The 57,671-nt window shown below is 52.6% G+C and carries 48 protein-coding genes and 3 pseudogenes (1 of these 51 running past the window's edge); 24 read left to right on the top strand and 27 right to left on the bottom strand.

The window, feature by feature from the left end:
• Window positions 1-857: pseudogene (locus KP708_RS11905) on the bottom strand (IS5 family transposase); it reaches 221 nt to the left of the window's first position.
• Window positions 858-1,030: 173 nt separating this feature from the next.
• Window positions 1,031-2,230 carry a Fic family protein gene (locus KP708_RS11900; protein ID WP_215757188.1) on the bottom strand — a complete coding sequence of 400 codons (1,200 nt, stop codon included), beginning with the start codon at window positions 2,228-2,230 and terminating at the stop codon, window positions 1,031-1,033.
• Between the two features lie 497 nt (window positions 2,231-2,727).
• On the opposite strand from KP708_RS11900, the gene KP708_RS11895 reads away from it, so the two are divergent.
• Both KP708_RS11895 and KP708_RS11890 read left to right on the top strand, forming a co-directional pair.
• Complete coding sequence (locus tag KP708_RS11895; RefSeq protein WP_010505271.1) at window positions 2,728-3,132, top strand: glyoxalase superfamily protein; 405 nt, start codon at window positions 2,728-2,730, stop codon at window positions 3,130-3,132.
• Window positions 3,133-3,137: 5 nt separating this feature from the next.
• On the top strand, window positions 3,138-4,232 hold the full coding sequence (locus KP708_RS11890; protein WP_010505270.1) for a hypothetical protein: 1,095 nt from the start codon (window positions 3,138-3,140) through the stop codon (window positions 4,230-4,232).
• Window positions 4,233-4,245: 13 nt separating this feature from the next.
• On the opposite strand, the gene KP708_RS11885 is transcribed toward KP708_RS11890, so the two are convergent.
• A complete protein-coding gene (locus KP708_RS11885) occupies window positions 4,246-4,872 on the bottom strand; it encodes an SOS response-associated peptidase (protein WP_010505269.1) in 627 nt (208 codons plus the stop codon).
• Between the two features lie 394 nt (window positions 4,873-5,266).
• On the opposite strand from KP708_RS11885, the gene KP708_RS11880 reads away from it, so the two are divergent.
• From KP708_RS11880 to KP708_RS11870, 3 genes are all read left to right on the top strand, one after another.
• Window positions 5,267-5,539 carry a hypothetical protein gene (locus KP708_RS11880; RefSeq protein ID WP_010505268.1) on the top strand — a complete coding sequence of 91 codons (273 nt, stop codon included), beginning with the start codon at window positions 5,267-5,269 and terminating at the stop codon, window positions 5,537-5,539.
• 125 nt (window positions 5,540-5,664) lie between these two features.
• Window positions 5,665-6,450: an ImuA family protein gene (locus tag KP708_RS11875; protein ID WP_010505267.1), complete on the top strand. Its 786-nt coding sequence runs from the start codon at window positions 5,665-5,667 to the stop codon at window positions 6,448-6,450.
• A complete protein-coding gene (locus KP708_RS11870) occupies window positions 6,341-7,870 on the top strand; it encodes a DNA polymerase Y family protein (RefSeq protein WP_252347576.1) in 1,530 nt (509 codons plus the stop codon). The genes KP708_RS11875 and KP708_RS11870 overlap by 110 nt, the downstream gene beginning before the upstream one ends.
• Here KP708_RS11870 and KP708_RS11865 read toward each other — a convergent pair.
• A complete protein-coding gene (locus tag KP708_RS11865; RefSeq protein ID WP_215751274.1) occupies window positions 7,855-8,082 on the bottom strand; it encodes a hypothetical protein in 228 nt (75 codons plus the stop codon). The genes KP708_RS11870 and KP708_RS11865 overlap by 16 nt on opposite strands.
• 24 nt (window positions 8,083-8,106) lie before the next feature.
• On the opposite strand from KP708_RS11865, the gene KP708_RS11860 reads away from it, so the two are divergent.
• The gene (locus KP708_RS11860) at window positions 8,107-11,247 is read left to right on the top strand and encodes an error-prone DNA polymerase (protein ID WP_215751273.1); all 3,141 of its coding nucleotides are present in this window, start codon (window positions 8,107-8,109) and stop codon (window positions 11,245-11,247) included.
• Between the two features lie 559 nt (window positions 11,248-11,806).
• Here KP708_RS11860 and KP708_RS11855 read toward each other — a convergent pair.
• The 7 genes from KP708_RS11855 to KP708_RS11825 form a co-directional block, all read right to left on the bottom strand.
• The gene (locus KP708_RS11855; protein ID WP_371822791.1) at window positions 11,807-12,373 is read right to left on the bottom strand and encodes a hypothetical protein; all 567 of its coding nucleotides are present in this window, start codon (window positions 12,371-12,373) and stop codon (window positions 11,807-11,809) included.
• 92 nt (window positions 12,374-12,465) lie between these two features.
• Complete coding sequence (locus tag KP708_RS15830; RefSeq protein ID WP_156315479.1) at window positions 12,466-12,876, bottom strand: hypothetical protein; 411 nt, start codon at window positions 12,874-12,876, stop codon at window positions 12,466-12,468.
• Between the two features lie 37 nt (window positions 12,877-12,913).
• Complete coding sequence (locus tag KP708_RS11845; RefSeq protein WP_026017728.1) at window positions 12,914-13,741, bottom strand: sulfotransferase; 828 nt, start codon at window positions 13,739-13,741, stop codon at window positions 12,914-12,916.
• Between the two features lie 459 nt (window positions 13,742-14,200).
• The gene (locus tag KP708_RS11840) at window positions 14,201-15,595 is read right to left on the bottom strand and encodes a TolC family protein (protein WP_226993324.1); all 1,395 of its coding nucleotides are present in this window, start codon (window positions 15,593-15,595) and stop codon (window positions 14,201-14,203) included.
• Entirely contained in the window at window positions 15,592-16,488 is an 897-nt protein-coding gene (locus tag KP708_RS11835) for an HlyD family secretion protein (protein WP_010505256.1), read from the bottom strand. The genes KP708_RS11840 and KP708_RS11835 overlap by 4 nt, the downstream gene beginning before the upstream one ends.
• On the bottom strand, window positions 16,485-16,700 hold the full coding sequence (locus KP708_RS11830; RefSeq protein WP_010505254.1) for a DUF1656 domain-containing protein: 216 nt from the start codon (window positions 16,698-16,700) through the stop codon (window positions 16,485-16,487). Before KP708_RS11830 ends, KP708_RS11835 begins: the two co-directional genes overlap by 4 nt.
• The gene (locus tag KP708_RS11825; protein WP_252347575.1) at window positions 16,697-18,769 is read right to left on the bottom strand and encodes an FUSC family protein; all 2,073 of its coding nucleotides are present in this window, start codon (window positions 18,767-18,769) and stop codon (window positions 16,697-16,699) included. Before KP708_RS11825 ends, KP708_RS11830 begins: the two co-directional genes overlap by 4 nt.
• A 76-nt stretch (window positions 18,770-18,845) precedes the next feature.
• On the opposite strand from KP708_RS11825, the gene KP708_RS11820 reads away from it, so the two are divergent.
• Both KP708_RS11820 and KP708_RS11815 read left to right on the top strand, forming a co-directional pair.
• Window positions 18,846-19,649: a helix-turn-helix domain-containing protein gene (locus tag KP708_RS11820; protein WP_010505251.1), complete on the top strand. Its 804-nt coding sequence runs from the start codon at window positions 18,846-18,848 to the stop codon at window positions 19,647-19,649.
• A gap of 238 nt (window positions 19,650-19,887) precedes the next feature.
• Window positions 19,888-20,262 (top strand): VOC family protein, encoded by a 375-nt coding sequence (locus tag KP708_RS11815; RefSeq protein WP_010505250.1) that lies wholly within the window; start codon window positions 19,888-19,890, stop codon window positions 20,260-20,262.
• A gap of 87 nt (window positions 20,263-20,349) precedes the next feature.
• Here the strand turns inward: KP708_RS11815 and KP708_RS11810 are convergent, their stop codons facing one another.
• Both KP708_RS11810 and KP708_RS11805 read right to left on the bottom strand, forming a co-directional pair.
• Window positions 20,350-20,754: a VOC family protein gene (locus KP708_RS11810; RefSeq protein ID WP_059431511.1), complete on the bottom strand. Its 405-nt coding sequence runs from the start codon at window positions 20,752-20,754 to the stop codon at window positions 20,350-20,352.
• 320 nt (window positions 20,755-21,074) lie between these two features.
• A complete protein-coding gene (locus KP708_RS11805) occupies window positions 21,075-22,187 on the bottom strand; it encodes an S-(hydroxymethyl)glutathione dehydrogenase/class III alcohol dehydrogenase (protein ID WP_010505683.1) in 1,113 nt (370 codons plus the stop codon).
• Window positions 22,188-22,735: 548 nt separating this feature from the next.
• On the opposite strand from KP708_RS11805, the gene KP708_RS11800 reads away from it, so the two are divergent.
• Window positions 22,736-23,665: a LysR family transcriptional regulator gene (locus tag KP708_RS11800; RefSeq protein WP_010505684.1), complete on the top strand. Its 930-nt coding sequence runs from the start codon at window positions 22,736-22,738 to the stop codon at window positions 23,663-23,665.
• Between the two features lie 132 nt (window positions 23,666-23,797).
• On the opposite strand, the gene KP708_RS11795 is transcribed toward KP708_RS11800, so the two are convergent.
• The 7 genes from KP708_RS11795 to KP708_RS11765 form a co-directional block, all read right to left on the bottom strand.
• On the bottom strand, window positions 23,798-24,622 hold the full coding sequence (locus KP708_RS11795; RefSeq protein ID WP_010505685.1) for a hypothetical protein: 825 nt from the start codon (window positions 24,620-24,622) through the stop codon (window positions 23,798-23,800).
• Between the two features lie 12 nt (window positions 24,623-24,634).
• Window positions 24,635-25,960 (bottom strand): lipopolysaccharide biosynthesis protein, encoded by a 1,326-nt coding sequence (locus tag KP708_RS11790; RefSeq protein ID WP_010505686.1) that lies wholly within the window; start codon window positions 25,958-25,960, stop codon window positions 24,635-24,637.
• Window positions 25,957-26,757, bottom strand: coding sequence for a dTMP kinase (locus KP708_RS11785; protein ID WP_010505687.1), 801 nt, complete (start codon window positions 26,755-26,757; stop codon window positions 25,957-25,959). Before KP708_RS11785 ends, KP708_RS11790 begins: the two co-directional genes overlap by 4 nt.
• Complete coding sequence (locus KP708_RS11780; protein ID WP_010505688.1) at window positions 26,754-27,491, bottom strand: hypothetical protein; 738 nt, start codon at window positions 27,489-27,491, stop codon at window positions 26,754-26,756. Before KP708_RS11780 ends, KP708_RS11785 begins: the two co-directional genes overlap by 4 nt.
• A 398-nt stretch (window positions 27,492-27,889) precedes the next feature.
• Window positions 27,890-29,413, bottom strand: a complete 1,524-nt coding sequence (locus tag KP708_RS11775) for an efflux transporter outer membrane subunit (RefSeq protein ID WP_215751272.1) — start codon at window positions 29,411-29,413, stop codon at window positions 27,890-27,892.
• 2 nt (window positions 29,414-29,415) lie between these two features.
• The gene (locus KP708_RS11770) at window positions 29,416-30,327 is read right to left on the bottom strand and encodes an HlyD family secretion protein (protein ID WP_215757187.1); all 912 of its coding nucleotides are present in this window, start codon (window positions 30,325-30,327) and stop codon (window positions 29,416-29,418) included.
• Window positions 30,328-30,339: 12 nt separating this feature from the next.
• Window positions 30,340-30,534, bottom strand: coding sequence for a DUF1656 domain-containing protein (locus KP708_RS11765; protein ID WP_007284708.1), 195 nt, complete (start codon window positions 30,532-30,534; stop codon window positions 30,340-30,342).
• A 173-nt stretch (window positions 30,535-30,707) separates the two neighbouring features.
• Between KP708_RS11765 and KP708_RS11760 the strand changes: the two genes are divergently transcribed.
• From KP708_RS11760 to KP708_RS11750, 3 genes are read left to right on the top strand one after another with little or no spacing between them, the layout of a single operon-like run.
• Window positions 30,708-31,217, top strand: coding sequence for a MarR family winged helix-turn-helix transcriptional regulator (locus tag KP708_RS11760; protein ID WP_010505599.1), 510 nt, complete (start codon window positions 30,708-30,710; stop codon window positions 31,215-31,217).
• The gene (locus tag KP708_RS11755) at window positions 31,214-33,217 is read left to right on the top strand and encodes an FUSC family protein (protein ID WP_026017757.1); all 2,004 of its coding nucleotides are present in this window, start codon (window positions 31,214-31,216) and stop codon (window positions 33,215-33,217) included. Before KP708_RS11760 ends, KP708_RS11755 begins: the two co-directional genes overlap by 4 nt.
• A 1-nt stretch (window position 33,218) precedes the next feature.
• Window positions 33,219-33,518: an EF-hand domain-containing protein gene (locus KP708_RS11750; protein ID WP_010505596.1), complete on the top strand. Its 300-nt coding sequence runs from the start codon at window positions 33,219-33,221 to the stop codon at window positions 33,516-33,518.
• A gap of 145 nt (window positions 33,519-33,663) precedes the next feature.
• Here KP708_RS11750 and KP708_RS11745 read toward each other — a convergent pair whose 3' ends face one another.
• Window positions 33,664-35,286 carry an NAD-dependent malic enzyme gene (locus tag KP708_RS11745; RefSeq protein WP_010505595.1) on the bottom strand — a complete coding sequence of 541 codons (1,623 nt, stop codon included), beginning with the start codon at window positions 35,284-35,286 and terminating at the stop codon, window positions 33,664-33,666.
• Window positions 35,287-35,393: 107 nt separating this feature from the next.
• Here KP708_RS11745 and KP708_RS11740 point away from each other — a divergent pair, with 107 nt between their 5' ends.
• The 4 genes and pseudogenes from KP708_RS11740 to KP708_RS11725 all read left to right on the top strand — a co-directional run bounded on the left by KP708_RS11740 (window position 35,394) and on the right by KP708_RS11725 (window position 39,759).
• Window positions 35,394-36,299: a LysR family transcriptional regulator gene (locus KP708_RS11740; protein ID WP_010505594.1), complete on the top strand. Its 906-nt coding sequence runs from the start codon at window positions 35,394-35,396 to the stop codon at window positions 36,297-36,299.
• A gap of 135 nt (window positions 36,300-36,434) precedes the next feature.
• Window positions 36,435-36,957, top strand: a pseudogene (locus KP708_RS16050) (transposase); the annotation flags it as partial.
• A gap of 262 nt (window positions 36,958-37,219) precedes the next feature.
• On the top strand, window positions 37,220-38,986 hold the full coding sequence (locus KP708_RS15815; protein ID WP_026017755.1) for a Hint domain-containing protein: 1,767 nt from the start codon (window positions 37,220-37,222) through the stop codon (window positions 38,984-38,986).
• A gap of 440 nt (window positions 38,987-39,426) precedes the next feature.
• Window positions 39,427-39,759, top strand: coding sequence for an SMR family transporter (locus KP708_RS11725; RefSeq protein WP_193391487.1), 333 nt, complete (start codon window positions 39,427-39,429; stop codon window positions 39,757-39,759).
• Between the two features lie 1,926 nt (window positions 39,760-41,685).
• On the opposite strand, the gene KP708_RS11720 is transcribed toward KP708_RS11725, so the two are convergent.
• Entirely contained in the window at window positions 41,686-42,597 is a 912-nt protein-coding gene (locus KP708_RS11720) for an AraC family transcriptional regulator (protein WP_010505566.1), read from the bottom strand.
• A 95-nt stretch (window positions 42,598-42,692) separates the two neighbouring features.
• On the opposite strand from KP708_RS11720, the gene KP708_RS11715 reads away from it, so the two are divergent.
• On the top strand, window positions 42,693-43,520 hold the full coding sequence (locus KP708_RS11715; protein ID WP_010505567.1) for an oxidoreductase: 828 nt from the start codon (window positions 42,693-42,695) through the stop codon (window positions 43,518-43,520).
• 502 nt (window positions 43,521-44,022) lie between these two features.
• Here the strand turns inward: KP708_RS11715 and KP708_RS11710 are convergent.
• From KP708_RS11710 to KP708_RS11700, 3 genes and pseudogenes are all read right to left on the bottom strand, one after another.
• A complete protein-coding gene (locus KP708_RS11710) occupies window positions 44,023-46,107 on the bottom strand; it encodes a UvrD-helicase domain-containing protein (protein ID WP_010505568.1) in 2,085 nt (694 codons plus the stop codon).
• Complete coding sequence (locus tag KP708_RS11705; RefSeq protein WP_010505569.1) at window positions 46,089-48,137, bottom strand: ATP-dependent endonuclease; 2,049 nt, start codon at window positions 48,135-48,137, stop codon at window positions 46,089-46,091. Before KP708_RS11705 ends, KP708_RS11710 begins: the two co-directional genes overlap by 19 nt.
• Window positions 48,138-48,250: 113 nt before the next feature.
• A pseudogene (locus tag KP708_RS11700) lies at window positions 48,251-48,362 on the bottom strand (transposase); the annotation flags it as partial.
• Window positions 48,363-48,571: 209 nt separating this feature from the next.
• Between KP708_RS11700 and KP708_RS15810 the strand changes: the two are divergent.
• On the top strand, window positions 48,572-48,811 hold the full coding sequence (locus KP708_RS15810; protein WP_226993320.1) for a hypothetical protein: 240 nt from the start codon (window positions 48,572-48,574) through the stop codon (window positions 48,809-48,811).
• Between the two features lie 247 nt (window positions 48,812-49,058).
• On the opposite strand, the gene KP708_RS11690 is transcribed toward KP708_RS15810, so the two are convergent.
• Window positions 49,059-49,478, bottom strand: coding sequence for an Lrp/AsnC family transcriptional regulator (locus KP708_RS11690; RefSeq protein ID WP_010505571.1), 420 nt, complete (start codon window positions 49,476-49,478; stop codon window positions 49,059-49,061).
• A gap of 125 nt (window positions 49,479-49,603) precedes the next feature.
• Between KP708_RS11690 and KP708_RS11685 the strand changes: the two genes are divergently transcribed.
• The 6 genes from KP708_RS11685 to KP708_RS11660 all read left to right on the top strand — a co-directional run bounded on the left by KP708_RS11685 (window position 49,604) and on the right by KP708_RS11660 (window position 56,500).
• Window positions 49,604-50,620: an ornithine cyclodeaminase gene (locus KP708_RS11685; protein ID WP_010505573.1), complete on the top strand. Its 1,017-nt coding sequence runs from the start codon at window positions 49,604-49,606 to the stop codon at window positions 50,618-50,620.
• A 36-nt stretch (window positions 50,621-50,656) separates the two neighbouring features.
• Window positions 50,657-51,586, top strand: a complete 930-nt coding sequence (gene ctlX, locus KP708_RS11680) for a citrulline utilization hydrolase CtlX (protein WP_010505575.1) — start codon at window positions 50,657-50,659, stop codon at window positions 51,584-51,586.
• Between the two features lie 390 nt (window positions 51,587-51,976).
• On the top strand, window positions 51,977-52,381 hold the full coding sequence (locus KP708_RS11675) for a VOC family protein (protein WP_059431507.1): 405 nt from the start codon (window positions 51,977-51,979) through the stop codon (window positions 52,379-52,381).
• Window positions 52,382-52,640: 259 nt separating this feature from the next.
• Complete coding sequence (locus KP708_RS11670) at window positions 52,641-53,903, top strand: MFS transporter (RefSeq protein ID WP_010505540.1); 1,263 nt, start codon at window positions 52,641-52,643, stop codon at window positions 53,901-53,903.
• A complete protein-coding gene (locus KP708_RS11665) occupies window positions 53,900-55,153 on the top strand; it encodes an arsenic transporter (protein WP_010505541.1) in 1,254 nt (417 codons plus the stop codon). The genes KP708_RS11670 and KP708_RS11665 overlap by 4 nt, the downstream gene beginning before the upstream one ends.
• Before the next feature lie 831 nt (window positions 55,154-55,984).
• Window positions 55,985-56,500: a hypothetical protein gene (locus tag KP708_RS11660; RefSeq protein WP_010505543.1), complete on the top strand. Its 516-nt coding sequence runs from the start codon at window positions 55,985-55,987 to the stop codon at window positions 56,498-56,500.
• Between the two features lie 918 nt (window positions 56,501-57,418).
• Here KP708_RS11660 and KP708_RS11655 read toward each other — a convergent pair.
• Window positions 57,419-57,671 (bottom strand): integrase core domain-containing protein (locus KP708_RS11655; RefSeq protein WP_215757186.1); only part of this gene is annotated, 253 nt, incomplete at its 5' end.

Here is a 57,671-nt window from a genome sequence, read left to right as displayed (position 1 = left end):
CGGTTTTTTTCTGTGACCTTTGAGACAAAACCCTCTTTGCCCATGAAGTCTTCGCTGGCTTTTGAGCGATAGGTCGTGTTGACCCACACCGTTGAGGCCGTATTGGTTTTATCCAGAAGCCCCTCTCTCAATCGTGCGCCATCACTGGCGGCGGCATGCGTCGTCTTCCATTTGCGGATGAACCGAAACTTCCGGTCGATGGAGATATGTGATTTGTAGCCAAAGAACGGGTTGGCGAGATCGCTGGGTGGCATGGTTCCATCGTCCTGCCGCTTCGCCTTCGTGAACTTCAGTGTCCATCGTGCATGACGATCCTTGTGCGACAGCTTTGCGGACTTGTCCTGCCAGTCTTCGAGAATACCTCCTGCTCGCAGATCAGCTTTCTCCGCATTGGTATTGCACTGCTTCGGAGCAGCCACCCGTGTTGCATCCAGGATCTGGCCCGACATCGGCAGATAACCCGCGTTCCGCAGGGTCGCGTCAAATCGGTCAAACAGTCTTTCAATGGTCCCCGCCTGGGTCAGACGCTCGCGGAACAGCCAGAGTGTTTTGGCATCCGGCACACGGTCCGACAGCCCCAGGCCAAGGAAACGCATGAATGACAGGCGGCCGTTGATCAGATACTCTGTCCGCTCATCAGACAAATTGTTCAGCGTCTGGATCACCAGGATTTTGAACATCAGTACCGGATCAAACGGCGGACGGCCGCCCTGATCTGAATAAGCCAGGGCCTTTTCCAGATCAGGGCGGAACACCTCAAAATCCACCGTCCGGGAAAACGCTTCGAGCTGATCGCCAAGTCCGCTCAATCGAGCAAGCCGCTCTTCAACATCAAAGAAACCAAGCTGTTTCATGATCCATGCCCCCAATCAGATCCGGAGGAATGAAATCACAGAAGAACCCTCCAATCGGGATCGAACGAAAAACATTATAGTTGGCATAACAAATATTATGCGACATAGCTTTTAGCGCCCAGAAGTCAAAATACAAGCGTCTCGTTTTCTCGCCGACCACAATCAAAGAAACAGCATTAAAGTTGGGTACCCGTGCCTGGAACGATAGGATCTTCCGCAAAGGGTCGGTTCAGGATGCCAAGCACGTCGTCTGCAACGTAAATCCGATTGCGGGCGTAGCCAGTTCGTTCTCTTAGGATCCCCACCTGGCAAAGCTGGCCAATTGCCGTGTGAGCAGCGGGTGGCGTAATCGACAGCAAAGCTCCCAGCCGTGGCGCCGTTAGAACCGGATAATCCGTAAGGATATCAAGCGCTCGTAGCGCTGCTGATCCCTTTCGAAATGAACGACGGGTCAACCATGCAGCATGCAGGGTTCTGAGCGCTCCACGGGTGATGCGTAACTCCTGAACCGTTTGAACAATGGCATTCGATACAAAGCCGATCAGAGGAAGCCAGTTTAGTTTCTGCTGTGCTTGTTTGAGTGCTGCATAATAAGCCTGTTTGTGGAGCTCTATATACGGTGAAAGATAGAGCGGAACTTGTTTCTCAGCTGCCATCATCAAGGGCAGCAGGAGCCGGCCCACGCGACCATTCCCGTCTCGGAACGGATGARCAGCCTCAAAATGAGCGTGGGCTAACGCCATCCGGGTAATCAAGGATTGGGTCATCATCTGCATCCCATCTTCCCGCATGTAATCCAGGGTATCTTTCAGAAAATGAGGGACTTCAGCCGGCGGTGGAGGATTATAGACGGAATAGGCAATATGCCCATTGCCGCCGATCCATACGACCTCCTGTCGGAAGTCTCCCGGAGTATCCCGGTAGGACGCATCATGGCCGAGTACACTCCGATGCAGGTTCTGGATCAGATCGACCTGAAAGATTTGACGGCCCGCAATAAGAGCCGATGGCACGAACCGCTCCAGAGCCAGCGCGTAATCCCGAACCTGTCGAACCACCTGCCCCCCCTGGTCGTCATCTTCGTCAGCAATAAGAAGTTCATCCAGGGTGCTATGGGTTCCTTCCATCGCCGAACTGCTGACAGCTTCACGGCGGCTGAGAATACGACTGATCTGATAAGGGTCTGGGAGAGAGCGTGCAATCTCATCAGCCTGTCCCAATGCCAGCTGGGCTTCGGAATGCACCGCTGTGATTTCTTCAAGAGGAATTCCTTCCTCCGGAAGAGGGAGAGGAAGAACCCCGTAGTGATGCTCATAAGGGGCTGGAAGACGCACCAGACGCTCACGGACACCACCGGATAGTTCAGTTCGCTTCATGCCCCAAACCTTTATCAGAGAACTTGAAAAGACAATCTTATTAAAGGTTATTAAAGAAAGCTTTCAATAATTTTCTCTTTTCGGGGCTGTGTGAAAGGTTCGCGGATATGGATGCAATCAACATTTTGTCCTGACGATGGACAGACGACTGCTACGCAACTAGGGCGCTGTGGCCCTGACTGACTCAGAGAGCTAATCCCCCCTTGTTGGGACACTGGTTGGACTAAAATGTCGTACCGCGTGAAAGTCTGGTGAGCAGCTCATCTACACCCTGGGAACAGGGGTTCGCACGTCCAATTAACGATCAAATCAACCGATTGTAATCTTGTTCAGTCTAGATGAAAGATGCTAATTATCGTGCTAGAGGCGAGAGACATAGCGCGCCTTCCGGCCTGTGAAACAACGGAAAAGTCTCTCAGACGCATTGTCATAATGTCCCGTTCGGAGTGTGACGCAAATCAGGCCCTGTGACTCAGTTTTCCGGTCGAGGATTTCAGATGACGATTTCTCTTGAAGCACTCAAAAAACAGGCCCGACAGGAAAGCCGGTCTGGCACATTGTCTTATACGCAAGCTCTCGAACGCCTCTCCAAACAGTACGGGTTCCGAACGTTTGCGGCCCTGAAGGCTAGCCTCTCCAAGTCAGTGCCCGCAGATCTCCAGCACTCAGACACTAAGAAAATACACACTTCTCCATGCGGGCTGAAGTGGACGCTGATCAAGCCGGTTTTCGTCGGAGACGTAGAGGATGCTCCTCCATTTTCCATGGATCAGATCGAGCCGATAGGCGACCGGCTGATTAAGACCACTCATTCCCTTCCCCTGCCGAAAGAGCTTATCGAGTATCTGGAGCCCGTATGGAACTCTTATGCTGCGGACGTTTCCAAGAGCGACGCCTCGTAGAGTACGTGGCTGCTCCTCCGTTCGCTGAAAGACTGACCCGTCTCAGTCTCGAACTGGGACGCCTGGACCAGGCGCTAAGAGCGGTATCAGTGACGCCTGCTGTTGTCTTCAGACAACGCCTAACTGCCATCCAGCGATACTGCGCTGTCGATGGCTGGATGATTGATCCCTGGTATCTCGTCGCTGAACTGCATGGTCTTGCTCCGAAAGTAATCGGGCAGGACAGTTTCGAGCGTGGCACGACCGTGGATACTGCCTCTCATGCCTTTACGCTCTGGCGTTGGCATGCTCACCCGGATGAGATGCAGACAAATGCCATTACCGAAGCCGAAGCGTTCCTGAACGACCAGTCATCCGGCTGGGGACCCATCCTCAATGCAGGCATCGCTTTTCATCGCTGGCTGGAGTCCGGCCGTCCCCGTGCTCCCTTCTGCGCAGCGTTAGGCCGCTACTGGTACTCCCATGATATTCTCCGGACGCCTTTAATCCTGACCGGCATCGAAGCAGTCACGCCTGGAGCGCCTTGGGAAATTGAGTCTTGGCTGTGCTGCTGGCTCGATGCTCTTCTGGCCGAAGTCCGTGAGACGCATGACCTCTTACGTCAGCTGGAGCGAGCAAAGAGGCAGGCGCTAGAGAGATGCGGCGCGCAACGTCGGCATTCGCGCGCACCCCAAGCGATCAATATACTGGCGATCCAGCCGCTCGTGTCCGCGTCCATGCTGGCGGATCGTCTCGGCATGTCACTGAAAAGCGCGCTGCAGCTTCTCAGCGTGTTCCAGGACCGGGGCATTGTTGTAGAAGTCACGCACCGGGCGGCTCATCGCCTGTTCGGTCTTGCCGGACTGGATCCCCTTCGCGACGTTGTGACACCGCCCAACCGACCCGTTCCCGGCCGAAAACGCGGGCGTCCGCGTAAGAATGATCCTTTCACGGCACAGTCTGTTCTGGCGGAAGAGAGTGCACAGCTCCAGCCCCCAACTCGGTTGGATCCGGTTCAGTTCGACTATGAGGATCTGGCTGCTGCCATGAATCAGGCAGATGAAGCCATGATGCGAAGCTCCCGGCTAATCGCCCGCCTCAAAGGAAAGATGGCGAGCTAGATCGTTCATCTGGTCAGAAAACCGCAAGAGATGACTCTTGCAACGGTCTCTGGAGTTGCAGAGCGACCGGAGTGGGAGCCGTCAGCCAGGTCTCGATCTCCTTGCGGCTTTCCAGAATGACGGGCATGGCTTTGGGATGATAGGGCGCGACTACGCCATTTGCTTCGGTGGTCAGGAAACCGAAAAGATCGGCCGTGACCTCGCCTTCCTTGAGCTTGCGCACCGAGGTCCAGGACGTCCAGATCCCGGCAAAGAAGCGGAGCGGCTTCGTGGCATCAGCTGCAAACCATACCGGATGAAACGACCCGTCATCCTGTCGCGCCTGTTCCGAGAAAGCCGTAAATGGCACTATGCAGCGATGGGACACCCCGAGCCAACGCCGCCAATGTGGAGAAGCCGTGTTACGAATATTAGTGATACCCCGGTCGACCTTGCGTCCTTTAAGGGCAAACGCCGGAGACGGCATACCCCACCGGGCCAGAACCAGTTCTCGGCCGTTCTGCCCGTGGCGCACAATCGGGGCCACGTAATCAGGGTAAATATCGGGCATGAAGGGAAGGTTGCCCGTGTGGTCATTGAGCACCTCCGCAATGGCGCGGATCTCGTCCTGTGAGGACGTCTGGGCATACAGATTACACATGATCGCTTCCTTGCTCTGAAGCAGGGTGTCCTATTCGGAATTGGCTCTCAGAAGAAAAACACCGATCGGTCCGCCTGTGTTTCCTTTTCAGAAGAAATAAAAGCTGTTGTTGTTTGTGCGGTGGACTTGTGGGCAGAGCCACGCCCTGTGGTCAGCTCGCCAGAGCTGTCTCCGGGGCGTGAGTGACCGCCTTCAGGCGGCTGTCCACAAATCCACGGTTAGGAACCGCCTTTCTGGCTAATTATTCCTATGCCCCGATGCTGGCTGAATACGGTTAGTTCGATTTGGTCTTTTGCACTCGGCAGCCTTTAGCCTCATGCCGCACTCACATAGGTCATCGGTAAAATGCTCCTTGAAGCAGCTCAGCAACTGAGGCGCGCTAAAGGAGACGACCATGACCACACCGACAAGCACTACACGTTCCGAAGCTTTTCACCTTCTGTCCCGCGCTCTTCTGAACATCCGTTCCGAAGCTCAGAGCGTACTCGGATCCAGCGAAACGCTCTCCCCTGAGCATCAACGTGTACTCTCGGCCATTCAGGCTGCTGCCGACGCTGTGCACAACCTTCCGCATCTGCTGGCCGAGCAGACAGAGTCAAACGAGGTCGTCCTTATCGGTGAGGTGACGACCGCGAACGAAACCCTGACAACGCTCAGAATGCGCTGATAAGCCGCGCTTCTGAGCCTGCTGGGCGGAGTGATAACGCTGTCTTACGCAGCGATCTCTCTAAAAAATTAACTTGCGTCCTGTGTTCGTTTGTTCTCTTTCTGTTCTCGTCAAGGAGAACAGTCATGACTTCGAACGCGCTGGCGCGTCTGCGCGAGCAGGTCCGATGCCTCGAGCGTCGGAGCCTGCCTCACTCTATTTTCCGGGTGCTGCCAACAGGCCTGCAGCCGGTCGATGACCATCTAGGCGGTGGCCTCAAAACCGCTAGCCTGCATGACATTCTGGTGCCCGATCCGCTTGAAATTGGTTCCAGCCTCGCCCTGCTTCTGCCTCTGCTCGCGCGCAGTGGCCAGCCTGTTTTCTGGCTGGGGGCGGTCCCCCCTCAGCTCCATGCCTGGGGACTGCACCAGACCGGGATCTCGCTCCGACACCTGATCTGCGTTGAGAGCGATGACGCCAGTGTTCTGGCTGTGGCCGAGGATATCCTGCGCGGTCCCGAGCGAGCCCTTGTCGTGATAGCTGGTCCGCATATCCCCTCCCTGACAGAAGTGCGTCGCCTGAATCTGGCTGCCGAAAGCAGCGGGAATACTGGCTTCTTCCTGCGCTCTGTCAGCGTCTCCCGCTCATCCGGAAAGGACCCCTGTGCCTGCGCCACACGCTGGCAGGTTACTTCTCATCCTTCAGCCCCTCTCTGTTTGCCGGGACTGGTTCTGCCGCTTCCCGGCCCCCGCCGTCTTTCCGTCTCGCTGTTGCGGGTGCGTGGAGGACGTCCTGCCCACTGGCTTCTCGACTGTCCTGACCATGCGCCGCTTCCTCGCCCTGTGGCTTCCTTTCTGGCGCACCGAGCGCCTTCAGCTCTGCCAGCAGGATCATTACCCCCCCGATCGCCCGCTTGTCGTGCACGCGCCTGAGCACAACCGCCAGACGCTCACGGCCGTCAATCCGGTGGCGCTGGCAGCGGGCCTGAGACCCGGCCAATCGCTGGCCCAGGCACGGAGCCTTGTGCCGGACCTCCTGTGCGTCGAGCAGGACACTGACGCCGATGATGCGGCTCTTCACGAGCTCTGTTGCTGGCTGCTGTGGCTGTCGCCCCTGCCCGCTCTGGATGCGCCGGATGGCCTGTACAGTGACACAACTGGCTGTGCCCATCTTTATGGTGGTGAAGAGGCCATGCTGTCTCTTGTCCGGACGCGCCTTTCCGAGAAAGGTCATGCCTGTTCTCTGGCCCTGAGCGACAGCGCGGCGGCCTCGCGCGCTCTGGCACGCTCGCGCCTCGACGGCGCCTGCGTCATCCCGCCTGGTCAGCAGAAACAGGCTCTGGACCGGCTGCCCTGTTCGGCCCTGCCAATTGCCCCGGAGACAGCATCCCGTCTCAATCGTCTGGGACTGACAACCATTGGTGCGCTTGCAGCCCTTCCCCGCGCGCCTCTGGCCAAGCGGTTCGGCGCGGAGCTTCTCACCTGTCTGGATGAAGCCGTTGGCTTTCAGGCAAGACCGCTGAGCGTGGTTCAGGTGCGAGACCGGATCTCCCTGTCGCGCTCGCTTGTCGAGCCTATCGGCACAGCCGAGGCGATTGCGACCGTCATCGACGCTCTCGTGCCGGAAGCCTGCGTCCTGCTGTCACGTCGCGGCGAAGGCGCACGGCAGATCGATTTTCTCTGTGTCCGTGTGGATAACACGGTCCAGGCCATCCGTGTCGGCACGTCCGATCCGACCTCAGACATGCCCCGCCTCCTCCGCCTCCTCAAGAATCAGATTTCCCGGATTGAACCCGGTTTTGGCATCGAGGCTGTCACCCTCACCATCAGCGCCAGCGAGCCCATAGAAGCCGGCCCCGCTCGCCCGGTACTTTCAGACCCAGAGGATCGTCTGGTCGACACGGTGCCCGCGACCCTCATCGACCGGTTGATCAATCGTCCTGGTGTTGCAGCCGTCTATCAGTTTGCGCCCCGGTTTTCCGCCTGGCCAGAAGACGGACAGTCTCGCGTTTCTCCAGGCAACATGGCAAAACCGCCTCTCGCGAGCCAGATGCTCTGGGCGCGGCCGAACATTCTGTTCGATCTGCCCGTCCGGGTGCGGGTCACTGCCCTGCTTCCGGACGGTGCGCCCCGCCAGTTCGTCCTGAAGCGACAGACGCATCGCATTGCTGCGGCCGATGGTCCTGAGCGTCTGCTGGGGGAATGGTGGCACACGGCCGAAAACTATGGCGCGATCCGCGACTACTGGCAGGTCGAGACCACGACCGGCCTGCGCCTGTGGCTGTTTCGCAAAGGCGACGGAACCCATGCCTGGTCCGGTTCGGGCGACTGGTTTCTTCAGGGGGTCTTCTGATGGACGCCCGCGATGATCTGATCCCGGCCAGCACCTCGGACGTGGCCGAAGTCCTGATGCACGCGCTGTGTTACGACGGACGCAGGCGAACGCATGACGCCGCCGAGCTGATGGCGCGTCTCGTAGCCGAGCGTCTGGTCGCTTATCTCGAACGCTCCGGATTTGTCGTGATGCGCGCGCCCACCAGCAACGCGCCTGATAGCAGCCGACACCCCCATCCCCACCGCCGCTAGGCCATGACCGCGCCTTACGTCGAATTGCAGGTGACGTCCTCGTTTTCGTTCCTGCGCTCGGGCAGCCAGCCGGATGAGCTGATGTTCCAGGCGAAAGCCCTGGGCTATGACACGATCGGTCTGACCGACTGGAACACTGTAGCTGGAGCGATCCGCGCCCATCTGGCAGCGCGCGAGGCCGGTCTGCGCCTTTTGCCCGGATGCCGTCTGGCTTTGCGCGATGGCAGTGCGCTCCTGGCCTACCCCCGCAATCGTGCCGGCTGGGCGGGTCTGTGTCAGCTTCTGACGCTTGGTCATCACCGGGGCGAGCGGGACGTGTTCCTTCTAGGATGGGAGGATCTCGTCGCCACGGCCCCGGACCTCGTCCTGATCCTGTTGCCGCCCGAGGATCTGGCAGCGCTTCCCGGGCACGTTCAGAGCCTGCTGGATCTGCCCGGACACAGGGCAAACGAGGAAGGAACCCGGTTTCTCGCGCTGACCATGCGCCGGCAGCCGGGAGATCTGGCGCGGCTTCACGCACTCGCGGCGTTCAGTGCAGCACAAGGTCTGGCCTGCGTTGTGACGGGAGATGTGCTCTACCACGATGCGCGCCGGCACGTTCTTCAGGACGTGGTCACAGCCATCCGGGAAGGCTGCACGGTCGATGCTCTCGGCAACCGCCGTCACGTTCACGCCGATCGCCATCTGAAAGCCCCGGAAGAACAGGCACGCCTCTTCGCTGCCTTTCCGGACGCCCTGGCCAACACACGGCGAATTGCCGAAGGCTGCACGTTCAGTCTGGATGACCTCACCTATCAGTATCCGACCGAAACCGAGAGATCGGGCGAAAGCGCGCAGGATACCCTGACACGCCTGGTCGAGGCCGCACTGCCGCGTCGCTATCCGGCCGGGGCGCCCCCTGAGGTCGAGACGCAGATCGCCCATGAGCTGAGGCTGATCGGCTCTCTGTCCTACGCGCCATATTTCCTGACCGTGAATACGATTGTGCGTCATGCCCGCTCACTCGGGATTGTCTGTCAGGGGCGCGGATCTGCTGCGAACTCGGCCGTCTGCTACGTTTTGGGCATCACGAGTATTGATCCGGTTCGCTCGGGTCTGCTGTTCGAGCGGTTCATCTCGGCCGAACGGCAGGAACCGCCGGATATTGATGTCGATTTCGAAAGCGACCGCCGAGAGGAAGTCATCCAGTGGATCTATCGTCACTATGGTCGCCACCGGGCGGCGCTGTGCGCCACCGTGCAGCGCTATCAGCCCAAGGGCGCGTTGCGCGAAGTCGGCAAGGTTCTGGGGCTACCAGAGGATCTGACCGGCCAGCTTTCCAAACATATTGCCTCGTCCCTGCCGGACCCGGACCTGTACAAGGCGCGCGCGGCTGATCTGGGCCTGAACCTGAAGGATCGCCGCCTGAGCCTGACGTTTCATCTCGCCCGCCAGCTTCTTGGGTTCCCGCGCCAGCTTGGGACGCATCCGGGGGGCTTTGTGCTGACAGAGGATCGCCTGGACGAACTTGTTCCCCTGATGCCGACCGCCATGGACGGCCGTCAGATCATCGTCTGGGACAAAGACGATATCGACGTGCTGCGCTTCATGAAGGTGGATGTTCTGGGACTGGGAATGCTCGGCTGTCTGCGTCGCGGGTTCGAACTGCTGCACACCGTGTATCAGACCCGCATGGATCTCGCTTCGATCCCGGCCGAGGATCCGCAGACCTATCGCATGATCCAGCAGGCCGACACGCTCGGCACGTTCCAGATCGAAAGCCGGGCGCAGATGTCGATGCTGCCGCGCATGAAGCCCAGGACCTTTTATGATCTGGTGATTCAGGTGGCGATCGTTCGGCCTGGGCCGATCCAGGGCGATATGGTCCATCCCTATCTCCGCCGAAGAGAGAAGCTGGAACCTGTCACCTATCCGTCCGAGACTCTGCGGGGCATTCTGGGGAAAACACTGGGCGTGCCGCTGTTCCAGGAGCAGGCGATGCAGGTGGCGATCAACTGCGCGGGCTTTACGCCAGGCGAGGCGGATCAGCTCCGCCGTGCGATGGCCACGTTCAAAATGACAGGCGGGGTCGTGCCGTTCCGCGACAAGCTGGTGAACGGGATGCTGGCCAATGGGTATGAGCAGGGCTTCGCTGAACAGACCGTCGCCCAGCTCGAAGGATTTGGCAGCTATGGTTTCCCTGAGAGCCACGCCGCGTCGTTTGCCCTGATCGCCTATGCGTCCGCCTGGATGAAATGCCACTACCCGGATGTGTTCTGTGCCGCCCTGCTGAACAGTCAGCCCATGGGGTTTTATGCGCCCTCGCAGATTGTTCAGGACGCGCAACGCCATGGCGTCGAGGTCCGGCCGATCTGTATCAATGCCTCACGATGGGACTGCACGCTGGAGCGCGGCCGGAATGGACGGTACGCAGCGGTCCGGCTGGGGTTCAGGATGGTGCGCGGGCTGGCGAACGGACACGGGGCGGCCCTGATCTCGGTCCGAATGCCGGATTATGAGAGTATTGAGGATGTGTGGCGCCGTGCCGATGTGCCGGTCTCGGCCCTGGAATGTCTCGCAGAAGCAGACGCCTTCCGGGTATTCGGACAGATGCGCCGTGCTGCGCTCTGGTCAATCAAGGGGCTCGCGGACACGGCGCTGCCGCTGTTTGAAGCGGCGGATCGGGGCCGGAACTTTCCACTTCCGGAAGTGATCGAGCCTGACATTGTCCTACCGCAGATCTCAGAGCGGGCATCGGTCCATGAAGATTATCGGGCGACCGGACTCAGTCTGAATGGGCATCCCGTCGCCTTCCTGAGGGAGGGCTTGCGAAAAGAGGGGATCGTGCGCTGTGGGGATTTGCCTTACCTGCGGGATGGGCGCCGGATCCAGCTTACAGGTCTTGTCCTGATGCGGCAGCGGCCAGGGACAGCGAACGGCACGATGTTCGTCACGATCGAAGACGAAACCGGCACAGCCAATCTGATTGTCTGGAAGGATGTGCAGGAGAAATACCGCCGTCCTCTTCTCGCGTCCCGTCTTCTGGCCTGCAAGGGGCGGCTACAGAAGGAGGGCGATGTGATCCATGTTGTTGTGCTCAGTCTGGAAGACCGAACGCCGTTGCTTCAGGGATCGGAGCTACTGAAGGCTCGGGACTTTCGATAAGAGGGTAATCGGTTCGACCGATCTTATTTCAAAAATAGAGAGATTCTTGTTGATGTTGAACCTGTGGACTTGTGGGCAGAGCCGCGCCTGTGGTCAGCCTGCAGGGCTGTCCATCAGGACGCGAGCGGGCGTGAAACGGCTGTCCACAAAACCATATGTTATAGGAGAATATTTTTCTTCTGCGCGAATGCGTTGAACCAAATTATGTATTTACAAAAATGGCAATAATTCAAAAAGTGACAATGGCAACGCTTATTTCTCGGAATACAACAAAAATCCGACGTAGGAAATTATTTAATAAAATCGTTATTAAATACATATTATTTTGTAATTAGCTTATATGCATATATTTAGGTTCGACTTACACATCGCATGGCGCATTCTAAAATTCGGATAACTCTGGGCTCATGCCGAACTATTTTGGCAATTCGGGCGAACTCAATCATCTGCATAACGATATTGACTTTTTTCTGCTTTGTTATTGGTACAAAGGCTGATCCTCAAGATAAAGCCGTTACGTTGCAAAATAATATCAAAAAAAACCTCTGAACCTGAAAAGTTAAAAAATTCCGCGTCTCTGTTCGACCTCTATTTCTGCGCCTTGACACCAGCCTGTGATGATCCAGTGCGTCTGGTATAGTTGTTCCAAATCAACATCCGTATCTGCATATGGATCACCATTTCGATTCCTGGGATAACGGAATCGATCCGCGCTTTTGTCGAATCTTTGGACTTCTTTAATTATACCTCTCAAATATATAACCAATTTTTCTTCTTCTTCTTCATATTCCTCTTTTCTCCTAAGATATATTAAACGATCAAATAATGATTTCAGGTCATGCCCTGCTATATTACTTGGATCTCCGCTAGTATAGGAAATCGCAGATTTAATGTGAAGTTCAATGCTTTGCCTCCAGAGCATTAAAAGCGGGGTCAGCAAAATGGTATCGGGTAAGCTTCTGTAAGCAGCATCCCACAATTCTTCGAAGCCACGTTCAAAGCTATATGCGAGCATAGCCCACGATCCAGAAAACAGATCATGGTCTCTCGATTTCAACAGCGATCGAAGTTCGGGCTGTTGCCTCATATACTGCTCGCCCAAAAGGCGACGCTGTTCAGATGACACTGTGTTTCATCCTAGAATTTGGTTAATCAGGCAGTGTAGAAATTACACTCCCCCAAGATGCAGCGAAAGAAAGCTCTCTTGAAACCCCTCATTCACCAGCGAATACGAACGCCCCCTGTCACTGCTGCTGACCCTCCTGCGGCTCCCTGTATCGTATCTCGATGGCCACCGAAAAAGCTGGCTGTGAGGTCCACGCCAGGAAGGGATTTCACATGATACGAAAAGGTTGTTGTGATCCCCTTTTCCTCAAGGAGTGGGGATTGGCTCGCTCGCTCAATGTCGAGCGGACCAATTTTGGAAAGTTGGGACAAATTCGAAGGAAGCCATTGAGCCTTTGGTGTAATGTCGCTTCTTTTCTTCTCAATGACTCCCCTAAAACCCTGAAATCCGGCCTTACTGCTTAATTCTGAGGGCATTGGTAATACTTGCTGTGCTTTAGGAGGCATGAAGTAAGGCGTAGGGTCGGCATATGACATCGCTGGCTCAAAAAGCCATAACGTCACGACCATTCCTCGCAGGCCCTGAAATCGTAAATACAGTCTAGACAATGATCTGTGCCTTTGACTGGAGGTGAATAGTTGCCTCTCGCCAAAACATGCCGCCTTGCATCCGTGCGATAACATCCGGCGGAAGAATACAATGTCGCCTTTCGTGACTTACGACCGGACGTATCCTGTGTAAATCCGGAGTTCCAAGCAGATTGTCGAAGGCTTCTGCATCTCTGTTCGTGACGTTGTTCAGATCATATGGATACGCGGGCAGACCGAGACACCGTGTCAGTTTTTCAAGGGCCTGACGCGGATTGGTAGCTAATGTCTGGTAATCCACAAGAATAAGCTTATTGGCAAAAGGACCGTGAAAGGCTTCCGTCAGAACCCGCCACGCGTAGCCAAAAACACCTTCCCGAGACAGCAGATGATCGAGACGGTCATGCTGCGTGCTTCGTTGAGTGATAGGGACAAGTCGTGACGATAAAATAGGATCTCGCACGATGAGGCGCTCAAGAGAATCAAGGATCCAGACGGGATCGCGCACGCAGCAGATCACGCGCGCTTTCGGGTAGAGCCGGTCGATTAATGCAAGTCGCGTACACCATTCCCGGCTCGTATCCAGGACAATTTGATCGGGCTCTGGATGATAATAATCTTCTAAAACGCCTCGGAGCAGACGCTTGCGTTGCTCTTCAGAAAAATCAGAAGCGTACTCCCCTTCGGCCATCAGACCCGACAGTCGAATGATCATGGGAGCGACAGGCGATATTCGGCCATGCGCGAGCACTTTTGGATTTTGGCTCAGAAGCGCGGCCAAAAGTGTCGAACCGGCCCGGGGGAGGTCAGAAATGAAGTGAGCAGGTGACGATGCGGTCATGGATAATGGTGTATCTCGGTTGGAGGAGCCAGGATCTCCGACCGCTAGGACACCAAACCGCATTGTATCAATACGTTGCGGAAGACACTTCCCATGTGCCTCAAACGCAACTGTCAATATTTTTCTTATTTTCCGCGTATGTGATTAGGATTTTCAAGTGTTTGTGTGTCTTTATGGCAACTTCTGAACTTTTATGTCGGTTTATGTCCTTTGGCTACCGGTGACGAAAAACATCTGTTTCCCGACATGGCCTATATCTGCGATCGCGCTCATGAGGCCTCCTAGCTACGAATGTTCACGCTAAATGGCCGATTTTTCATCGCGATATATGGCCACCTATGGGCAGTTATGGGGGGTAAACGGTCTGTCCGCTTCCAGCGCAGGAATGCTCAGAAGAAGACATCGATTGTCCTCAACGGGAGCTCTAAACGTGGCACATAATGTCCAGACAGACCACCATCACTCCCAACCACCGCCGAGCGTCTGGAACAGATCAATCTGCCGATCAACAAGTTCGATCCGGGCGGATGACAGGCGTGCCTGCGCGTCGGCGTAATTTGCCTGCGCGTTAAGGACATCGAGGAATGGCGTGCGGCCGAAGCGTTGCAGTGTTTCGGCATCGGCGCTCGCCTTGCCGGCGGAATTCGCCGCCCGCTCCAGGTCTCCCAGACGCTTACGTGTTTGCATGTAGACAGACAGGGCGGTCTCAGTCTGTTTTAATGCGAGTAGAATCGTTCCATCAAACGTGCCAAGCGCAGCACGGCCTCCTGCGCCGGCTTGCGCAATACGCGCGCGCGCCAAGACCCGATTAGGGAACGACCACGAGACCAATGGACCGACACTCAAACCAAACGACGACAACGTCAGGGCATGCGTTATCGACGTGGTACTCCCCACCGAGCCGCCAAGGCTGACCTGAGGATAGAGATCGGCTTCGGCGACGCCGATGCCGGCCGTCGCTGCGGCGAAAAGGCGTTCTGCCTTTCTGATGTCGGGGCGACGCCTCAATAGCGCGGCTCCGTCGCCAACCGGCAGCGGCAGGGCAAGCGACGGAATAGTAGTGCATGCCTCCAGATCGCGCGGATAGTCCGATGGAATGCGCCCCATGATGGCGGCCAATGCGAATAACGCTGTTTTCTGATCAGCGAGGATGTCTGGAATGGCTGCTTCGCTGGCGAATGTTGCCGTTCGCGCGCGTTCACTATCAAAGCGCGTGCCGCGCCCCTCGCTGGCCATACGCAACGCGACATCAAGTGTCGCGCGTTGCACTGCAACAACGTGTCTCGCGGCGGCCAGCGCTACGCCATCAGCACAAACGCGAGCATAATTGCGCGTGACAGTGGCAGCTACGATCACACGCACCTGGTCGCGTGCTGCCTGCGCCGCCTCTGACTGGTCGTGAGCCTCTTCGATTGCGCGACGGATGCCCCCCGCCAGATCGAGAGGATAACTGACGTTCATACCCAACGCGTAGCTGAAAGGCGCTGGTAGAAACCGGGTCGGACCTCCGATCCGCGAGCCAGTAGTTTGCCCACTGAGATCCGTGGTTACAGTGTGTGCTGCCTCTGCTTCGCGTACAAGCGCGTCAGCTCTCCCGAGATTGGCCTCTGCGATGCGAAGATCAGTGTTTGTAGCCAGTGCCTCGGCAACGAAAGCGTCGAGCCGGGCATCCTCGTAGAGATGCCACCAATGCGGTGGCAAGGGCGCCGGGACCACGCCATCGTTCCTGCCGCCAAGGAGCGCTTGCGTAACTCCAGGGCGATTGGCAATGGCCTCGTCGGGAACGCGATAATCCGGCCCAGCAACGCAGCCCGTCATCAGAAGCGCCATACATAGGGCAAAAACAGATCTCACAGGTGCCTCCCAACCACGCTCAAGGGGGTAGAGGGCAGGATTTCCACCGTCGCTGTTCGTCCTGCAATTAGCTTCGTGCCCTCTGGTACGCGGTCTATATGCAGACGGACAGGAATGCGTTGAGCGAGCCGCACCCATGAGAATGTTGGCGCGACTTTAGGCAGAAGATTTCCGGTGTTGTCGCGCTGGTCGTCGGCGATTGCGGCGGCAATACTCTCGACATGACCGACGATATCGGCATCGTCTCCCATCAGATGGATGCGCGCGCGATCGCCGATGGAGACACTGCGCAGTTTGGTTTCTTCGAAATACCCTTCCACGCGCAACGTCTCGGCGTCCACCAGTGCCATGGCTTGGACGCCAATGGCCAGATAATCACCAGGATGAAGGTCGAGATTGGTGACGGTACCCGCGACTGTTGCACGGATTTCAGTGCGCTGCATATCGATCTGGGCCACGTCGCGGTCAGCGAGTGCGCGCGTCAGCGCTGCCTCCGCTGTCCGGACCTTTGCGATGTTCTGCTCGTGAGCCTCCGTCGCGACGAGATCGCGTAAGGCCAAGTCGCGTCGTTCCTCCTTGCGCGCCAGATCGAGTTGCGCCCTTGCCTCTGTTATGGCGGCTTCTGCACGTCCGAGCGCCGCGGCCCGACGCGGTCGATCAAGGACGATCAGGAGTTGTCCAGGACGCACCACCTGATTGTCATGGACCAGAACCTGAGTGATGAGACCGCCAATATCGGTCGAAACCCGTACGACGTCAGTCCGTACATGGCCATCACGGGTCCAGGGCGTGCGCTGATTGCGTTCCCACAGATGGAGCGCGACAGCAGCAGCGATGACAACGAGCCCAAGCGTCAAGGCATGGCGCCCCAGAAAGGTGAGGAGGAATTTCATGGGAGAGATCCGATCGTGGAGAGACCCTGCGCGAGCAGGCTGAACACAATGGTGAAGACGGCAAGTTCGACGAACGGCCGGATAGAAAACACTCTCCACGCGCCGAGGACGGTGAGCAGACGTAGCAACGCAACGGTGGTTACCAAGGCGATGAAGGCGCCTCCCAACAAGCCGGGAACAAAGACGCCACTGATGCAGAGGTCTGGAATCATGCTCTGGCCTCGCTGTTTTGGACGGGAGAAAGCGCGAAACGCAGGTCGATGAGTGGATCAAGCAGGTGACGGTGCGCGCCCGTTCCGACGACAATGCGTGCGATCAGCTCTTCAACCTGCGTATTCAGTTCGTCGACCGATGGTGAACCTCTGTCGAAATGGTGCGCGAGATCGAGCAGCAGTACCTGGATGGCACTGAGGGGCTCACTTTCCAACTGGTCGAATTGCTCGCGAAGACGGCTCACTGCGTGACCGATGCGAAGGTCACGCACGATCATGTCGATCGTCTCCGTTGTCGGCCGCGCCGAAAGACTTAGACGGGGTCGCAGCAGGGCGATGCGATCGATTGTCAGATTGGTCCAGACGGCTTTGGTGGAAACCCTGCTTCGGACGCGATAGGCCGCGTCTCGGCGGCCGAGCCGCAGCAACCGGTTGATCGCGGTATCTGGGGAGACGGTCTGGAACAACGTCATAGTTGCCGCTCCGAAACCAACTCCCATCAACAGAGCGATGCTACTATTGATGGCTTCAGCGAAGTCTCCGCCATAAACAGGACCCAACCCGACGAGGATCGGGACAGTCAGCGTGATGCCGAGCGCCATGAAGGCGGTCGACGGCCGAGCTTGCAACGATCCTCCGAATAGAAACGCCGGTGCGAGAACCGCGATCAACACCGAGAACTCGAAGACACGCGGCAGGACGGTAAAGCTGTAGATCAGGCTGATCGCGATACCATAGACTGAGCCAAGCATGTATTTTCGGACATAGGGCACCGGTGCGTCCACATTGCCGAACAGGGCACAGGTGACACCCAAAACTGATACGGCCAGCCCTCCATCGGGCCACGCAGACCAAATCCAAAAAAAGCAGCCGAAGAGGATCCCCAAAGCGGCACCCAGACCTGCCCGCGCCGCCATCATCGGATCGCGATGGAAGACATAGCCAGTCGTTTTCCCATGGCCGTGGAATGGCTCTGTCGCACACTCTGCTGCGCTGGCTTCGGCGCCGAGCCGTTCAATATCGTGAAGTAGGCCGACAAGCTCGGCGAGATGACGGGCGATGTTGGCGACAAGGCCGTCGATCAAGGTGGCGTCATCGGCATGGCCGAATGAACGGGCATTCTGGAACACCCTGTGCGCTTCTGTTCCGCGATCATTCGGCGTGTCCAGAGTGATCCATCTGCGAACTCTGTATAAAAACTGCGCTAGCTTCTCAGGCATTCCAGGCGCATGGATGAGGGAAATCCGTTCCTCAACATCGGCGAGGAGCAACAACAGATGAGCCAGACGATCATGTAAAGTGCGCAACGTTGGGCCGCGTAGACGTGTTGTAACCGGATCATAAGGAAGATGCGTCGCCAGTCCTCGGAGCGCGAGCATATCCAGAGCCATTCGGTAGCGATCATCGCGACATGAGCTTTCCGAGACATTGTTCAATACATCGCAGGCCAGTCTTCGGGCATCATGCAGCGTCGCTGCCAGCTTGGCCTGAAACTGGCCGGTCATCGGCCGGGGGAACACATAGCGATGGATCACCACTGCACACAAAATGCCCAGTGCGATCTCCTGTACGCGCACAATGGCAGTGTCGAAGACTGCGGCAGGCGCCGCAACAGCAGGAAAGCCGATCAGGCTGGTTGTGTAGCCGGACAGCACGAAGGCATAAGAACGCGGCGTGCGGTCGAGTAGCGACAGAAACAGACCGAGACCGATCCATCCTGCGAGCACCGCACTGCACACCACTGGCTCGTTGGCGAAGGTCGGAACGATTGTGACGGTCGCGAGCGCCCCGGCCAGAGTGCCCATCAGACGGTAGAGACCACGACTGAGCGAGGCGCCCCCCGTGGGTTGCGACACGAGATAAACGGTGACGATCGCCCAGGCAGGGCGCGGCAATCCAATGCGAAGCGCTATGAAATAAGCCAGCATCGCGGCAGCGAAACTCTTGGCGGAAAAGAGCAGTGCTTCACCGTCCGCCATGAGGGTTGGGTTACGAAGCTGGGCGATGAGTTGCGGCAGAATCAACGCGGGTCTGATCCACCCGTCCTGCCAGAAGGGCCTGAATGTCATGCCTTGTTGATAATAAGTTGCAACAACTGGGTAAATTAGGTATCCAGACAATCAATCACTGAAAGCTGCCAATCCGATGTCGTACCGCTCCTCAGCTATCGCTTCCGTGGACCCGGACACTTCAGATGCAACCGCAATCGCCCACAGGCTCGATTTTGCTGATCATGCATCCGAAGTGCCGACGCACATCCATCGAAAAGGACAGCTGATTCTGGCATCTTATGGCGCCGTCACCTGCACCGCCGCTCAAAACGTATGGATCGTTCCCCCGAACTGCGGGATCTGGATTCCGGGCGGGGTGCCGCATAGTGCCCGGGCGACTGCGAACGCCCGGGTCGATTATCTCTTCGTTGAAAGTGGTGCGAGTAGCCTCCCCGATCATTGCTGTGCGCTGGAGATCACGCCGATGATCCGAACGATGATTGATCGTCTGGCTGCTGAGCCGAAAGATTATCTTCCAGATAGTCATGCCGCCCGACTGGCGCGCGTAATGCTCGACGAATTGGCCGACATGCCACGACAGGGTCTTAACCTACCCGTATCAGAGCATACCAAAATTCGTGCCATTGCTGATGCGCTGACAGCCAGGCCATCAGATCGCAGTACAGTGGCCGACTGGGCGCAACGTGTTGCGATGAGCGAACGATCTCTGGCCAGACTGATGGTTCAGGAAACCGGGTTAACATTTGGTCGGTGGCGACAACAGCTTCATCTTGTCGTCGCGCTCCGTGAACTGGCGAGTGGCACGAGCGTGCAGCGGGTTGCGGCCATACTCGGTTATGAGTCCGTCAATGCGTTTATTACGATGTTTCGAAAGGCTGTTGGCAGTACGCCCTCGCGGTATTTGCCTGGTGCAAACGGTCGCGAGCACTTTTCCTGATCGAAGGAGAACTGAATTTTGACCAGGTTGCCACTCATACCTTGGATTTGCCCAAGCAAAGACTGCACTTACCACCCAAAACCATAAAGGCTTGTCTTTTAAGTCAGAAAACAGGCCTAAAGAAGTTTCTTTCATAGTTCCTCGATCCCGTCACCCAGAAATGGCACATCCATCTAATAAGGATGCTTTGGCGGACTGATATCGGATATTCTGTTGTTCTCAGTTCAGGAGTAGAATCATGTTCACCCACGTGATGATTGGTAGCAATGACCTCGAACGGGCGAGAGCTTTCTATGACGCAACATTTGCCGCCTTAGGGGGCGTCCCTGGCGAAATGGATTCCAGAGGACGTCTCATCTACAGACACAATGGGGGACGGTTGATGATCACAAAGCCGATCAACGGAGAGCCCGCGACGGCTGCCAATGGCGGGACCATTGGCATTGCCGCCGCCAGTCCCAGCCATGTTGTTGCGTGGCATGACGCCGGTATTGCCCATGGCGGAACCAGCATAGAAAGCCCGCCCATTGAGCGCCCAAACGGAGCATTCGTTGCTTACATTCGCGATCCAGATGGAAACAAGCTTACGGCTCGTACCCAGACCACCACCTAGTTCACTGACTTTGAGGTGCTAAGAGACGTATGATCCGTATCGTTGATGAAGCTCGGCCAATTGCTCAACCTCTCGTGCCCAGTATTATCATGGGGCTCCCTGATATGCTTCTTCGGGGCGAACCGGCGTTAATGTCGTCACTTCGATGAAATAACCACCCTTCGTTCGCAAGTAGAAGGACCACGCGCCATGTGCGTTGCATGGAGCCTGCACCTCCCAGCCATCGGCGCTTAGGCGCTCATAGAGAGCATCGACGTCYTCGCGRGACTTCTGGATGAAACCAATGTGCAGGATGTCGAATTGCCTGGGGTAATTAAAGCCTTCGAGCTTGTTATCGAAATGATTGACGATCAGAACCAGCCCATCATTATCCTGCATGATGGCCATTTTGATCCCACGTACAACGAGAGTGCGCAGGCCAAAATACTGTTCGAACATTACGCGATCAGCCTCAGTATCGTGGGTGTAGAGGTTGATATGGTTTAGCTTCATGACTGTGTCTTTCCGTTGGTGAGACGGACACGAGCCGATCGCAATCTGGACAGCAACGACCGACCACGGGCGAGGCCTATCCTCGTCGTGTCCGGCCATGGCCAAGAGCGCGTTTATTCGCTCAAGCGTGACTGTCTCTGAAGAGACCACAGGTTATCACCATACCTGCATCGCTGTCTTTTTAGGCAAACACGACTTTGCTGATGCTAGCAGCAGCGGTCAAGCACCATCTTCAGTTATGTCCGTTTTGCAGACGCCCATTGGACAACAAGGATGGCAGTTTTTTCTGTACCTCATCGTCTAATTTTAATTCAACGCTCTCAGTGGAAGTGGATAACCGACCGAATAGACTTTCCTGCATGCATGAGGTCAAAAGCCTCGTTAATCTGGTTCAGATGCATGGTATGGGTAACAAAGGGAGCAAGCTCAATGTCCCCCTTCATCGCCTCTTCGACCATAGTCGGAAGTTGGGAACGACCTTTGACACCGCCGAAAGCAGAGCCTTTCCAGGCACGTCCTGTGACCAGTTGAAACGGACGTGTCGAGATTTCCTGCCCCGCTCCGGCGACACCAATAACAATAGACTGTCCCCATCCACGATGCGCAGCTTCCAGGGCTGAGCGCATGACATGGACATTGCCAATACACTCGAAGGTATGATCAATACCCCAGCCACTCATTTCGATCAGAACCTCCTGAATGGGCTTATCGAAATCCTTAGGATTCAAGCAGTCCGTAGCGCCAAACTGGCGTGCTAACGCAAATTTTTCCGGATTGGTGTCAATGGCGATAATGCGTCCTGCTTTCGCCTGCCGTGCCCCTTGAACCGCAGCAAGACCAATACCACCCAGGCCGAAGATAGCAACGGAATCCCCCGGCTGAACCTTGGCTGTATTATGGACCGCACCAATTCCCGTCGTGACACCGCACCCCAAAAGGCAGACATGTTCTGGATTGGCCTCAGGATTGATTTTCGCCAACGAGACTTCAGCAACAACTGTATATTCACTGAACGTCGAACATCCCATATAATGGTACAAAGGCTGACCATTATATGAAAAACGCGTTGTACCGTCCGGCATTAAGCCTTTGCCCTGTGTTGCGCGAACAGCAATACAAAGATTGGTTTTCCCGGACAAACAAAATTCACATTTTCCGCATTCCGCCGTGTAAAGCGGGATCACATGATCTCCCGGGACGACACTTGTTACACCTTCGCCAACTTCGATAACGATGCCAGCCCCCTCGTGCCCTAGCACGACTGGAAAAAGCCCTTCCGGATCGTTGCCTGACAGTGTGAATGCATCTGTATGACAAACACCAGTATTCGTTATCCGAATGAGGACCTCTCCTTTACGCGGAGGCGCGACATCAATTTCAACAATTTCAAGCGGCTTTCCTGCTTCAAAAGCGACAGCAGCACGTGATTTCATTTTTCTGTCCTCAAAGTATTCAACGGTTCGTCATTTTATTGATATGGATGGCGAAGTATTCAGGATATGTCTCGGAGATTATTTGGTGGGTCGATTATTTTCCCACGAAAACATTTTCTGTATCTACGTCCTGGACTGTTGCGATTGTAAAGGCATTGATTTCATTTGCTACCGCACAGGACACTCTGTGCAAACTTTACTTTCCAGCAGCATGTACGATGACCCAGACTGTCGCGCTATGACACAAGGGAATATGGTGATACTGTGGTCAGAGCAACGATATCTACTTCTCCAAGCATAACTTTATGAGACGCTTAGAGCGCACAGTTCGTAGTTCCGGATCATGACCGAATGTTCACGGCCATCTCCATGGCTCAGGTCGGGTCCTGCCTAGACTAAGCAGCTTCAGCCTGAGATGCAGGAACCGCATCGCTTTCATTCCCGGCCCGATGTCCTTCCTCCCCTTTTGATTAACTGACACTTATCTGTCTTAGAGACATTGCCAAAAGATAAGAGGATACCGAGAATTAAACAAACAAATGAGGTTAATGGTGGGTATCGATCATATCAATCTGGCCGGGCTTGATCTGAACCTTCTGATCGCTCTGGATGCTCTTCTGGATACGGGAAGTGTGACAAAAGCCGGAAAACTGATGGGGATAGGCCAATCTGCCATGAGCCATAATTTAGGGCGTCTTAGAACTTTATTTGGGGATGAACTGTTAACACGACATGCTGGCGGCATGCGACGGACTCCACGTGCGGAAGCACTTCGTCTGCCAGTGCGAGAAGCCCTCGGTGGACTTCAGGCCTTATTGGGACGTGAGACACCATTTGACCCAACCATAGCCGAACGTCTTTTCAGGATTGCTGTCCCAGACAGTATCGAAATGCTTCTGATGCCTCGATTTCTGGCATTCCTTCACGAAAAGGCACCGGGAATTCGCCTGCGCCTACATAACGTCGATCCTGAATCCGTCCTCAATGCTCTTGATGAGAATAAAATCGATCTAGCGATCGGTATCGGGCCTTTTAGTGGTGCACAAACCCATCATAAAAGCCGTCTTTTAATGCGAGACGAATATCTGGTCCTCTTCAATCCAAATATTACCAAATTACACCCCCCTCTCTCTCTCGACGATTTTCTTAAATTCCCACATCTTCTGACAAGCTTACGGCCCGGAGAAAACGGTGTAGTTGATAAGGCCCTGGCGTTCTTAGGACTGAGCCGCTCAGTTGCCCTGACAACGCCAAGATTTATGAGCGTTGCTCCTTTGCTGGTGCAGGCCCCCGTGATAGCAACTATGCACAGCCGTCCTGCGCAAATGCTGGCGAAGATCTTCAAGCTCACAACCAGTCCGCCTCCTGTGGCACTTGCAGACGTCAGGATCGACATGATCTGGCATGGATCTTATGGAGACGATCAGGCGCACTGCTGGATACGAGAGACTTTGTGGAAAATGGCTCAAATCCCTTAGAAAATATGTTTGAGCGACCTGGCCAATACGTTACGGCAGACTAGTTTTATAATAGTCCTAATGTGAGAAATTTTGGCAAAACGTAAATGATTATTTTCTATGGAAAATAGCATATCTGACTAATGCACTTTACTACCGAATCAGATGAATAATTTTATTTATTAATTTTTTGTCCAGTATAAAAATATTTTCTTTGTATGATCCTGGTGTAGAAATATTTTTTTCTACAAGGCGATCGTGATAATCGCCCATTTCTCCGTTGATATCAGCAAGATAGAGCGATATTTTATCGAGATAATGGCTAGAATGAAGAATGCGGAATGTATCATTGAAAGCAACACGACGGCTGATGATCTTTCTCAAATCATGAAAGTCCTGTGCCGTAATTTTTTCCTTTCTAACGATACTGTCGATTTTCGCGTTTTCCCTTTGATGGTAAGCAATCATATTTTTGTTGCTGTCCGGTAGAAAGCTCCGCATCTGAAATCGAACAAGTGCATAAAACGCTGGAAGTATTGTCAGGAATAAAATTGTCCCGATAATCCTGGTCCGTGCCATTTGCTGATTTTTAAAGGCATCCTGCATGTGTCCCATCAAACTGGTCACCAGATTAAGAGACCAGGGATACCGATGGCGTCGATCAAAATTTGCACATGCAAAGCGCAGATGTTTGAAGCGTGCGCGTACATATTTGAAATGCTGGCGCTGTTCGGCAGACTCTGTACCACCCTTTAAAAGGATATTGAGCACCAGAAAACGAAAGCGCTTTACGTCAACCCCGTCGTTTAAGAGTTGCCAGCAAATCCTGTATCCCGAAACACTCAGGTCCTCTGGATATTGAAAATAATCCCCATCGGGGTACTTGGCACCCGGGGAAGGAATATCGTCTTCCAATATATTCTGAAACAACCGATCCAGAAGGATGTGATCATAATGGGGCTTTCCGAGATTAATCATCAGAGATTTTTCTTATACGTGAGAGTGTGACGTTGAAATCTTCTGGCGCTTCCGAAAGGCCGTGATTGCAAACACGGCGCAGAAAAAGTGCAGGCTACAAATTCCGATAACATACGCCCATGCTGCGCCCCGAAGGCCAGAGTGCGGCAACAGAAAAACGAGAAGGATAAGGTAGAGAAGAACCGATGCAATTTGAGAGAGCAGAACTCTATGAGCGCGGCCAGCCATATATAGCAGGGATTCCAAGGGGAATGCGCCCATAGAAATGATCAGCGCTGGCGCCATAATCATCATCACATCTGCTGCGCTGCGATAATGATGGCCAAACAGTCCGATCAAAGGACGTCCTCCCAACCACACAATACCTGTCAGGGCAGCACCAATGGCTGCGGATAATCCGCCTGTTTTAAGGGCCAGGCGCCAGGGATGTGTACTGCCCGGATCCAATCGCATAATTTCCGGATAGAACCCTTTCTCCAGAAAACGTGCCGGTTTGACAGCGGACTCCAGAAGGGTTGTGGCAATCTTGTAACGTCCAGCTTGTACTGCCCCCAGAAAATCACCCACAATCAGGTTTCCGACGGGTGACCAGCAGGCATCAAGAGTCGTATTGAGATTGGTCAACCAGACAAATTTCCACACACCGGGAAGTCTTTTGGGGGCTTGAAGAAGGCTTGGCCTCAACGCGTTTATCATATTTTTTCTACGGATTTCGCGGACGGACAGTCCCCATAAAACCAGATCTCCGATCAGATCAGCCATATACCATGTGATCAGAAAAGAGACGAACGCACCTCCTGTCATCCAGCTGGTCAGTGCACCCAGCCCTCTCAGGGCTGGGGTAATAATCTGTTGTCTGGAGATCAGGTCAAATCGATCAAACAGTCGTAGAATTCCTGTCGGAGCGGCAGCCGTCATGGTCGGTATAAGGGTGCAATAGAATATCGCATCGAGACGATACGCTGGCTCGATACCGCAAAACTGTCCAAAGAAGACCAGAGCGACAACGCCTGCCAGCGCGCCAAGAAAACCTGAGGCCAGATCAAGCGCAATGGCAAACCGGATCGCGTCCTGTGGGGGCGCCGCATCCCCCAGCTCGAGCGGGCGCGCTCCAAATTTCAGGATCATTTGCCAGCTTTGGAATTTTGTCAGTGCGCCTACACCAATTGCAAAGGTGTGGATCAGTGTCAGCGTTCCAAACTGAGCCGGTGTTAAGGTCCGACTAGCGCAGATCAGCGCGCACAAACTGATGAGCGCCCCTAGAATTTTCGCAGTACCCAGTGATCCCGCATTTTTAAGAATGCTCCGAAACACCTGATCAGAATTTTTGAAAATCATGAGGATTGGACAGTATATCCAGTCTCTACATGCGAAAAATGACTTGCGAAAAACGGCTGTATTTCGTGCACGACCTGCGTCCAGACGGTCTGAAATGGGGCCGAGGCATCAATATTGACCATTCGGGCTCCACCAAATTTTAGCTGTTTCATGACTTCGGATTTGGTCTGCAAAAGCTCCAGATCGTGATCCGGTTTTCGCTGATGGGCAACCTGCGGCGAGACATCCAGATGGATAATCAGATCAGGGTGGTGCTCCGCCATTCGCTGGTACAGGCTTGCCTCAGATTTCCTGAGCCATGCGACAAAGAAATTACCTGGCTGCGCGGCAGACAGACCAGGCCCGTCACATGTTCCGGCAATTTCGGCTTGTGGATAGCGATCCGTCACAACAGTCAGGCCAGCACGGAGCGCATTTTGCATCTTCAGGTGATTAAAGTAACGCTTTAGCGAGAAGGCATAAACAACAAGCGCTGTCAGGGAGCCAGGGATTTTTTCTCCCTGTGTCCGTGTCGTTTTGGCTTTTTTACTGAGTTTTTTTTCCAGCATGTGACCGATGACAGGCAATTGCCCGATACGGCGTCCCAAATCTCCGGATCCAAGGCCCAGATAAACGTAGGTTGTTGGACGATCCTGGGCTAGTTCGATGCTGAGGTGGGACGTTAATGTCGTTTTTCCGCTGCCATCAGATCCGACAAAAGCAATCAATTTCCCACGATATCGGGGAATACGCAGAATATTTTTTGCGGGAGCCTGAAGAGAGGCCGGATGATGAGAACAATCTGTAAGGACGGTCATGACGCCGATATCCTGTGTTCAGGTGACGCTTTCCGAAGGATCGGGGCGATTGCGATTTTTGCCTGCTCAAGAATGCTTTCCAGAGGATCTGCGGAATTGAGGTCCAGCACTGGTGAGCCTGGAAATATCAGGAGAGGAACATCGTTGATTTTTCGTTCCAGAGAAGCTGGACGGTGATCGGGTTTGCGGATCAGGGCTGTCGGGAGATCAACATGCAGGCGAATGACCAGATCCGGAGGATAGTCTGCCATCCAGTCATAGATCTTCTGCTCAATTCGGGTTAGCCAACGAGCCATCCAACTCCGAGGCTGACGGGCCACAAGTCCCGGCCCATCCATGGGCCCCGGAATACTGGCCTGTGGATAGCGATCTGTCACAATGGCATAGCCTCGGATACGCCAGAAACGCATTTTCAAAAAGCGAGCCAGGCGACGCATGGAGAGCGTAAAAATAACGATGGATGTGAAGGCTCCAGAGCCTTTCTCTGTCCGGACAGAAGACGACTTTCGCACAATTTTCTGATCCACCCGTTTTCCCAAAACTGGAATTCTGGCAATCCAACGTCCCCAGTTTCCGGTCTGTTTTCCAAGATGGCAAAGGCGGGTTGGATATTGTTCAGACATCCATGCCAGCAGCGCGGAACCGACAGTCGATTTTCCGCTCCCATCTGCGCCTACGACCGCAATTAATGGAGCAGCAGGGCGCAGTGGAAACTGTCGGCTACCGAACATCATGAGCAGAACGTATCCTTTTAAGGGGCAAAAAACGGTCTCAAGCCGATTCCGGAAACCGGGTAGTTTATGGCGAATTGTAATATAAATTTCAAGATCCATGACCGAACGGTTCGGTTTTTTTTGATCTTGCAAAAACAGCCTCTCACGATCTGCTGAGATACTCCTGCTTGGAAAACAGTCTTGCGTAAGACGGAGAAATGTTTTCCGCCGCTTCAAACTTTTTAATAGTCGACAGCTTCCAGATTTTAATTTTCCCATTTCCAATGGACCCGACAGGTTTTGGAAAAGACTTATGACTGGCGATATATTTTTCGAGCTTCATGGCAGACCATGCCCATCTTCGAACAAGATCTGACCTCGTGAGGTATTCTGGGGCATATAGCTGGTGATCCATAATATTATTCCGTAAAGGCGCGCGCTAGAGCGTTCTGCTTCCCGATTTCAACTGGCAGGCGCGTATCTGTGAGCTGACGTCCCTGCCAGCCAGCGCCCATGGCTGTATAAAGTGCAATAGCATCGCGCAGGCGCGCCGTGCGCCCGACAACGGCCTGATCCTGCGCGGTCAGAGCCGTCTGCTCGGTGGTCAGGACATTCAGATACCCTGTCAGACCAGCGCCAAACAGCTTCTGAGCCCTGTCACGGGCCAGACCGGAATCCCGGGCAGCGTCTTCAAGCTGACTGACCAGTTCATCATCATGCCGCCAGTCGCCCAGTGAGTCTTCAACTTCCTCGAACGCCTTGAGCACTGTCTTGCGATAGACCAACCGGCTGGCTTCTGCTTCTGCACGGGCCTGAGCAATCTCGGCGGTATAGCGACCACCATGAATGACAGGCAAAGACGCCATCATCATAAAGCTCCAGGCCATACCGCCCATCTGGAACGCCTGATAAGCCGCCGAGGCGTTCGGGTTGAACGTCAGCGGGATCATGAACTTCGGATAGAGGTTCGCGACCGCTACACCCACCTGCGCGGTATCAGCAGCATAATGCGCCTCAGCCGCCCGAATATCCGGGCGATTGGCCAGAACAATCGACGGCAGGGACGCAGGGAACGTCGGAACCGTTGGCAGCGGTTTGCGAACATCCAGCTCCTCTTCCAGCTTGCCGGGCATTTCACCCAGAAGCACGGAAATCGCATGGATCAGTCGCTCTTCCTGCGAGTGGAGAGGGGCAAGCCGTGAGCGTTCGAGATGCTCTTCGGTCTGCGCCTGCGCTACAGCCAGTGTATTGCCGAGACCGTGCGTATAAAGCTTTTCCGTCAATTCACGCGAGCGCTGCGCCACATCAATGCTGCGCTCCGTAACGGCCAACCGCTCCTGCACGCCGCGAAGCGATACATAATCCGACGCCAGTTCAGACAGCAGCGAAACCAGAATGGCGCGACGGTTTTCAATGGACTCTTCAACCAGCCGCTTGCGCTCTTCCACCTGACGGGAAATATGCCCGAACAGGTCAATTTCCCAGCTCGCACGCGCACCATAGGTTAAAATCGAGGCGCTCGGTCTATTGACCGAATTACCATTGGCATCAAGAGTACCTGGACGGACAGGCCAGTTATCGACATTGATGGAGTGACGGTCATCACCGCCGCCCATAGCCGCATCAAGCTGCGGATACCAGGCTGCCTGCGTCTGTCGACGGACAGCACGCTCGGACACGATATGCTGGGACGCAATCTGAAGGTCGTAGTTCCCTTTGATCGCCTGCTCGACCAGTTCGTTCAGCATAGGATCGTGGAATTGCGCCCACCAGTCCTTCATGTCCGCTTCCGTGCGGGCAATCTCCTCTGCCGTCACCGAGTGAGGCTGCTCAACGAAAGAGTCAGGCACCTTGATCCTGTCTGGCTTGAAATTCGGCCCGACAGTGCAGGCCGTAAGCGACAGACAGGTGCTAAGAGCGAGGGTAAGGAGTTTGCGGGACATAATCAGAGATGATTCTGCAGCCAGGTGGTCAGCTTGCCACGGGCGCCMGGCGTTTCGCGGCCGATCGTGACRGTYGCGGTCATACCGGCCGCAAGGGTGATTTYCGGCGGAACGTTATCCAGTTCCAGACGAACCGGAATACGCTGCGCCAGTCGGACCCAGGTAAAGATCGGATTCACGTCCGGCAGACCCAGACGGTCAGACACGCCGTTACGATCATTAATACCACGACCAATGCTGACGACATGCGCAGGAAGGATCTGCTTGTATCCCATCAGCTTCACACGGGCTTCGTCACCAACATGCACGCCGTGCATCTTGGTTTCTTCAAAGTATCCGTTGATCCAGTAACTGTGCGCGTCAATCACTGCCAGACCAGGCTGACCAGCATGGGCATAGTCACCGACACGAAGATTGAGGTTGGTAATGTACCCATCAACTGGCGAATAGACTGTCGAGCGCTGAAGATTGAGCAGAGCGGTATTCAGTTCAGCTTTCGCCGCATTGACCTTGGCCCGCTGCGTCTCGACATTCGAGTTGAAGTCTTCCTGCTCTTCAGCAGAAACAATGCCACCCAGCCCCATACGGCGCTTGGCGTCGGAGGAGCGAAGCTTCAGGTCTTCTTCCGCACCGGCAAGACGCGCACGAGCCGCATCAATATCAAGGCGGAAACGCACCGGATCAAGCACGAACAGCGGATCACCGCGATGGACGAACTGGTTATCCACTACGGGAACAGAGACCACTGTTCCTGACACTTCAGGGGCTGCATCCACGACATAAACGCGAACACGACCATCTCTGGTCCACGGCGCGAGAACGTAAATGTCCCACATGGTCCGGCCAAGGCCGATAGCCATGGCAAGGACAATCAGAGTCAGCAGAACGCGGATCACACTGCGGGTCCAGTTCATAGCCGACCCCTCCTAGACGTAAAGGATGAGCAGACAGAGAACACAGACATAGAGCGCTATTTCAAATAGAGCGACGTGCCAGAACCAGCTTAAGGCGCCGGTCCGCCACAGAATGCTTCTCAACAGCAATGTCACGAACACTGCTGCAACGGCATAGATTGAAAGGGGTGCAACAAAGACGCCGAAGAGATTAACTTCCGTCAGCATCTGCTCCCCCTCCCCGTTGATGAAATATTACCTGCGTGTTGGTTCACGTCTCACTCATCGCACGTCAGCCCCAGCAGAAATCCTGAGCCGACAAGATTAAAAAATTTTCCAAGCTCGCTCAAAACAAGCTGAAATCTATTTCCTTGGCGTCGTTTGTCATATAAAAAGGTTACATGTCAACAGATGATATGGAATCGGAAATGTCGAAATCTTTTACAGCCGCCTGCCTGGACCAGACGCGCTACCATGATATTTCCTTAACGTTCCACGTCATGCGTCTGGCAACCTTATGGCGTACGCATTTGGACCGGGTTTTGCGCCCCAATGGCCTGACGCTGGCGACCATGCGTCCCATGGCCTATCTGATGACCTCGAAAACGCCGCTAACGCAAAGCGATCTCGCTTCTTTGATCGGGGTCGATCGATCCGCTCTGGTCCGTCTGCTGGATGTTCTGGAAGCAGAAGGTCTGGTTATTCGCCAGACAGACACTCAGGACCGACGCCTTAAGATGGTTCTTCTGACATCCGAAGGTAAAAAACAGTGCAAGCTGTTTCATCGCCTGGCTGCTGACCTGGAAGCAGAGCTGACAACCGGATTGTCCATGAGCCAAAAGCTCACCCTGACAAAAGATCTGGATATGATGGAAGCGCTTCTCTCTGTTGATCATGGCGCGTCTGTATGACAACCATCGTTCGGAAGAAGCTTTGGTCGCCACAATCATTCTGGTTTTCAGAAGCACGATGGAGCGGGTTTTTAAAAACCACTGCTTTTACCGTTCGAGTGTGTCTCTCGATCGGCTTGGCTTTGCTGGTAGCATTTGTTGTTCAATTGGACTCTCCGATGAGTACAGTGACAACTGTGGTAATTGTCGCACATCCTATGGTTGGTGCACTGGTTTCCAAAAGCATTTGGCGCGTTTTGGGAACAGTGTTCGGAGCGGGTTTGAGTGTAGCCATTATGGGCTGTTTTGTTCAGTCTACCTGGCTTTATTTCGTGGCCTTGGCTCTCATCGTCGGACTAGCCTGCATGACCGCAAGTCTTCTAAGGCTGTATCGGGCTTATGCCGCTGTTCTGACGGGATATACAATCATCATTGTCGCATTTTCGTCATTTTCTCATCCTGAGAGCGTCTTCATGTCTGCGATGATGAGATTATCTGACGTGGTCATCGGCGTGGTGAGTACAGCCGTTGTTTTTTTAGCAACGTCTCCACGTCGAAGCCAACCCGTTCACGGGGCATTGAATGACGCTTTCCTAGCGGTTCTGGAACACGCAAAATCGTTTCATAGCAGTCTTACAGCTCTCTCTGTCGATGACGATTCAGATTTCAGAACGCTTCCTGTTGCACTCTATGATAGCCGTCAGGCCGTACTAAAGAAAATAACGGCACTGACGCCATTGCTGGAATATGCAGCATCCGATAATCCTGAAATCAAAGACCATCTTTCAAGCTATAAAATGGCGGTCCATCAAATGGCCGGTGTGATTGCGGGTTATCATCCCCACTGGAGCAACCTACACCAACCTCACGCCCGGTTTTACGAGATCCACGCCTACACAACACGTATGTTAAAAAACGTGATCGACGGTATAAAAAATCCGTCATGGCGGAACGATCCGGAATCAATCTTAAAAGCACTTGACCAAGGTATTCAGTCTCTAGAGTTATTTGAGGCAGAAGAAATGCTTACGGCCGCCAGTCTTGCATCTGTGCATAATGTCGAAAATCTTTTGTTGGCATTACGTCGCATCATCGAGGACCTCACAGAGAAAAAAAATCGGGTTCCAATGCGCGTATCTCCTTATCTGGAATGGCCGACAGCGCTCCGTAATGGAGCAAGAGGCATCCTGATCACGCTGCTTGCGACATTCATCTGGTATGTAACAGCGTGGCCGAATGGTCCTATGATGATGATGTATGTCATTGCAGCATCCAGCCTGCTTTCTACGGTGCCCTCAGCATCGAAGGCCAGTATGGCTATGGCGATAGGAACTGTGCTGAGCATACCTGCGACATGGATCTATCACGTTTATGTTCTGCCACTTATTAGCGGATACTGCTTGCTCTGGCTGAGTTTGAGTTTTTTTCTTTTGCCGGGAATTTGGCTACAGTTTCATCCGAAATATAGCATTGGTGCTTTCGGATACGCTGTCTTTTTTGCAATACAGTCTCTCGTAACCAATGAAATGGTTTATGATGATATCGCCTTAACAAATACCTGGATGGCCATTATCTGTGGTGCCGTTCTTCTGGTGCTCGTATTTCGAGTCTTTCTTCCTCCAAACCATGAATCTGATGCCAGAGTGATTATGAGATCATTGCGCAGAAGCGTGAATTTGTTAGCGACATCTTCGTCCCATCGTTTGCCTTTCGCAGAACAGTGGCAGGGAGATCAAATCCAGAAACTATCGCGATTGGCATTGAAACTGTCATTCCTGAGCCAGAAAGACCGTGCTCGGGACGTCCTGGATCGCGCCTTTTCTTTAGTGTCGCTCGGTAAGCTCATTCTGGAATTACGGCAAAATGCAGAAAATCCGTTCGAGAAAAGAGCCGTACGGATGTTTCTACAAGATGCCATCATAAGACGTCAGGAAATAACCTACGAAGCTTTTGGGAATAGAACCCTGTCAAGTGGCATCGAACAAATACAGTTTATTTTAAAAAATCTTCAGGAGATATAACATGTCTATCAAATACTGGAGAATTTTAGCTTTTGCCTTGGTATCATCATCATGTTCAGCGCAGGTTCAAACGAATGAAAATCAATCTTTTTCGATAGCTGACAAAAATCATGATGGAAGAATCTCTTTCGACGAGTTTGAAGTTTATGTTCGGGATTATCTTCGTGAGAAAAGTAGCTTTGAAGCGTCCGGATTTTCTATGCTATCCCATTCAACGCAAGAGGCAGTGCTAAAAGACCATTTCGACAAAATGGACGTCGGACATAAAGGTTATCTCCTTCCCAACGAATGGAAGAGATAGGGAAATTCCTCCGAAAAAAATTAGAGTTATTTACCATCCATTAATTTCCTACTAGAAAATATGGTAGTAACGGATGGTAAATAAATAGAATAGAAGGAAACTTTTCTATTAAAGATAACAGATATTCTTTCTATTTTTTTGTCATTCAGTATTCTGCTCGGTAGAGCTTGGCTTCAATCCAGTCCACGATATCCTCGGGTTCAGGAACTTGAGCCAGGCCCGATTTGAAGATTTGACGCGCGACCTTGATGGCCGTGTTGATCTCTACACGCAGGACATCTTTTTGCGGCGGGAAAAGCAGACCGTGGGCCCGTTGCTCCGGTGTGACCTGTTCAGCGGTCGCTCTGGCGGCTTCAAGGAAGACCTCGTCGGTGATGCGTCTTGCCTGTGTTGCCCAGACAGCCAGTGCCACGGCGGGGAAGATATAAAAATTATTGGCCTGCCCGGGGGTGAGCGTTTTGCCATTCAAAGTAACATCGTCGAACTGGACGCCAGCAGCGAAGAGGGCCCGGCCGTCTGTCCATCGATAAGCCTGTTCTGCGGTACATTCCGCCTTGTCGGTGGGATTGGAGAGCGCGAAAATAACGGGCTTGTCGTTAATGCTCGCCATGGTGCGAACGACTTCCTCGGTGAAGCCACCCGCGTTTGTGCTGACGCCGATCAGGACAGTGGGCTCAATGCCTTTGACTGCTTCCGCAAGGTCTTTCGTCGATGCATGGGCGTGGGCGAACACTTTCTGCGAGGGATTAAGATCCTGCCGCGAAGATTCGATCAGGCCGTTGATATCCATCATGGAAATACGGGCTCGGGCGTCAGCTTCAGAAAGACCTTCGTCCTGTAATGCACTCACGATCATATTCGCGATACCGATCCCCGCAGACCCTGCACCGTAGAACAGGATACGCTGTTCTTTCAGCGCCTCACCCTTGATCGACAGGGCGGTGTCGAGGCCCGCGATCGTAATGGCCGCAGTCCCCTGAATGTCGTCATTATAGCAAAGGATCTTGTCACGATATCGCGCCAATAGGCGGATGGCATCGTCTCCTTTCCAGTCCTCAAAATGTAGGCAGCAACGAGGATAAAGTTCTTGAATGGCTGTAACGAGTTCATCGACGAATGCGTCGAGTTCGTCTGAGGATGGAGGTGCCTGCCGCAGACCGAGATAGAGTGGATCGTCAATCAGCTCCTGATTGGTTGTACCGATATCCAGTAACATTGGCATCAGGCCCTGAGGTGGGATGGCGGCGCAGGCCGTGTAGAGCTGCAGTTTGCCGACTGGGATCCCCATGCCATTGGCTCCGATATCTCCGAGCCCCAGAATACGGCCGCCGGAACTGACGCAAATGAAGCGCACATCTTTTTCAGGCCAGTTGGCGAGCACATCCTTCACATGACCTTCATGGCGTAGCGAAAGATACATGCCCTGTGGTCTCTCGAAGAGACGGCTGTACTGACGGCAGGCATCAGCGATTGTCGGATCGTAAACAATGGGAAGAAAGCGCTTCGGATCAGACATCACAACCTTGAAGAACAGGGTCTCGTTACGCTGTGACAATCCGTTCAGGTGCAGAAAGCGCTCGAGATCGCTGCTCTTGCTGTCAAGCTGCCATAGGACGCGCTCCATCTGCCGATCAAGGGTTTCGATGGCGTCTGGCAGGAGGCCAAGCGTACCATTCGCGTACCGTTCCTCATTCGTGAAGGCAGTTTCGCGGTTGTGAACCGCGTCCAGAAGGGGGGGGAGTGAAGATACAGTGCGATTGTACGTCATGTCTGTCTCCATTCATTGATGAACTTATAATGGATGTGCGTTTATCGCGCTGGTAGTCGCATAAAAGACATTGTATCTGTGTTCAAAATGCAAAGATGGCACTCTCAATGCACGATGACGCCGGTGATCTGAGATTTTTCGTACTTCTCGTTGAAGCGGGAAATCTGACTGCAGTCGCGCGTCACCTCAACGTTTCGGCAGGAGCTTCCAGTCGAAGGCTGGCCCGGCTGGAGGAGCGGCTTGGCGTACGCCTGGTCACAAGGACATCAAGGCGCTTCGACCTGACGGACGAAGGACAGACGTTTTATGAGCGTGCTGCAGAGATCATGATTGATATCGAGGCGGCTGAAGCAGAGATTTCTGCCCACCAGCAAGAGCTTCGCGGTGTCCTGCGGATCGGAGCGCCCCTTGAACTGGGACGCCGCCGTTTGGCTGATTTTATCAGTGAATTTGCCGATCGTTTTCCGAAGCTGCGTGTGCATCTCCTCCTGTCAGACGAAGGACTGGATGTCGTTAACAGTCGCCTTGACCTGGCCATTCGGATTGGAATGCCAAATGAAGCGGGGACTGTCGCGACGAAGATCATGAATAGTGAACGGATCATCTGCGCTTCTCCAGCCTACCTCGAGAGGTTTGGCATGCCGACCACCCTTGCCCAGTTAACTGAGCACCGTTGTATTTGCCTGATGCGAGGGCATGAACTGGGGATGCTCGACCAGTGGAGACTATCTCGTTCGGGAGAAGATCAGATTGTCGAGGTAACTCCTCATCTCTCGACGACGAGCGGCGAAGTGGTGCATGACTGGGCCCTCAAGGGCAAAGGTATCGTGTTCAAAGTCTTGTGGGACGTCGGCGACGACCTGCAACGCGGCAGGCTGGTCCGTCTTTTTCCGGAGTACCAGGGAGAGACGATCGGATTGTTTGCAACGATGCCCAGCCGACGCAACGTCCCGCTACGCGTTAGAGCTTTTCTTGATAATCTAAGAGACTTCTTGGCGCCTCCTCAGTCTTGAGCGTATTCGGGGAGGTGAAGAGCGATCAGAAGGGCCGATCGCAAACAGTGCTGTCAGCTGGAAAGTTCTAAAAACCCCCTTGGTTATGATGGGTCCTCGATGATTCACTTTTTTATCTTGTGATGAGGGGGGTATTTGAAGCAGCCAGATTTCTTTAATGTTGAAAAATGGATTGCTCGACTGAGTAGGCTGGGTAATCAATTCGAAGCATTTTCTCGGACTGTGAATTTTGAAGTGTTCTGCCCTGATCTGGAGATGTCTCTGACCTGTTCAGACGGAAGAAAAGGCGGTCATTTCCCGTTTGATGCAGTGTTGGTATTCAAGATCCTGGTAATCTAGACGTTGTACAATTTTCCTGATGAGCGGACGGCATATCTGATCAACGATCGCCTGTCGTTCATGCGTTTAATGGGATTGGGGCTGTCGGACCGTGTGCCAGATGCCAAAACAATCTGTTCATTGGGTTCTTGGCTAAAAATCCCATGTCTCCATCAACCGGAAGTTCCGATTCATCCGGAAATGGAAAACGACGGATGCCCCCGCCAGTGATGGTGTGCGGTTGAGAGAGGGGCTGCTGGAAAAGACCACTACCGCTTCAACGGTACGGGCAGATACGGTTAATTTCTTAAAAAGCGATGAAGACTCCATAAAAAACAAATGTAGAATTATATTTCCATATCTCATCAGATAATCTAGTAAATAATTTTTCAATAAATTAAATATAAGAAAAGCCTTAATAATAAAACAATGAACAAATGTTGATTTATTTATAAACCAGAGAATATTAATATTAATTAATGAACCAAATATGATGTTTTTACAGAAACCATACATTCTGTAATTCATCACGCATACATCGTTGCTCTTTGCAACATATCGCGCTAAGACGTGTCAACGATAAATTAACGGAAGGATAAAAGATGTCGCTGCTATATGGATACGACCATACTGTCACGAAAAGCGGGAGTTACACCCTTGTTCCAGCTTTGCCTGTCCTTGGACTAATATCCATTGGCGGAGCGAGCGCTAATTTTTCAGGCAAAAACGTCAATGCTTCCGTCAATTTCTCTCCCTCGTTAATTTCCCTGGCAAACCCTTGGAGTGTCACCTCAAGCAACAACGCCTTTGTTACCGTTACCGGACTGACGGGTGGTGTTATTAATGCATTAACCGGAGCGACTTTCACTGCAAATGGAGGTACCATTTCCATGGATAGTGCCTCGACGATATCAGCCCTTTCTGGGTCGACATATAATATATCTTCTGGCGGAAAGCTGATCCTGAATTCAGTGCAGAACCAGGCTGCGATTTCTGCCTTAAGTGGATCCAAAGTCGCTTTCGGAAAAGGTGGCGGTACACTTCTGATTAACCCAGGAAGCAATGTATCCGTCATTTCTTTTCAAAGTATATCAGGATTTGAGAATGCGGGATCAACCATAGAAATTCCTGGTGCAACAAAGGTTGTTTCCGTTTCAAAGAACGGAAACAACACAAATATCGTCACAGATAATGGAAAAACAATTACGGTATCGGGAGATTTTTATGACTATGGAACAAACAATAATTTGTTCCAGTCATATCAGGATGGAAATTTATTTATTAGTTCGACCCCGTTAAATAACACAAGCCAGAACGGAGTCTTGGTTTGCTTCCTGAGGGATACGATTATTTCTGTCCCCAATGGAAAAAAAGCCGTGCAGGATATCGTCATAGGTGACGAAGTCCTCTGTTATAAAGACGGGGTGACATATACAGATATCGTCACGTGGGCGGGACATGCGCATTGTACGGTGCGACCGTATCTTCCACTGGATCAGGCAGGCTATCCCGTCCGTATTCTGAAGGACGCAGTATCCGACGGCGTGCCGTTCAAGGATATGCTCATCACAGCCGAGCACTGCCTGTTTTTTGATGGAAAATTCGTTCCGGCCCGTATGCTCGTAAATGGTCGTTCGATCTTCTATGACACGTCGATAACCTCTTACGATTACTATCACATCGAAACTGAAGAACATTCAGTTATCATGGCGGATGGTATGCTGACTGAGAGTTATCTTGACACTGGAAATCGTAGTGCGTTTCGGCAGGCTGGAGAGGTCGTGTCTCTGACACCTTCCCGTAATCTGTCCTGGGAGGATGCAGCAGCGTCTTTGACAGTGGCCCGTGATCTTGTCGAACCCCTCTTCCGTCAGATTGAGACACGAGCTGTTCACCGCAATTCCCCTCTTATGACTGATACTCCCTCCCTGACGCAGGAGAACGATCTTCACCTTGTCACAGATACCGGTGCAACGCTCCGTCCGATCCGTAAGAATAATGATCGGATTATGTTCATGATTCCGGCTGGTGTTGAAAACGTTCGGATTGTTTCAAATGCAAGCCGTCCGTGTGATGTTGTCGGACCGTTCGTGGATGACCGCCGTATGCTCGGCCTGCTGGTTGGCGACGTCCAGCTTTTCGAGGGAAACGCGACGCAGACCCTGACATCTCATCTGCAGGACATCGATCTGTCCGGATGGAATAATGTCGAGGACGGCATGTCGCGATGGACAAACGGAAGCGCGCTTTTGCCTCTTGGGACCCGGCCGATTGGAAGTATTGCTCTCATGGCGCTTCAGGTTCACGCTTCGGGACCATATTTGGCCTCAGGCGCTGAAGCTGCTAACCTGCACGCTCTACAGGCTTGATGTGACACCAACCCAGCGTCAGTAAACGCTGGGTTGGCACTACATTTGCGTTTTCTTGAGAATTCTGAATCTATGGGCAACCATAATTTGGAACGAGATGAGTGGCACGGCTGGCACCATCATGTCACGCTGGCCATGCTCACATGAACGATGATGGCGGCCGTGTGCTCCCGGGCCAACGCGCTCAAAAAAGCTCTCTGCCAACACGCAGGAGCTCATCCGATGGTCGATCCATGAAATCCGGCGTCGCGTCGTGAAGATCATCCAGGCCCGAATTTCGATCGCATACATCAAGTCGCAACATATCTCTCACATCTTAAAACGAAAGCGCAACTGTATTACCAGATACAGGACCCATTAATATGATTGCTGAATAAATGGGTTATTTTTCGGGTTCTTAAGAGGGGCTTTTGTTCTAAGGTAGCCAGGACTATTATAACATTATGAGTTATCTCTATCTCAGCATTGCCATCATTGCGGAAGTCATCGCAACCTCGCTTCTCAAGGCCTCTGAGGGATTCACACGTTTCATCCCGACAGTCATTCTCGGTGTCGGCTATCTTTTTGCGTTTTATTGTCTTTCGATGGCTCTCAGAGAGATTCCAACCGGGATTGCGTATGCAATATGGTCTGGTGTGGGAATTGTCCTTGTTGCCGTGATCGCTTGGGTCTTTCAGGGACAGAGCATTGATCTTCCGGGCATAATTGGAATGGTTTTGATTATCGCAGGTGTACTAATGATGAACCTCTTCTCAACAACAACAGGGCATTAAGGAGCCATTCGGAGCGCCTGAAACAGCTTCAGATCCTATACAACATTTTGTCTCGATAACCTCCAAGAGAAGGAGACTGAAGCTGGTAGCAATAGATATGGTAATCAATTCATACTGTAATTATAATGCATAATTTCGTCATCATTAACTCCATACACGCATTCTAATTTAGATAAATAACTCTTTATTTTATTGTATTTGTCATTTCTTATCCCTCCAATAACTATAGAATTTATATTTTTCATATTATATATAATATTGATTTTATTTTTATATAAAAATTTATCGATCTTTATATTACATTCACTGCTTTTATCATAAAATATAATGAGTCTTTTTTCATCTTTACGATTAGTATGGCACGAAGATAACAATATAAATGAAATAATAAATAAGCGCAGTGTCATAGGGGATGCCTCCTATCAGAGTTATTGATTGCGTATAGAACATAAATTCTGTATATTTTATCAATATTAGGAATCAATAATTTATTATTATGTTAAATTTTCTTATTTATTGAGTTAATATATCCGCTCCCGCTTTTTGGATGCCGTACATCAAACATTCCTTATTTTGGATGGTAAGCGACCTCACGTCAAATGCAAGTCACACGTACTACAATAATACTTCAGAAAGACGCCAAACCATCATCAAAACACGGGACTAAACACCTAAGCTCTTTTTAGCCCTCTTCTACGGAACTTCTGGGACTGTCTTTTGTCATTGTAACACGTGATAATATCCTCTTACCGTACTAAAAAAAAAGCCGGATAATGGCGGGTATAGCAGAAAAGCTTCTATGTGACGCGCGCACCAAAATTCTTACGATCTTGGCATTAAGTTACCCCAATTCGTCCAAAAGGTAATTCTCCGCCTTTTTCTGAAAATAGCTCCCCTCCTCACCCCCTATGTCCGTTAATTTCTATTATCGGACATAGGGGTGGAGCACCAAAAACAACCAGCAAAGCTCTCTTCGAGGCGTGTTCCACAAACCTTTGTCTATGAACAAAGGCGCCTCCGGGAAAGACAGTCTGATCGTCTTTGGCTCGCGACTGACTTGGGGGGGAAGCGGTCCGTCTGCTTTTGGACAAATTTCATTCGAAGAAGACGTTTTGTTGCGATGTTGACACGGCGTCTCGCCCGTAAGAGCATCAGGATTGTCGCAATAGAGCGAGCGGACGCTGAGTAAAATGAAGTTGATCCCGTGCTTGATGACTATTCTAATCCTGCCAAGCAGTGCCGTCTCTCAGACACCCAAGCAGATTTCCTGTAACGCTCGTAGCTGCAATGGAACCTTGTTTGAGGTTTTCGACGCCATACGTACTGAAATGGAGAAACCTGCTCCCCGACTTGCGAATATTTTCTCACCTCCGCTCCAACAGAAGCTTCGGCACGGAGGTGAGATAGAGACCAGTATCCGCACACAGGATGCCTACATAATTCACGGAATCGAAGTACGTCCGTTCACACTTGGGCGGCATGGTATGGTTTATCTGCGCCTGAGTAGCCGCGATGAAGGCCGCTGCCTTGAAAGAGACAGCGTGAAAAAGTATTATAAATTTACTAATAAACATATTTTTATAGACACTGCCGATCCACCGCCCCCGCAAGGCTGGGGGTATAAGAAAAAGTATTCGTCAGCGACTATCTACGTTGGTTTTTCTGACGGGCCGGCCAACTGTGCGAACGGGCTATCTGTTCACTTGGGCGAGTAGTACTCACGTTTGCATCTTTAGATGTATTGTCCCTCATTCTCTGAGGTAACCTTTGCGGCGAGTTAACCGCCCCGGATTGGCGAATACTAATTGCGCCCAAGAAATTGCGTCGGCTTTGGAGAAGAAAAAGACCACTCATTTACGTCCGACTTGAGGCGGTTACTGCCTGTCAGCTAAGCAATCAGCCTATGGAGGGCGCAAAATTTTCGCGTCAAGCCTGTATCGGCTCCCCCAGATGTTCTCGCATCCATTTGGCCTCCTCACTTGGAGTGCGATGAAAATGGCGTTTGAAATCCCGGCTGAACTGGGCAGGACTGGCATAGCCGACTTCGGCGGCGATTGTTGCAAGTGTTCCCTGACGTCGTGCGATCATCAGCCTTGCTTCGTGCAGCCGCAGCGCTTTGAGATATTGGATCGGGGTGTTCCCGGTGAGGGACTTAAAGCCGACGTGATATGACGGAACGCTCATACCAGCTGTTACAGCGAGTTCCGAAACCGATAGCCCTTCTTTGTAGCGTTCGCGGATCAGCGTCAGACTCTGCACGATCCTGTCTGTCGTGCCATTACGACGCAACGCTGCCATCAGCGATCCGCCTTGTGGCCCGACCAGGATGCGGTAATGCAATTCACGCAATAGCCCCGGGCCGAGAATAGCGAGTTCCTGTGGGTGGTGGAGAGCATGGAGCAGGCGTTGGAGTACATCCGTCATGGTGGGTGCCATTCGACTTGAAACCAGACTTCGTGCCGGCATTTTTTCGTCATGACCGGCTTGTCCATTCAGTGTGGTCGCTATTTCAGCAGCAAGATGCAGGTCAAAATCAAAGTAAATGGCGAGCAGAGGCTGATCAGGGCTAGCCTGCGAAGCCATCCGGAAAGGCACAGGGACCGAAACGGCAAGATAATGCTCGGCATCATATCGGTAGATCTCGCCATTGAGGAAACCCTGCTTGAACCCCTGCAGGACGAAAACCGCCCCAGGCCGATAAAGGACCGGAACATCTTCAAGAATAGTCTCGGAACGCAGGATACGGACATTCGGCAGAGACGTGGCGTTATAGCCAGATCGCGGTGCGAGTTCCGCAGCCAAGGCGAGGAGCGAAGAGGTATCTGATTGATAATTCATAGGATCAGGCAAGGATATTAGAGAAATCGCAGTATAGCGCTGGATAATACGCTATTATTGGTCAAGGTATGAACGAAATCCAGTCGAGCAGAGCCATGCCACAGAAAACCTTCTTTATCACGGGTGCCAATTCGGGATTTGGTTTGGCGATTGCCCAGGCTGCCCTTGAGGCAGGTCATCGGGTGATTGGTACAGTCCGATCGCAAACCGCAAGAGCGTCCTTGCTGGAGCAACTGCCGGATGTTCGCGTGGTCCTGTGTGACGTCACTGACTTCGACCGTATCCCCGCCATCGTCGCACAGGCAGAGCAAGGCCATGGTCCGGTTGACGTACTCATCAACAATGCCGGTTATGGGCATGAAGGGGTTCTGGAGGAATCTCCTCTCGAAGAAATGCGCCGCCAGTTCGACGTCAATGTCTTCGGAGCTGTTGTGATTGCTAAAGCCTTCCTGCCGCGTTTTCGCGAACGCCGCAGCGGGTTTATTGTGAACGTGACATCAATGGGTGGTCTGATCACAATGCCGGGCCTGGCGTCTTACTGTGGCAGCAAATTCGCTTTGCAGGGCATTTCGGACGTCATGCGCGCGGAAATGGCGCCTTTCGGCGTTCATGTTACGGCGCTATGCCCTGGATCATTCCGCACGGACTGGGCCGGGCGTTCAATGGTCAGGACCGAGCGCTCGATCGGGGACTACGATACCCTGTTCGACCCGATCCGGACTGCACGACACGAGAAGAACGGTAAGCAGTTGGGTGATCCTGCAAGACTTGCCGCGGCAGTGCTTCAACTCCTTGCGTCAGACACACCTCCACCGCAACTCCTTCTGGGCAGCGATGCTCTGCGCCTGGTTCGTGAACGTCTTTCTCGTCTGGAAAAGGAAATCGCGGACTGGGAGGAATTAACTCGATCAACAGACGGATAATATTTCCGATATACTGTGGCAGCTGTTAGAAGATGAATTTTCTGAGCCAAATGTCGGCTATGTAGGCGACTGCTGCCTGTCTGCTCCTGCATCACTAAGCAGACAGGTAGATCAGGGGGACGAACGGAATGTCCGCTGGCGGACGTAGGTGAGTAAGAAGCTGCCATTCACATGCATGGTGCTTGGGACCCCTATGCGCCCATTTCGGTCATTCAAAGCTACTGATGCAGGTCCTGAAAGCGGGCATACTTCCTTTGCCCCCCTTGTTCCGAGTTAAGATTAAAATTGGAAATTTCCAGCTCAGAACGACAATTTTTGTGGAGGCACGTCAGAAGGTCTTATGAAAGCTACAATTAGCTTAAAACCACATTTAGAATGACTATTGTAGAGTTGAATTACAAAGTATCTAAACTTCGGGTTCAGTGCAGTAACCGAAAGGCTCCGCACTTAACCGGTAGAAACATGGGTCTCAGGTTGGTGGATAGAGCGGAAACCACCCTAACTAACTCAATCCTGACTTCACTTGAATGGCATCTGGAAAATATGGGGATATACGGTCCATCTCTGCCTGATCATTCATTAATCTGACGCACACCAAGTTCTTTTTCGTCCGGGAGGCGGCCACGTATAGAAGCTTTCGCGACGCAATATCCCTTTTCGTAGATGGGGCCTCATCCATAAAACAATTCACAAAATCGTATTCCGTCGTCCATCCGTACTCGTCTATTACGAGCAGAACGTTCTCTATCCCAGTCCCTTTCGTCTTATGCATCGTGGCGAAACCGCCATCATTTTCCTCATAGTCATAGAACGACAATACTTCATCAAAGCGAAGTTCGTCTGAAAACAATGCGGTGAAGAATGTCTTTTGCTTGAGTTCGTTGACTCGGTCGTCGTATTCGGTCTCAATTAAATCGGAATCCAGGTTCTCTTTCGGCGTAGTGTTAATTTCCTTGAGCATCTGCGGTTTAGTTCGGTAGCCACTGCTATGTAGCGCTTCAAAAGCCTCGAATACGGGATCACCCTTAAGACGTACCAACAGCTTGTCACGGAGCATTAAGAAAGCTGCGTGGCTTTCTGAAATTCTGATCAACCCAACTTTCGCTGCAAATTCCAACGCCTTGTGAACGGAAAGGTCCCTAGCTGTGAATGCACGTAGCATCTCGTCCAGCTTGGTTTTGTCAGAGACCGAGGAAATCGAAAATCCGCGCTTTCGAAGAGCGGTGATCAAGCGATTGTATGAGCGCCTGTCCCCAGGCAGGCTCTGATGCAATCTCGTCAAACTGACTATTTCATCAAATTGCAATCTATCGAGCGTTTTGCGCATTCGGTCTCTAGGCTCCGAGTACCGATCGTCAAATATCTGATAGAGCTGTCCGAAACCCACATCGTTGGCAATCGATTTGTTCGTGAGTTTTAACTGGACGTAGCCCGGAAAGTCTTGGCTTACCCTTCCAACTAGATCATCGAGCGCTTCACGAACCAACGCGGAATTAGTTTTCCGATCTTGTAGTCTATCGCCCGTGTCTACTTTATCTGGAGCGAAATCATACAGCAGAGTTACGCCGCCCTCGCGGCTCTCAGGGGTTTCAATCGTTCCGTCATCGAGCGTTTTTAGAGCTACCTCTTGCTTCAATCCGTCTGTGCGAAATTGATTAGCGAAGGTTATGACCTGCTGGGAGCAACGGTAATTGTCGTCCTTCTCCACAAGAACGACTTCCTTCGCATCAATGTGCTCTCGAGCATTCCCTATGCCGTCTGAGTAAATTGCTTGCTCGGAATCTCCAAACAAGCCAATGATTGTTCTTGATGGCTTGGGTAGGCAGCGGAGCAAAACGCGAATAACATCCGCGTTCGTATCCTGATACTCATCAATGAAGATACAATCATACCGGTCCGAAACAATTTTGCCTAATACCGGGAACTCGTCGAACATCTTGCAGGCAATAGCGATCAAGCCGTCATGCCCGAATGATGGTTCATTGAAGTTGTCAAATTTCGTTTCATTGTAAAAGAATTCATCGGCTTTTCGAGATGACAGTTTGGCGCGTATTTCTTGGTTCAGCTCACCGATCAATTGGTTCATCTGCGCAATACACGCCTCCGGGGCCTTATCGTAATCCCGCTTCCCGGTTACCTTCGGAGTTAATTCGCCAAGAACTGTTTGGCGGCGGATCTCCAATTTCTCGTAGGCCTTCTTATAACGCCCATGTTCCTCAGACTTTCTAAGCTTTTCGTCTCCGCCATAGTGTTCATCCCCCAAGCCAATAAAAAAGGAGAGCTCGAACAAAGTTGGAAAAACATACTGAATGTTTCGCTTGTATGGCGAGATTATTCCGCCCAGAAACGAGTGGATGGTTGAGACTTTAATATCAGCCGAAATACGCTCGGCCATCTCGTCGGCAGCTTTATTCGTATGCGTTATGCATGCAATTTTGAGCTTCTGATCGACAGAGAGCACTTTTTGGACAACTCTTTTCAGGCTCTCGGTTTTGCCGCTTCCCGCGCCGCCCTGAAGGATAAAATTCTCACCATCGAGAACGAGTTTCGCAATCCGATCTACCGGATTCAATTTCTGTGAATCCATTTCAGACCATCCATTATATATTCGGGAGTTTCCCAGGTTTCGCCTTCAACCAACGCTACATATAGAAGCGATCCCGCGAAATCAGATTTCTTACTTAGAATTCTTTCGGTGAGAGCGTAATAATCGCTCCCATCAAAACTCTCGATGTCCTGGACGTTTTTGAGTCCTTCCAAGTCATCTTTTTTATTTTTTATTTTCTCAAAGTTCTTTGCGATGAAGGCGTCTTCGAAGCTTCTTGCGTGATAGTCGTTCTCTTCCATTTGGTAGGCAAGCTTGATTTGCCCGTCATTGGATGCAACTTCGCCACTCAGCAGACGCTTGTGCCATTTTTGGTAATCCTCGACGTTGTCAATGGCCGGTGCCGAAAGGAAGTGTTTGAGAGTCTCATTCGAAGTGTGCGTGGAGCCTTCGACTTTATGCGCTTGATAGCTCGGTTTACCGGTCTTTTCATTGGGTATGGGTTTGGTCGTGTCGATATCTGTAATGATTAGAGTACGGACACCGATGAACTTAAGGAATGGTGCGAACGCTCGCGCGTTCGCACCAACCTCCAGCACCGAGATGTTCTGAGAAGACAGGCCACCTGTCTCGGCCGCCTCGTCGTTCTCTTTATCGTGCCTCTCAATAAACAATGGTAGGAGAATGCGTTCAGTTGTACCCTCGATGAAAATTGCCTTATTGGCAAAAAACAGCTCTGCCGAATTTATGGTAAGATACTGCTTCAAAAACTTGAAAAGCGCTTTTCCGTCTGCACCAAGCTTATCGTATTCCTTGCTGAGATCGGTGTGGAAATTCTTGATAGAGACCGGTCCTGTGGCAGACAATCTCGATAAATAACGAATGTCCTCGAAGTCAGATTTCGATACGATATGAGAGGAATGCGTAGTTACGAGAGCCTGTAGGCTAGGTATGGCTGATACAAGGCCATGGATTTTGTCTGCAAACACATATTGCATCTGCGGATGCGTGTGAGCCTCGGGTTCCTCAATCAACAGAAGGTTCAACGGCGCATTCCGCCTTGAAAAGTCGTCGCGGCAAAGTTCGATTTGCAGGAGCAGATACAGGATATTCAGATAGCCAAGACCGCTATAGTGCTCTGGAAGAAAGTTATCTGTGTCGCCATAGATGACCTGCGATGAACTCTCGATAAGAGACTGCGACTGGATGTTGGAGACCACTTTCAAGTCGCCGAGGTCTAGAAAATCGCGCGAATTTTTTAGAAAACTACCGAAAACCTCTGCATACTGCTCGCCCAGTCGCGTGTCGATATCAGCTAAAATTGATCTAAGCTTTTCTATGCTCCCAGCACCCGGCTTATCTGCGCTGGCGTCCTCTTCGCTCAATTCATCAGCATCTGCCTCAATATCTCGCTTACGGAAGAACTTGGTTGATATGGCAGAAAGCGGCTTTGAACCGCGCCCGGCATCCTCTGAGCTTGCAACGTTGCGACGGGCGTGAATGACTTGGAAATTTAGGAGGGCACGAAGGCTGGTGCGCTCCTTCTCCTCAAGCTGATTACGGTGAGACATGTAGTACGCTTGTTCACCGACATGTCCGTAATCGTCAAATGCATAAACTTTTACGTCGAGAAATTTTCCTGAGAGGTTATTTTCGATGAACTTCTTGCGTTCTTTTTCGTCTGCGGGAAGAACACGAAGAAGCTTTTTCTTATCAATGGTGCACTCGAGGAGGATGCTCGTGTGCCGCCTTTCTGGATCGAGGTCCAGCATAAACTCGGATAGAATTCCGAGATCATCTGCCTCGGTATAGGAAATTCTAAGAACCATTCTTATCGCGAGTTCTTCGATGTTCGTCTCAGCGTTTATTTTGAAAATGGCTTCGCGCAGACTTAGTGGGAAATCGGTGAATGAAAACGTGTCCGGTCGTTCGAGAAATTTTTCGAGCAATACGGCGAATGATGTCTTGCCCGTATTGTTCTTTCCTACGAGCAAAGTCGTTTTTTCTCGCATATCAATGCAGCATTCCTGCAATAATCGGAAATTTTCAATTTTAATCTGCTCAATATGCATGTCTTTATCGCATTTTTATTTACAGAGGTGTTTGAAAATATTTGAATTGACTGAGGGTAGCACCCAGTTGCCACCGGCGCAAATCCGCGTCATAGCCCCGGTCGGCAAGCATGCAGGCTGCTCAGCACGCGCCGGTTATCGACCCGCGGCCTGCTATGTCTCTTGGGGAAAGAACGGCTGCAGCCGCGCCATCTGCTCGTTGGTCAGCCAAGAAAGATTGCTCATTATGCCTCATCCGGTTAGGAGCCTGAATCAGGAATGGAACAGCACCCGCAAGCTGATTAATGGGTCCTGAGCCTACTCGGTCTGTCGAACACCTATACCAGTTTCATAGGCCTTCACATGATTCTGCACGCGATCTGGAGTTGAAAAAGCCTGTTTGTTGTTCGAAAAACCGTCAGTCCACTCCCGGCCCAACTCAGACGTGAGAGATCGTGTTGCTTATGTCTGCTATGCTGACGCTGTTCAGAACACCGTATTTCCGCAAAGAGGGCGGAAGCCGCAGGACCGGTTTCGCCTCCATCTCAGACGTCAAAATCGTACTTCCGGGTTCCGGAAAGCTGACATGGCCGAACGACGTGCAAACTATGGTCTTCACCAACCCCGGCGTGGTTCAGCCCCCCGACGAGGGGGTTTGTGCAGTCGATCAGGACCCGGCCATTCCAGAGCGGTAGATCGTTGAGCGCATGCGCCACGTCCGACCATGGGACGGCAATCAGCACAATGGCCGACGACGTGGCCTCCTGTAGGGAAACGGCGTGAACTTTGCGTCCGAGTTCTCAGCCTTTATCGGCGATGAGTGATGGACCGCGTCGGCTTACGATTAGCATCTGTGCAATAAAGCGATATCTCACCGAAAACATGTCCGCAATCCAAATTGCCGCAAGGTTCATTTTCTATCTCAAAGAACGAGTTCTAATCCTAAATGGAACTGAGCATTAAACTGGTCTCTGAATTGAGAATACCATCGGTCATACGAACTTCCCTCAGAACACGATCAAAATTCTGAAGGGTATCTGTCCGAATTTCCGCAATAAGATCCCAGGCACCATTCGTTGTGTGAAGCGTATAGAGCTCCGGAATGGACCGCAGGGCGCGGATCACTGAGGTGGTCGATTTTCCTGCAACCTCAATCAGCATAATGGCCCTGATGTCGTCGTGATGTTCACGCGCTCGAACGGTAAACCCTAAAATGGAGCCATTTTCCAACAGGCGATCCAGCCGCGCCTGAACAGTCGCGCGTGATACGCCGATGATGGATGCAAGCTTGGCGACAGGTGCCCGTCCATCCTCACGCAGAATGGAGATAAGGGTACGATCAAGGTCGTCAAAAATATACATACGTTATTATGCCATATACTATCGAGCAATATGACTGATTTTTTTCATGTTTTATAACATATTGATCATGTTCACCAGCATATCGTGAAGGCACCATTATCCCACAGCAGAAAGCAGGAGAGATCATGGTCCAGTATGTCGGCGTCGAAAACCTTATCCAGCTGATACGTTCGGTTGGGGTAGAAACATTTCTGACGGAACTGGCCACTTATGTCGAAGAAGACTTCTGCCGTTGGCCGGAATTCGACAAGACGCCGCGCGTGGCGAGCCATTCCCGCGATGGTGTGATTGAACTGATGCCAACGGCTGATGATGCGCTCTACAGCTTCAAGTATGTTAACGGTCATCCCAGGAATACGCGCAAAGGCCTCCAGACCGTTACGGCATTCGGTGTGCTGTCAGATGTGCAGTCCGGCTATCCGCTCATGCTTTCTGAAATGACCTTGCTCACCGCTCTGCGAACGGCCGCGACGTCTGCAGTGGCGGCTCGCTGCCTGGCCCGGCCCAACAGCCGGGTGATGGCCATCATCGGTCTCGGCGCTCAGTCTGAATTTCAGGCGACGGCCTTCAAGGCGCTGTGCGGCATTACGCATCTCAGAGTTTACGATGTGGAGTCTGCCGCCTCGGAAAAATTCTGTCGGAACATGCAGGCCAGTGGGCTCGACATCACGGTCGCAAGCAGCAGTCAGGATGCCGTAGCGGGCGCTGATATCATCACGACCGTGACTGCTGACAAACTGAAGGCCACGATCCTGTCTGACAACATGATCGGTGCGGGTGTTCACATCAATGCCGTCGGTGGTGACTGCCCCGGAAAGACCGAGTTGCAGGCGGCGCTTCTGAACCGTGGACGCGTTTTCGTGGAATATCCGGAGCAGACCCGCATTGAAGGCGAAATCCAGCAGATGCCGGAAGATTTTCCCGTGACGGAACTCTGGCAGGTCATGACCGGGGAAGTTCAGGGTCGCCGCTCCGAACAGGACATCACGATCTTTGATTCGGTGGGTTTCGCCACGGAGGATTTCTCTGCGCTGCGTTACCTTAGAGACAAAATTCTGGGCACAGATTTTTATACAGAAATCGATCTTGTGGCCGAGCCGGAAGACCCTCGTAATCTCTTTGGGCTTCTCAATCAGGTCTGAACCAGTCATTCCAGAGCATTTCAGGGGAATATTCTCATGACGTCCTTCTCAGTTCAGGCCCCGAGAGCGGTGGTCATGATCCGACCGCACCATTTCCATCCCAATCCGGAAACGGAACAGGATAACGTCTTTCAGACGCGGGACGGGACGCGTACGACTGCAGAAATCGCGGCACAGGCGCATGCCGAAGTCACCCGTGCGGCAGAAGCTCTGGAACAGGTTGGTGTGAAGGTCCATCTGTTCGAAGACGAAACCAAGGAAACGCCGGATTCCGTCTTTCCCAATAACTGGTTTTCCACTCACGCTGGTGGCCATATTGCAATTTACCCAATGTTCTCTCCAAACCGCCGCCGTGAGCGGCGCGGAGATGTCATCGAAATGCTCAAACACGAATACCGCGTTCAGGATGTCATTGATTATTCCGGACTGGAGCAGGACGGCCTGTCTCTCGAAGGGACCGGGGCCATGGTCCTCGACCATATCAGCCGCATTGCCTATGCAGCTAAATCCAACCGGACCAACGAAGTCGCCATGGAGCGCTTCTGCACCCATTTCAACTTTGAACCGATTGTTTTTGATGCGGCAGATGAGGTCGGGCGCCTCATCTATCATACAAATGTGCTGATGTGTGTGGGCACCAGCTTTGCAATGATCAGCCTGGAGACAATCAGCAACCTGCACCGTCGTCAGGAAGTGCGAAAAAGACTGACCGAAAATGGTCGTGAAATCATTGATCTGTCCTTTAACCAAATCAATGACTTTGCAGGAAATGCTCTAGAGCTTTCAGGATCTCAGGGGCGCGTTCTGGCCTTGTCGCGACGCGCCCTCAAGGCGCTGCGGCCAGAGCAGATCCGGATCATCGAACGCTCGGCAACGCTTTTGTCGCTGGATGTCCCAACCATCGAACTGGCCGGCGGCTCCGTTCGCTGCATGATGGCAGGAGTTCATTTGACACCGCGCCTCTGAATGCCGATTTTTGGAACATATATTTGATTAGCAGACATGCCGCTTCCCCCCCTGATCTGCCTGTCCGCTCAGTTATATAGGAGCAGACAGGCGGCAGTCGCCTCATGTCGGTCATTTCTGTTGTCCAGTGGGCGTCTCATAAGCAGACATAACTGAAGATGTCGCTTGACCGCTGCTGCTGGTGTCAGCAAAGTCGTTTTTGCCTAAAAAGACAGCGATGCAGGTATGGTGACAACCTGTGGTCTCTCTGGAGAGACAGTCACGCTTGAGCGAATAAACCCGTTCTTGGCCATGGCCGGACACGACGAGGATAGGTCTCGCCCGTGGTCGGTCGTCTTTGTCCAGATTGCGATCGGCTCGTGTCCGTCTCACCAACGGAAAGACACAGTCATGAAGCTGAACCATATCAACCTCTACAGCCACGATACTGAAGCTGATCGCACAATGTTCGAACAGTATTTCGGCCTACGCACTCTCGTTGTCCGTGGGATCAAAATGGCCGTCCTGCAGGACAATGATGGGCTGGTGCTGATCGTTAATCATTTCGACAACAAGCTCGAAGGCTTCGATTATCCCAGGCAATTCGACATCCTGCACATTGGTTTCATCCAGAAGTCCCGCGAAGACGTCGATGCTATCTATGAGCGCCTAAGCGCCGATGGCTGGGAGGTGCAGGCTCCACGCAACGCACATGGCGCGTGGTCTTTCTATTTTAAAGCGAAAGGTGGCTATTTTATTGAGGTGACGACATTAACGCCGGTTCGCCCCGAAGAAGCGTATCAGGGAACTCTATGATAATGCTTGGCACGAGAGGCTGAGCAAACTGAACTGCCCGTCTGATTTACACTGCGAAAAATATTAGCATACTTGTCCATGATATTAAATAACAAATAAATATTTTCATAAATAGGTCACTTTTGTGTTAAAAATACTTATCAGGATGGATAAACGGCAACGAATATTACAATAAACTCCCAAGAAAGCAGTGGAAAATAATTTTGTAACTTATTCTCTCGAACGCAGTTAAGGCTTGCTTCTGAACGAAGAGAACGTGATGACCCCGCCTCGTACTGCCACAGTCGTTACTGATGAAACCCCAGCTATTCCAGGGTTCAATCGTGCCTTGCTCGCCTTATGCGCTCTCAATTTCTTCATGGCAGACGTCCAGGCGGGGATAGGGCCCTTTCTGGGCGTTTTTCTTCAGCGTCACGGCTGGCAGACGGGTCCAATCGGTACGGTGATGACCGTCGGCGGCATTGCCGGAATGCTTGCCACCATTCCTGCGGGCGCACTGATTGATTACACGACGAAAAAGCGGTTGCTCGTGATTGTGGCCGCACTCTGCACGATTTCTGCCTCTCTTCTTCTCCTGAGTTCGCAATCCGTAGCCGTTGTGACAGTCAGTCAGCTTGCAACAGCTCTGGCGGGCGCCGGAATCGGGCCGGTCATGGCGGGAATAACGCTTGGGATCGTGCGCCAGAAAGGCTTTAACACMCAGATCGGCCATAACCAGGCCTGGAATCATGCCGGCAATATGGCCGGGGCCGGACTGTCCGGCTGGCTGGGTTGGCAGTTTGGCCTCTCAGCGATTTTCTTTCTAGAAGTCGCCTTCGGACTGTTCGCCATTTCTGCTGTGCTCATGATCCCGGAAAAATCCATCGATCATAAGGCTGCCCGCGGACTGGACGATAAACCCGCTCATGATGAGGGGAAAACCGAGGGATTACGATCCTTTCTGCGACACAAGCCTCTTCTCATTCTTGCGAGTTGTCTGTGTTTCTTCCATCTCGGAAACGCTGCGATGCTCCCGCTGTACGGCATGGCGGTCGTCAGCGCAGGCAGAGGTAATCCAGCCATGTTTACGGCGATGACCGTGATGGTCGCACAGGCTGTGATGATCGTCGTGAGCCTGCTGGCCATACGCTTCGTCAGGGACCGTGGTTACTGGATCGTTCTGCTGATATCGTTTTCCGCCCTGCCGCTGCGTGGTTTGATCGCGGGAAGTTTCATCCAGCATTGGGGAGTGTGGCCGGTGCAGATCCTCGATGGGATCGGTGCGGGGCTTCAGAGTGTCGCCGTGCCGGGTCTGGTGGCCAGACTGCTGAACGGAACCGGGCGGATCAATATCGGACAGGGTGTCGTCATGACGGCACAGGGCATTGGAGCAAGCCTGTCCCCGGCTATGGGAGGATGGCTTGCCGAAGATCTGGGATATCCGGTGGCGTTTTATAGTCTGGGCTGTTTTGCGATCTTGTCACTGGGGCTCTGGATAGGCTCGGCATCGACCATGCGATCTGCCGATCAGGTGTCGGCATGACCTTTCACCAAGAGGCGATCTGGACGATCGCTGTTCTGGCGACGGCCGGTGTTATTCTCAGACCGTTCCGGACCCCGGAGTGGGTATGGGCCGTCATGGGGGCCGCAGCCCTTGTGCTGACGGGGCTGATTCCTCTGACCATGGCGGAGGCCGGCCTTCTGAAAGGCGCCGACGTTTATCTGTTTTTGATCGGCATGATGCTGCTCAGTGAAACGGCACGTGCAAACGGGCTGTTCGACTGGATTGCGACCTGGGCCGTCAATCATGCCGCAGGTTCAACGGCAAAGCTGTTCACACTGGTCTATCTGGCTGGTGTCGTGGTGACGACGTTCATGTCCAACGATGCGACGGCTGTTGTGCTGACACCGGCCGTGTTCGCAGCGGCAAAGAAAGCAAAAGCTGATCCCCTTCCGCTGTTGTTTGCCTGCGCACTCGTCGCCAATGCGGCAAGCTTTGTCCTGCCTGTCTCCAATCCGGCGAACCTGGTTCTGTATGACGGCGCACTCCCCGCGTTGGGATCATGGATGAGGTCATTCGCGCTCCCGTCACTCCTGGCGATCATGACGACCTATCTGGTTTTGCGCCTTATGGAGCGGGTACATCTGCGTCAGGACTGCGCCTCTCAGGTTGAAACCATTTCGTTAACACTGGGCGGCAAGGCGGCTTTTGTCGGCATCGCGCTAACCGCGTTCCTGCTTGTGACGGTGTCCGCTTTTGATCTGCCTCTCGGTTTGCCAACAGCGCTCGCCGGTATTGGGACAGCATTGGGCGTATCGACCCTGGCAAGACGATCGCCGATTGCGCTCATGCGGGATATTTCATGGGGCGTTCTCCCGCTGGTTGGCGGCCTGTTTGTTCTGGTGGCCGCCGTCGAAAGTACGGGAGTGGTAGGGGGGCTTGCCCACCTGCTTCAGAACGCCGCCAAAAGCGATCCTGTCACTGCCGCCTGGGGGGCTGGCGCTTTTTTGGCCTTTATCTCCAACATCATGAACAACCTACCTGCCGGATTAATTGCCAGTGAGACAGTGGCGCAGGCGCATGTCCCGCGACTGGTGATTGATAACCTGTTGATCGGCGTGGATCTTGGCCCAAACCTTTCCGTAACGGGATCTCTGGCCACAATTCTCTGGTTGCAGGTGATCCGTCGAGAAGGCGAAGAGGTCGGGATTTTACAATTTCTCAGGGTTGGTGCCGTGGCAATGCCCGTTGCGCTCTTCACGGCTCTCGGTGTCCGGCTTTTAATCGGGTAAACGGATCAGACGATACTCGCAGCCAGTTGGCAGTCTCAGAGTAGTCCGTGGATCAAGGTTTATTTTCCGACGAACTCTGCTCCACGGAAAGCGTGGCTGCAGAGGTTTCGCTGAGTTCGGATGCACTACCGTCAGTTTTTCTCCACTATATTGCCGATAGCGGACCTACCGCTTTCCCCCCAAAGCTGCCAGTTTTTTTAGGTCTCTTAGGCGAGCCGGCTGCAGTTGTCTTTATACCGTTATTTACGATTGGATGTTGGGATTTAAGTGCGACGTCATGAGTTCACAAATTCTGTGAGGCCAGAATTTTCTGTACCTCCCCTCTCCTCACTTGGCCGCTCATAATCTGCAATCCAGGATTTCTTCGGGCTCAAATATCAGTTTTGCTTCTTATGAGCGTTAACCTATGTCCGTAAAGCTACTAGCATTATCGGACATAGGGCACGGAGAACTAAAAAGGACGAGAAAAGGTCTTTCGAGACATGGTCCACGGACGCTCATGCACGAACACAGTCTGCTTGCGGAAAGGGAGTCTGATTGCCTCTGGCTCGCGACTGACTTGGGGGGTAGCCGGAAGGTCTGGTTTCGGCCGGAAAAGGTAACAAGCGGAAATTTACGGCGTGCACTTTCATGACAGCTATCGACCCGTTGCCCTCGTTCCGACGCACCCGGGCCGATCCTAGCAGTCCACCGACGGTTTGCGCGCCGTTCGTTAATCCATTACGTCATGGAATGCGCAGTAGTAGGCATTGGCAGTCCCCTCCTTCGGCTTAGGCTTGACCCTTATCACCAGTGCTGGGGCGCATTTCGCTCCACAGACAGAGAAAGCACATGTCAGACGCAATCCGCACTTACAGCACCGCGAAGGGCTACGTTCAATCAGCATACCTGATCATGACGAACCCTAGCCGCTTCCAAGTTCCGGACGATACGACCTTCATTCTCTCGTACCATATGCTGCTCGGCTTTGCTGTTGAGTTGTACCTGAAGGCATATCTGACTAATACCGGCCACACCGAGGCCGAGCTTCGCAGTGGCGCTGTGAGGCATAATCTAAAGAAGCTGCTTGAGCTCAGTGAGGCCGACAGCTTCTCTCTACCGGCTGCCACAAAACTGGTCGATTACCTTAACGACCAGCACAGCAGCTTTGAATATCGCTATATGAAACCCGACAGCTTGTACTGCCTCCGCGACCAAGCGGACGTGTTTACCGAACTCGATAACCTAGATGCATATGTAGATAGGGAGATCGGCGCGTCGGTCTCAAAGGAGAAAACGCCATCGAGCGGTGGGTGGGTTGTGCCGGACGGCTACAACGTTTGGCGTATTCCGCCCAGGACCGTCTAACTCTCGGGGAGTGCATAAGGTCGGCTAAGGAGAAGACAGCTCACTATCAGTGTGTGTTACTATGTGGCTGCGTTTGATATATAAATTGAATGTGGTTTAATGTATTATTTTCTTATTTCGGAAGACAAATATAACAATGACAAAAATAATTCTTATAAAAGGATCGACAAACTCTCATAAGACTGGATCGGCCCGAGAATTTGCGTCAAGTTATCTAACGAGTTTTACTTACATCGGATATTCCCCCACAACTCCAACCGGAGGTTTATCGGGAATTCCGGCGACGGGCGATTTTGTCGCGGTAGGGACCTACACCAAAAATGGTATCGCGTATACCGTGGGCGTTGCAAGCGCTGGTGATACCGGCACATTAATCGACACAAATGTAGCATATTTCGGATCATTGCCCAACTTAGATATCATTGTGACTTGCTCGAAATCGTCCGGAACATCGGTCGATAGAATATTGCATCATATTTATGATCCGACAGGGACTTTTTATGGCTCTTTATTGCACGTAACCAGTACCTTTAAGTTCGCAGCAGGAAGTCCTAATATTGTCATTGATCAAACTCGTGTCGTAAATGATATAATTCAATTAATTTAAACCAAAATTATAGAATAACGGTGCTTTCCGTCGATCGTCGGGGAGACGGTTTAACTTACGCTTTTGCACGTAGTTTAAGGGCTGCCGATGACTGAAATGTAGACGGAAGCAGCAGACCCGCTTACGCCTCATGTCCGACGCTCTAGCTCGCTGGAGGCTGTCTCAGAAGCAGACTTTCGTTTGCGCCCGGCCACCCAGCGTCGCTGCGACAATCATAAAATAGTTCGGGGTATAGGCGAGCACCGCACGCATTACTTTTTCCTGCCGCGAGGAGGCGCACATCCTGCTGTGATCTGTTACGTTTCCTGACGCTAGGTGTTTAGTCCCGGGATTTGATGGGTTGGATTGATGATGAATCTTTCTGGCTCTGAAGTCCAGATTTTGCAGACGTATTCGTAAGGTGTGAGACCGTTCAGGGTCTTGAGCCTTCGCCCGAAATTATAGGCTGCCATGAAGTCGTTGAGGTGTGTCCTCAACTGCTCATGACTGTCGTAATGGAAGCGTTTGACGGTTGCTTCCTTGATTGTCCGGTTCATCCGCTCAACCTGACCGTTCGTCCAGGGA

The sequence above is a fragment of the Gluconobacter sp. P5H9_a genome (assembly GCF_018812085.1).
GTDB lineage: Bacteria > Pseudomonadota > Alphaproteobacteria > Acetobacterales > Acetobacteraceae > Gluconobacter.
This window is presented reverse-complemented; position numbering and strand designations above follow the sequence as displayed.

Coding starts and splice junctions, on each gene's coding strand:
- KP708_RS11860 (WP_215751273.1), top strand. CDS start 8,107: ATGACCGCGCCTTACGTCGAATTGCAGGTGACGTCCTCGTTTTCGTTC.
- KP708_RS11685 (WP_010505573.1), top strand. CDS start 49,604: ATGGTCCAGTATGTCGGCGTCGAAAACCTTATCCAGCTGATACGTTCG.
- KP708_RS11820 (WP_010505251.1), top strand. CDS start 18,846: ATGTCGTACCGCTCCTCAGCTATCGCTTCCGTGGACCCGGACACTTCA.
- KP708_RS11885 (WP_010505269.1), bottom strand. CDS start 4,872: ATGTGTAATCTGTATGCCCAGACGTCCTCACAGGACGAGATCCGCGCC.
- KP708_RS11895 (WP_010505271.1), top strand. CDS start 2,728: ATGACGATTTCTCTTGAAGCACTCAAAAAACAGGCCCGACAGGAAAGC.
- KP708_RS11760 (WP_010505599.1), top strand. CDS start 30,708: ATGTCAACAGATGATATGGAATCGGAAATGTCGAAATCTTTTACAGCC.
- KP708_RS11765 (WP_007284708.1), bottom strand. CDS start 30,534: ATGCTGACGGAAGTTAATCTCTTCGGCGTCTTTGTTGCACCCCTTTCA.
- KP708_RS11800 (WP_010505684.1), top strand. CDS start 22,736: ATGGTGGGTATCGATCATATCAATCTGGCCGGGCTTGATCTGAACCTT.
- KP708_RS15815 (WP_026017755.1), top strand. CDS start 37,220: ATGTCGCTGCTATATGGATACGACCATACTGTCACGAAAAGCGGGAGT.
- KP708_RS11875 (WP_010505267.1), top strand. CDS start 5,665: ATGACTTCGAACGCGCTGGCGCGTCTGCGCGAGCAGGTCCGATGCCTC.
- KP708_RS11710 (WP_010505568.1), bottom strand. CDS start 46,107: ATGGATTCACAGAAATTGAATCCGGTAGATCGGATTGCGAAACTCGTT.
- KP708_RS11665 (WP_010505541.1), top strand. CDS start 53,900: ATGACCTTTCACCAAGAGGCGATCTGGACGATCGCTGTTCTGGCGACG.
- KP708_RS11835 (WP_010505256.1), bottom strand. CDS start 16,488: ATGAAATTCCTCCTCACCTTTCTGGGGCGCCATGCCTTGACGCTTGGG.
- KP708_RS11825 (WP_252347575.1), bottom strand. CDS start 18,769: ATGACATTCAGGCCCTTCTGGCAGGACGGGTGGATCAGACCCGCGTTG.
- KP708_RS11830 (WP_010505254.1), bottom strand. CDS start 16,700: ATGATTCCAGACCTCTGCATCAGTGGCGTCTTTGTTCCCGGCTTGTTG.
- KP708_RS11870 (WP_252347576.1), top strand. CDS start 6,341: ATGCGCCGCTTCCTCGCCCTGTGGCTTCCTTTCTGGCGCACCGAGCGC.
- KP708_RS11785 (WP_010505687.1), bottom strand. CDS start 26,757: ATGACCGTCCTTACAGATTGTTCTCATCATCCGGCCTCTCTTCAGGCT.
- KP708_RS11815 (WP_010505250.1), top strand. CDS start 19,888: ATGTTCACCCACGTGATGATTGGTAGCAATGACCTCGAACGGGCGAGA.
- KP708_RS11750 (WP_010505596.1), top strand. CDS start 33,219: ATGTCTATCAAATACTGGAGAATTTTAGCTTTTGCCTTGGTATCATCA.
- KP708_RS11745 (WP_010505595.1), bottom strand. CDS start 35,286: ATGACGTACAATCGCACTGTATCTTCACTCCCCCCCCTTCTGGACGCG.
- KP708_RS11795 (WP_010505685.1), bottom strand. CDS start 24,622: ATGATTAATCTCGGAAAGCCCCATTATGATCACATCCTTCTGGATCGG.
- KP708_RS11720 (WP_010505566.1), bottom strand. CDS start 42,597: ATGAATTATCAATCAGATACCTCTTCGCTCCTCGCCTTGGCTGCGGAA.
- KP708_RS11660 (WP_010505543.1), top strand. CDS start 55,985: ATGTCAGACGCAATCCGCACTTACAGCACCGCGAAGGGCTACGTTCAA.
- KP708_RS11845 (WP_026017728.1), bottom strand. CDS start 13,741: ATGACCGCATCGTCACCTGCTCACTTCATTTCTGACCTCCCCCGGGCC.
- KP708_RS11690 (WP_010505571.1), bottom strand. CDS start 49,478: ATGTATATTTTTGACGACCTTGATCGTACCCTTATCTCCATTCTGCGT.
- KP708_RS11705 (WP_010505569.1), bottom strand. CDS start 48,137: ATGCATATTGAGCAGATTAAAATTGAAAATTTCCGATTATTGCAGGAA.
- KP708_RS11675 (WP_059431507.1), top strand. CDS start 51,977: ATGAAGCTGAACCATATCAACCTCTACAGCCACGATACTGAAGCTGAT.
- KP708_RS11790 (WP_010505686.1), bottom strand. CDS start 25,960: ATGATTTTCAAAAATTCTGATCAGGTGTTTCGGAGCATTCTTAAAAAT.
- KP708_RS11715 (WP_010505567.1), top strand. CDS start 42,693: ATGCCACAGAAAACCTTCTTTATCACGGGTGCCAATTCGGGATTTGGT.
- KP708_RS11755 (WP_026017757.1), top strand. CDS start 31,214: ATGACAACCATCGTTCGGAAGAAGCTTTGGTCGCCACAATCATTCTGG.
- KP708_RS11775 (WP_215751272.1), bottom strand. CDS start 29,413: ATGTCCCGCAAACTCCTTACCCTCGCTCTTAGCACCTGTCTGTCGCTT.
- KP708_RS11880 (WP_010505268.1), top strand. CDS start 5,267: ATGACCACACCGACAAGCACTACACGTTCCGAAGCTTTTCACCTTCTG.
- KP708_RS11805 (WP_010505683.1), bottom strand. CDS start 22,187: ATGAAATCACGTGCTGCTGTCGCTTTTGAAGCAGGAAAGCCGCTTGAA.
- KP708_RS11780 (WP_010505688.1), bottom strand. CDS start 27,491: ATGATGTTCGGTAGCCGACAGTTTCCACTGCGCCCTGCTGCTCCATTA.
- ctlX (WP_010505575.1), top strand. CDS start 50,657: ATGACGTCCTTCTCAGTTCAGGCCCCGAGAGCGGTGGTCATGATCCGA.
- KP708_RS11740 (WP_010505594.1), top strand. CDS start 35,394: ATGCACGATGACGCCGGTGATCTGAGATTTTTCGTACTTCTCGTTGAA.